At 45.8% G+C, this 57,671-nt stretch carries 51 protein-coding genes, 1 other RNA gene and 1 pseudogene (1 of these 53 cut by a window edge); 33 read left to right on the top strand and 20 right to left on the bottom strand.

All coding sequences use genetic code 11. The features are described 5' to 3' along the window. Positions 1–868, bottom strand: partial view of an ATP-binding protein gene (locus QT973_RS07040; protein ID WP_333057914.1) — the beginning only. The gene continues 1,043 nt to the left of window position 1, outside the view; the window shows 868 of its 1,911 coding nt (coding positions 1–868); it begins with the start codon at positions 866–868; the stop codon falls past the left edge of the window. A gap of 394 nt (positions 869–1,262) precedes the next feature. On the opposite strand from QT973_RS07040, the gene QT973_RS07035 reads away from it, so the two are divergent. Together QT973_RS07035 and QT973_RS07030 are read left to right on the top strand one after the other, a co-directional pair. Continuing rightward, positions 1,263–1,460: a hypothetical protein gene (locus QT973_RS07035; RefSeq protein ID WP_333057913.1), complete on the top strand. Its 198-nt coding sequence runs from the start codon at positions 1,263–1,265 to the stop codon at positions 1,458–1,460. 344 nt (positions 1,461–1,804) lie between these two features. Beyond that, positions 1,805–2,650 (top strand): cyanophycinase, encoded by an 846-nt coding sequence (locus tag QT973_RS07030; RefSeq protein ID WP_333391011.1) that lies wholly within the window; start codon positions 1,805–1,807, stop codon positions 2,648–2,650. A 281-nt stretch (positions 2,651–2,931) separates the two neighbouring features. Here QT973_RS07030 and QT973_RS07025 read toward each other — a convergent pair whose 3' ends face one another. Continuing rightward, entirely contained in the window at positions 2,932–3,180 is a 249-nt protein-coding gene (locus QT973_RS07025) for a hypothetical protein (protein WP_333145102.1), read from the bottom strand. Positions 3,181–4,012: 832 nt separating this feature from the next. On the opposite strand from QT973_RS07025, the gene QT973_RS07020 reads away from it, so the two are divergent. The 4 genes from QT973_RS07020 to QT973_RS07005 all read left to right on the top strand — a co-directional run bounded on the left by QT973_RS07020 (position 4,013) and on the right by QT973_RS07005 (position 6,018). Next, positions 4,013–4,432: an alpha-amylase family glycosyl hydrolase gene (locus QT973_RS07020; protein ID WP_445243041.1), complete on the top strand. Its 420-nt coding sequence runs from the start codon at positions 4,013–4,015 to the stop codon at positions 4,430–4,432. Positions 4,433–4,517: 85 nt separating this feature from the next. Next, positions 4,518–4,847 carry an alpha amylase C-terminal domain-containing protein gene (locus tag QT973_RS07015; RefSeq protein WP_333232980.1) on the top strand — a complete coding sequence of 110 codons (330 nt, stop codon included), beginning with the start codon at positions 4,518–4,520 and terminating at the stop codon, positions 4,845–4,847. Positions 4,848–5,111: 264 nt separating this feature from the next. After that, positions 5,112–5,489: a BON domain-containing protein gene (locus tag QT973_RS07010; RefSeq protein WP_333057018.1), complete on the top strand. Its 378-nt coding sequence runs from the start codon at positions 5,112–5,114 to the stop codon at positions 5,487–5,489. Positions 5,490–5,601: 112 nt separating this feature from the next. Next, the gene (locus QT973_RS07005; RefSeq protein WP_333232978.1) at positions 5,602–6,018 is read left to right on the top strand and encodes a DUF2294 domain-containing protein; all 417 of its coding nucleotides are present in this window, start codon (positions 5,602–5,604) and stop codon (positions 6,016–6,018) included. Here the strand turns inward: QT973_RS07005 and QT973_RS07000 are convergent. Then, the gene (locus QT973_RS07000) at positions 5,987–6,445 is read right to left on the bottom strand and encodes a response regulator (protein ID WP_333259437.1); all 459 of its coding nucleotides are present in this window, start codon (positions 6,443–6,445) and stop codon (positions 5,987–5,989) included. The genes QT973_RS07005 and QT973_RS07000 overlap by 32 nt on opposite strands. Before the next feature lie 544 nt (positions 6,446–6,989). On the opposite strand from QT973_RS07000, the gene QT973_RS06995 reads away from it, so the two are divergent. Continuing rightward, positions 6,990–7,793 (top strand): DUF2267 domain-containing protein, encoded by an 804-nt coding sequence (locus QT973_RS06995; protein WP_333391009.1) that lies wholly within the window; start codon positions 6,990–6,992, stop codon positions 7,791–7,793. A 402-nt stretch (positions 7,794–8,195) separates the two neighbouring features. Further along, positions 8,196–10,847, top strand: coding sequence for an EAL domain-containing protein (locus QT973_RS06990; protein WP_333240626.1), 2,652 nt, complete (start codon positions 8,196–8,198; stop codon positions 10,845–10,847). A 346-nt stretch (positions 10,848–11,193) separates the two neighbouring features. Here QT973_RS06990 and QT973_RS06985 read toward each other — a convergent pair whose 3' ends face one another. After that, entirely contained in the window at positions 11,194–12,846 is a 1,653-nt protein-coding gene (locus QT973_RS06985; RefSeq protein WP_333057023.1) for an alpha-amylase family glycosyl hydrolase, read from the bottom strand. 645 nt (positions 12,847–13,491) lie between these two features. Further along, positions 13,492–14,211: a response regulator transcription factor gene (locus QT973_RS06980; protein WP_333057024.1), complete on the bottom strand. Its 720-nt coding sequence runs from the start codon at positions 14,209–14,211 to the stop codon at positions 13,492–13,494. Positions 14,212–14,605: 394 nt separating this feature from the next. On the opposite strand from QT973_RS06980, the gene QT973_RS06975 reads away from it, so the two are divergent. Continuing rightward, positions 14,606–16,474, top strand: a complete 1,869-nt coding sequence (locus tag QT973_RS06975; RefSeq protein ID WP_333210251.1) for a PAS domain-containing sensor histidine kinase — start codon at positions 14,606–14,608, stop codon at positions 16,472–16,474. 306 nt (positions 16,475–16,780) lie between these two features. Here QT973_RS06975 and QT973_RS06970 read toward each other — a convergent pair whose 3' ends face one another. Beyond that, complete coding sequence (locus tag QT973_RS06970; protein ID WP_333057027.1) at positions 16,781–17,308, bottom strand: orange carotenoid protein N-terminal domain-containing protein; 528 nt, start codon at positions 17,306–17,308, stop codon at positions 16,781–16,783. 327 nt (positions 17,309–17,635) lie between these two features. Here QT973_RS06970 and QT973_RS06965 point away from each other — a divergent pair, with 327 nt between their 5' ends. Further along, entirely contained in the window at positions 17,636–18,001 is a 366-nt protein-coding gene (locus QT973_RS06965; RefSeq protein WP_333057028.1) for a hypothetical protein, read from the top strand. Positions 18,002–18,227: 226 nt separating this feature from the next. Here the strand turns inward: QT973_RS06965 and QT973_RS06960 are convergent, their stop codons facing one another. Beyond that, positions 18,228–19,388, bottom strand: coding sequence for a glycerate kinase (locus QT973_RS06960; protein ID WP_333057030.1), 1,161 nt, complete (start codon positions 19,386–19,388; stop codon positions 18,228–18,230). 75 nt (positions 19,389–19,463) lie between these two features. Further along, positions 19,464–19,796, bottom strand: coding sequence for a DUF565 domain-containing protein (locus QT973_RS06955; RefSeq protein ID WP_333057032.1), 333 nt, complete (start codon positions 19,794–19,796; stop codon positions 19,464–19,466). Between the two features lie 364 nt (positions 19,797–20,160). On the opposite strand from QT973_RS06955, the gene QT973_RS06950 reads away from it, so the two are divergent. The 11 genes from QT973_RS06950 to nuoK all read left to right on the top strand — a co-directional run bounded on the left by QT973_RS06950 (position 20,161) and on the right by nuoK (position 30,368). Next, the gene (locus QT973_RS06950) at positions 20,161–20,739 is read left to right on the top strand and encodes a hypothetical protein (protein ID WP_333057033.1); all 579 of its coding nucleotides are present in this window, start codon (positions 20,161–20,163) and stop codon (positions 20,737–20,739) included. Positions 20,740–21,265: 526 nt separating this feature from the next. Further along, positions 21,266–23,224, top strand: a complete 1,959-nt coding sequence (locus tag QT973_RS06945) for a glycosyltransferase family 39 protein (RefSeq protein WP_333391006.1) — start codon at positions 21,266–21,268, stop codon at positions 23,222–23,224. Between the two features lie 148 nt (positions 23,225–23,372). Beyond that, positions 23,373–23,621, top strand: coding sequence for a hypothetical protein (locus tag QT973_RS06940; RefSeq protein ID WP_333210248.1), 249 nt, complete (start codon positions 23,373–23,375; stop codon positions 23,619–23,621). A gap of 27 nt (positions 23,622–23,648) precedes the next feature. After that, entirely contained in the window at positions 23,649–24,260 is a 612-nt protein-coding gene (locus tag QT973_RS06935; protein ID WP_333232970.1) for a hypothetical protein, read from the top strand. Between the two features lie 103 nt (positions 24,261–24,363). Next, on the top strand, positions 24,364–24,600 hold the full coding sequence (locus QT973_RS06930; protein ID WP_333391003.1) for a type II toxin-antitoxin system Phd/YefM family antitoxin: 237 nt from the start codon (positions 24,364–24,366) through the stop codon (positions 24,598–24,600). A gap of 60 nt (positions 24,601–24,660) precedes the next feature. After that, the gene (locus tag QT973_RS06925; protein ID WP_333391001.1) at positions 24,661–26,421 is read left to right on the top strand and encodes a serine/threonine-protein kinase; all 1,761 of its coding nucleotides are present in this window, start codon (positions 24,661–24,663) and stop codon (positions 26,419–26,421) included. Positions 26,422–26,595: 174 nt separating this feature from the next. After that, positions 26,596–26,986: a transfer-messenger RNA gene (ssrA, locus tag QT973_RS06920) on the top strand. Between the two features lie 452 nt (positions 26,987–27,438). Beyond that, positions 27,439–28,557: an NADH-quinone oxidoreductase subunit NuoH gene (gene nuoH / locus QT973_RS06915; protein WP_333057040.1), complete on the top strand. Its 1,119-nt coding sequence runs from the start codon at positions 27,439–27,441 to the stop codon at positions 28,555–28,557. A 110-nt stretch (positions 28,558–28,667) separates the two neighbouring features. After that, on the top strand, positions 28,668–29,243 hold the full coding sequence (gene ndhI, locus QT973_RS06910; protein ID WP_193975265.1) for an NAD(P)H-quinone oxidoreductase subunit I: 576 nt from the start codon (positions 28,668–28,670) through the stop codon (positions 29,241–29,243). A 116-nt stretch (positions 29,244–29,359) separates the two neighbouring features. Then, positions 29,360–29,983, top strand: coding sequence for an NADH-quinone oxidoreductase subunit J (locus QT973_RS06905; RefSeq protein ID WP_333057044.1), 624 nt, complete (start codon positions 29,360–29,362; stop codon positions 29,981–29,983). 79 nt (positions 29,984–30,062) lie between these two features. After that, positions 30,063–30,368, top strand: a complete 306-nt coding sequence (gene nuoK, locus QT973_RS06900) for an NADH-quinone oxidoreductase subunit NuoK (protein ID WP_228042566.1) — start codon at positions 30,063–30,065, stop codon at positions 30,366–30,368. A 105-nt stretch (positions 30,369–30,473) separates the two neighbouring features. Here the strand turns inward: nuoK and folB are convergent, their stop codons facing one another. From folB to QT973_RS06885, 3 genes are all read right to left on the bottom strand, one after another. After that, positions 30,474–30,830, bottom strand: a complete 357-nt coding sequence (folB, locus tag QT973_RS06895) for a dihydroneopterin aldolase (RefSeq protein WP_333057046.1) — start codon at positions 30,828–30,830, stop codon at positions 30,474–30,476. 161 nt (positions 30,831–30,991) lie between these two features. After that, on the bottom strand, positions 30,992–32,359 hold the full coding sequence (locus QT973_RS06890) for a serine/threonine-protein kinase (protein WP_333272913.1): 1,368 nt from the start codon (positions 32,357–32,359) through the stop codon (positions 30,992–30,994). 397 nt (positions 32,360–32,756) lie between these two features. Further along, a complete protein-coding gene (locus QT973_RS06885) occupies positions 32,757–34,040 on the bottom strand; it encodes a glutamate-5-semialdehyde dehydrogenase (protein WP_333339863.1) in 1,284 nt (427 codons plus the stop codon). 226 nt (positions 34,041–34,266) lie between these two features. Between QT973_RS06885 and QT973_RS06880 the strand changes: the two genes are divergently transcribed. From QT973_RS06880 to QT973_RS06860, 5 genes are all read left to right on the top strand, one after another. Further along, positions 34,267–35,991: a zinc metalloprotease HtpX gene (locus tag QT973_RS06880; RefSeq protein WP_333057049.1), complete on the top strand. Its 1,725-nt coding sequence runs from the start codon at positions 34,267–34,269 to the stop codon at positions 35,989–35,991. 267 nt (positions 35,992–36,258) lie between these two features. Continuing rightward, positions 36,259–37,239: an SMP-30/gluconolactonase/LRE family protein gene (locus QT973_RS06875; RefSeq protein ID WP_333210240.1), complete on the top strand. Its 981-nt coding sequence runs from the start codon at positions 36,259–36,261 to the stop codon at positions 37,237–37,239. Positions 37,240–37,398: 159 nt separating this feature from the next. Next, entirely contained in the window at positions 37,399–39,126 is a 1,728-nt protein-coding gene (locus QT973_RS06870; RefSeq protein ID WP_333210238.1) for a hypothetical protein, read from the top strand. A gap of 294 nt (positions 39,127–39,420) precedes the next feature. Continuing rightward, positions 39,421–40,017, top strand: coding sequence for a Uma2 family endonuclease (locus QT973_RS06865; protein ID WP_333210236.1), 597 nt, complete (start codon positions 39,421–39,423; stop codon positions 40,015–40,017). A 453-nt stretch (positions 40,018–40,470) separates the two neighbouring features. Continuing rightward, the gene (locus QT973_RS06860) at positions 40,471–41,934 is read left to right on the top strand and encodes a DUF1565 domain-containing protein (RefSeq protein WP_333390997.1); all 1,464 of its coding nucleotides are present in this window, start codon (positions 40,471–40,473) and stop codon (positions 41,932–41,934) included. Positions 41,935–42,053: 119 nt separating this feature from the next. Here the strand turns inward: QT973_RS06860 and QT973_RS06855 are convergent. Further along, positions 42,054–42,312 (bottom strand): annotated as a pseudogene (locus tag QT973_RS06855) (transposase); the annotation flags it as partial. 221 nt (positions 42,313–42,533) lie between these two features. Between QT973_RS06855 and QT973_RS06850 the strand changes: the two are divergent. After that, a complete protein-coding gene (locus QT973_RS06850) occupies positions 42,534–43,850 on the top strand; it encodes a transposase (protein ID WP_333057054.1) in 1,317 nt (438 codons plus the stop codon). A 141-nt stretch (positions 43,851–43,991) separates the two neighbouring features. Here the strand turns inward: QT973_RS06850 and QT973_RS06845 are convergent, their stop codons facing one another. Both QT973_RS06845 and QT973_RS06840 read right to left on the bottom strand, forming a co-directional pair. Further along, positions 43,992–44,756: an NAD(P)-binding domain-containing protein gene (locus QT973_RS06845; RefSeq protein ID WP_333390995.1), complete on the bottom strand. Its 765-nt coding sequence runs from the start codon at positions 44,754–44,756 to the stop codon at positions 43,992–43,994. Positions 44,757–44,770: 14 nt separating this feature from the next. After that, positions 44,771–45,223, bottom strand: coding sequence for a MarR family transcriptional regulator (locus QT973_RS06840; RefSeq protein ID WP_333390992.1), 453 nt, complete (start codon positions 45,221–45,223; stop codon positions 44,771–44,773). A 589-nt stretch (positions 45,224–45,812) separates the two neighbouring features. Here QT973_RS06840 and psb28 point away from each other — a divergent pair. From psb28 to QT973_RS06825, 3 genes are all read left to right on the top strand, one after another. After that, complete coding sequence (psb28, locus tag QT973_RS06835) at positions 45,813–46,148, top strand: photosystem II reaction center protein Psb28 (RefSeq protein WP_333057059.1); 336 nt, start codon at positions 45,813–45,815, stop codon at positions 46,146–46,148. Positions 46,149–46,333: 185 nt separating this feature from the next. Beyond that, complete coding sequence (locus tag QT973_RS06830; RefSeq protein ID WP_333057061.1) at positions 46,334–46,840, top strand: MogA/MoaB family molybdenum cofactor biosynthesis protein; 507 nt, start codon at positions 46,334–46,336, stop codon at positions 46,838–46,840. 284 nt (positions 46,841–47,124) lie between these two features. Then, positions 47,125–48,057 carry a methylated-DNA--[protein]-cysteine S-methyltransferase gene (locus QT973_RS06825; protein WP_333057062.1) on the top strand — a complete coding sequence of 311 codons (933 nt, stop codon included), beginning with the start codon at positions 47,125–47,127 and terminating at the stop codon, positions 48,055–48,057. 54 nt (positions 48,058–48,111) lie between these two features. On the opposite strand, the gene QT973_RS06820 is transcribed toward QT973_RS06825, so the two are convergent. Beyond that, positions 48,112–48,438 carry a hypothetical protein gene (locus QT973_RS06820; RefSeq protein WP_333041785.1) on the bottom strand — a complete coding sequence of 109 codons (327 nt, stop codon included), beginning with the start codon at positions 48,436–48,438 and terminating at the stop codon, positions 48,112–48,114. Further along, positions 48,422–48,646 carry a DUF433 domain-containing protein gene (locus tag QT973_RS06815; protein ID WP_190662860.1) on the bottom strand — a complete coding sequence of 75 codons (225 nt, stop codon included), beginning with the start codon at positions 48,644–48,646 and terminating at the stop codon, positions 48,422–48,424. Before QT973_RS06815 ends, QT973_RS06820 begins: the two co-directional genes overlap by 17 nt. 468 nt (positions 48,647–49,114) lie before the next feature. Between QT973_RS06815 and QT973_RS06810 the strand changes: the two genes are divergently transcribed. Beyond that, entirely contained in the window at positions 49,115–50,467 is a 1,353-nt protein-coding gene (locus QT973_RS06810) for a cytochrome P450 (RefSeq protein WP_333390990.1), read from the top strand. 125 nt (positions 50,468–50,592) lie between these two features. Here the strand turns inward: QT973_RS06810 and QT973_RS06805 are convergent, their stop codons facing one another. Then, on the bottom strand, positions 50,593–50,916 hold the full coding sequence (locus QT973_RS06805; protein WP_333057064.1) for a hypothetical protein: 324 nt from the start codon (positions 50,914–50,916) through the stop codon (positions 50,593–50,595). Between the two features lie 404 nt (positions 50,917–51,320). Next, entirely contained in the window at positions 51,321–52,256 is a 936-nt protein-coding gene (locus QT973_RS06800; RefSeq protein WP_333057065.1) for a class I SAM-dependent methyltransferase, read from the bottom strand. 283 nt (positions 52,257–52,539) lie between these two features. On the opposite strand from QT973_RS06800, the gene QT973_RS06795 reads away from it, so the two are divergent. Both QT973_RS06795 and QT973_RS06790 read left to right on the top strand, forming a co-directional pair. After that, positions 52,540–53,439, top strand: a complete 900-nt coding sequence (locus QT973_RS06795; protein ID WP_333057066.1) for a hypothetical protein — start codon at positions 52,540–52,542, stop codon at positions 53,437–53,439. Positions 53,440–53,873: 434 nt separating this feature from the next. Further along, a complete protein-coding gene (locus QT973_RS06790; protein ID WP_333057075.1) occupies positions 53,874–54,818 on the top strand; it encodes a glutathione S-transferase C-terminal domain-containing protein in 945 nt (314 codons plus the stop codon). Positions 54,819–55,356: 538 nt separating this feature from the next. On the opposite strand, the gene QT973_RS06785 is transcribed toward QT973_RS06790, so the two are convergent. Together QT973_RS06785 and QT973_RS06780 are read right to left on the bottom strand one after the other, a co-directional pair. Further along, positions 55,357–56,208 carry a hypothetical protein gene (locus QT973_RS06785; RefSeq protein WP_333057067.1) on the bottom strand — a complete coding sequence of 284 codons (852 nt, stop codon included), beginning with the start codon at positions 56,206–56,208 and terminating at the stop codon, positions 55,357–55,359. Between the two features lie 670 nt (positions 56,209–56,878). Then, on the bottom strand, positions 56,879–57,325 hold the full coding sequence (locus QT973_RS06780) for a transposase (RefSeq protein ID WP_333232956.1): 447 nt from the start codon (positions 57,323–57,325) through the stop codon (positions 56,879–56,881). Positions 57,326–57,671 lie beyond the last annotated feature (346 nt).

Below are 57,671 nucleotides of genomic sequence, written 5' to 3'. Positions count from 1 at the left end.
CGGGAATTGCCTTAACTGCTCTTTTAAAAGCCGCCTGCAATTCCTCACCATCTCGGACATCTGCTGTGACGCCAATTCCTTTATGACCGACTACGGGTTTGATAGCAACTGGGTAGCCAATTTCTCTAGCAACTGCCAGAGCTCCGTTTTCTGTGGAGACGATATCGCCTTGGGGAACAGGAAATCCTAATGTAGCGAGAAAAGCTTTACAATCGTCTTTGCGCGTGGTAAAATCTGAGTCTAAATGGCTGTCAGAATCAAAAGTAGTTGCAGAGCCACGAACCAGTTTTTTACCGTACCCATATTGCATTAGTCCTTCATCCCACAAATAAAATGTGGGAATGCCTTTTTGGGATGCCGATCGCATTAACGAATAAACTGTCGGCCCTCCGTAAACTGACTGCCGGAACATATTTTGCAGCGCGCCCATTTGTGCTTCTAAGGGAAAGTCTTGATTTTGATTAATGGCTTCAAACCAATCCCAAACTGCGTAAACTACGGCTCTGGCGGTGCGGGCGTGAAGTGCTTCTATGCTGATTCTGTTAAAGTAAGAAAATGGCTTGATGTTCCAGTGTTGGAAGTGCAAACCCATGTCGAGTTTTGCTAGTTCTGAGGCGGTACGACCGAACAGTTGGGCATGGTTCGAGAAAGTTTCGTGCAGCAGTTGCGGGTAGCGATCGCTAATAATTGTATGGTAATGTGCGATCGGCAAAGGTTCGCTCCCCCCCGTCACAGCTAAATCAAAAACTAAAGCCGCGGTGTCTAAATAAGGGTTGGGCCCGATATAGTGTTTGAAGTTGAACACATCGAAAATATCGGTTTTTCGAGCATTGACGCGCGCTGTTTCTGTGCTTTTTTCTTGCAGCATTTTCTAACCTCCTTTGAGCTAATTTTTTACGGTAACTTTATAGTTGGTGCAGGGGATACTACCTGGGGGCATAGATATTCCAGCAGTCAGACAAATACTCCGACCAATTCTGCCTTCAGTATTGCCCAATAGGGGGATTGGGAGAGATGGGGGGATGGGGAGAGGGGGAGTGGGTGAGAGTAGGAAAGTATTCCTTCTTCCTTTAACATCTGACTAAGTATAGATGACTAAGCATTGATAACTAAGCATTGATAACTAAGCACTTATGACTAAGCACTTATGACTAATGACTACTTCTTTCCCCCCTCCCAAAAAAAGCTATAACTTTTGAGAGGTACACTGTGTACTTATAATTGTTTATGACAGTGAAAGAAAATTTAAGAGGCAGCAAATTATGAAGATCGCACAAACTGCTCTCAGAGAAAAAGTTCACCACTTAGCTGAGGAAGCATTTCACCGGAAGCTAATTTCTGGCTACGGCGATGGTCAAAATAGCAACGAATATCAGATTGTCTGGAACGGCAAACCCAGACACCTACCTTTAGAACGGGCGAGTACCATATTGAGCAATTTGATCGATCGATCCCACTAACGAGCGATCGGACTAATTAAGGACTTACGCTCATCAACCGGATTTCTACGAGCAATCAGAGGAGGATTAGCGAAGCATCGGATCAGAAACCGGATCGATCACCGCGCGCGGGTGGGCCCTGTAGTTTAAGCTCATTTCTTGACCCCTCCTATCTCCTGTTAGGGGGGGTAAGTTTGTTTTGTCGATCGTCGAAGATCGGTAAACTCCCATATCACCCTTGCTGTGTGCGTTCTAAAGTGGTAAAAGTCTGAGCTTTTTTTGTATCTATATATACCTTTTGGCAGTTTTCGGAAAAAATAAGTTTGTGTTTTAGTGAAATTAAATAAATTAAAAGTAGAGATAATATGGCGAGCAACGAAATTCACGGGAAGTTGCTAATTATTGGTGGCGCGGAAGACAAAGAGGGGGACTGCAAAATTCTGCGGGAATTCTTGCGCTGCGCCGGAGGCACTAAAGCCCACATTGCGATCATGACGGCTGCCACTAGCCTGCCGGGAGAAGTAGGAGATAATTACATCCGAGTGTTTGAGCGACTTGGCGCTGAAGATGTGCGAGTTGTTGACACCCAGAGACCCGAAGATGCCAACAATCGAGATTATTTAGAAGCGATCGAACAAGCCACCGGCATATTCTTTACCGGCGGAGAGCAAGCGCGGATTATTAGCTGCTTGAAAGACACCATACTCGACGCAGCTATGCACAAACGCTTCTCTGAAGGTATTATCATTGGTGGCACCAGTGCCGGCGCGGCGATGATGCCAGACGTGATGATTATTGAAGGAGACTCGGAGACAAATCCCCGCGTTGATGTGGTAGCAATGGGGCCGGGAATGGGTTTCCTTCCAGGAGTTGTCATCGACCAGCATTTCGCCCAGCGAGGTCGTCTGGGACGCTTAGTTTCCGCACTTTTGCTGCAACCTGCCGTGTTGGGATTTGGTATTGACGAAAATACAGCTATTTTAGTCCACGGTGACGAGTTGGAAGTCATTGGCGAAAACTCTGTAACTGTCATCGACTCGTCTGAACAACTCCACGACAATCTGGAGGGACTGTTGAAGGATGAGGCTTTGGCGATTTGCGGGGCCAAGTTGCACATCCTCCCCCACGGATACCGGTTTAACTTGAAAACTCACCAGCCGGTGCTCCATAACGTAGCAATTACAGGAGAGAGAGAAAGGGCGATCGCCTAATTTACTTGCAACTGGCAAACATCTCAAAATTATGTAAGGTGAGCACTGCACACCTTACCCCTTCTACCAAGTAGGATGGTTAAAAACCCAGTTTCTGTATCCAAAAATGGCGTTGCTTAATTGGGGTATGAAATTTGTAGGGGCAATCCCTCCGTGGTTGCCCCACCGCTGACTTAGAATTACTTCATCAGGCAAAATCATACTTGAATTCAGCAGCACCCCAAAAATAATAAAAAGAAGAGGATTTTACCTCTTCTTTTATTGCTGCGGTTTCGGGTTTTTTAAGCACTTTTCTGTTCGCCAAAAATCGACTGCTGCCCTTCTGCGGTCGATATTAAATTCCACCCTTGAGTTCTCAGCTTCTGATATGTTGCCCATCCCTTAGAACCGCCCGGTTCCCGGTAGTCGGATACAGCGAACTGCGGAAAAGCTGTATAAGGCCGCCACCCTTGACGGGCATCGGTGCGTAAGTGCAATATCTTTTCTCCATTACGTCCCAATCTGGGCAACCAACACATTTGTTTTAGCATTTTTAACACTCCAGAGTTTTACAGTAACGGTAATTCGCCAACATCCCACATTAAACTTTTAGAGCCTTAGAGCCACTGCTCGGAATATCTAACGGGTAATAGGGACGAATGAGATTTTCACCAATTACCAATTACTGAGGTAGCAGCAGTCGTTAAAGCTGATGAAAGGTTCTACAAAGTTTGCAAGTCAAAAACTATAAAACAAGTGATGCCAAGACATAAGCAAAAATAATTATTGCTATTCTCTGCTCAAACTTGACTTAACGTCGCGGGAAAACCGAGTTGAATAAAAGATTCATGGTTCTGGTTTCCCTTGCCCTATAATTACAAGCTCATCCTCCCTGTTTCCGCATAAAATGACATCTTTCTACGGTATTATTCCTGTCCGCTAAAAAATGTTTCTTTAGTTACAAATTTTAAATATTCACCACGATTTATCTAGTTATCAAAAGTTAAATTACTTTTCATACAATACTTCGGACAGTTTTTGATAGACAACCGTAGAATAAGGGTTTCAAGGCTCCAAGGCACGTTCGCTACCAACGGAAAATCTAGGGTTTCAGACTACCAACTCAAAGCAGTCCGGACTATTTTTCATAAATAGCACTTAATAATGTTTAGTTACTTTAACTACATTTTTGATTAAAATCAGGTTTCCGGGTGTCTAGGGGCGCACCTTACTCGCTAGGGTTCGCACTACTAAATCCTCCGGGTGCGCCCCCAAGCACCTTACAACATAAGACTTACAGGTTTAACTCTTAAGAACGATGGCGACAGATTTGCAAAATTGTAAAAATCAATACTAATCACACTTATAAATGCGATCGAACTAATGCCAGTTAATGAATATCCGGGCGATTATAGCTGGGGCTACAAAGTCCGCGATTTCTTTGCTGTAGAGTCCAGCTACGGTGAAACCGCAGATTTGAAGCAATTGATTGACGAGTGCCACGGACGGGGCATTCGGGTGATTCTGGACGGGATTTACAACCACTGCGATGAAGATTGTCCCTTATTGCTAGTCGATCGCAATTATTGGTACTACCGCGACAAACACTATCCCGAATATCCGGCTAACTACTGGATCCCGGAGTTTAACTACGAAAATTTCGACCCAAAACTCGGCATTCGTCTCGCTTGGAAATTCATCGGCGATGTTGTTAATTTCTGGAGTGCAAGAATATCATATCGAAATTTCTTACACTGGATAACTCATGAAGCGAAAAAAACCGCCGGCGACAAGCCATTCTAGAACATAGCAGAACACATTCCCGAAATTCCCGAACTCATCGCTTCGGCAAACTCCCAACCAGCCGCATAAACTGCAATGGTATTTGTTGAAAAATCCGCCCAATCATGAGTTGTTGCAATACTACAAACACGTGATTCGGCTGCGGCAAGATTTGCCTGCACTTTATACCGAAAATATTGAATTCATCCACGAAAATCCAGAAGCCAAAGTGCTGGTTTATTACCGCTGGAGCGATGAGGGAACGCGGGCAGTAGTTGTGGCTAATTTTTCGGATACTTATCTATCTGGTAACAGCATTCCTAACTTTCCGGCGGCAGGAAGTTGGCACGAGTGGATGTCTAACAAAATAGTAGAAGTTGGGGAAGAAGGGTTTAAGTTTGATTTGTCGGAATGGTCAGCGCAAGTATTTGTTTGAGAGCCGGAGAATTATGTCTCCAGGCAGATGATCGGCGAAGTTGTACAACTGTAAATTGTATTTAGGATGGGCGCACGCAAGTCAACAAACTGGGTTTTTCTACCTAGGTGGATGGCTGTAACGATACTTTATTGTAAAAAACTCGGTTTGTGCATCCAAGAGTGCGATCGTAATTCCTGGTATTGAGAATAACAATTACAGGGTGACGTGCCAATCGCGAATTAACAGGTCAATAAACACAAACTTTGTCGGAGGAAAAACTCTATGGGCTGGTTAAAAAGATTGTTTGGTTTAGAAAAAAAAGAAAATCAAGAAACTGTTGACGCTCCTGCTTACCAAGCACCTGTAGCTCAAGCTCAAGCTCAAGCTCAACCTGCTGCGAGCGCTCAGACAATCCCGCCGGAACGCATGGGCTTGAATGGAGAATACGATCAAAGCGGTTTAGCTAAACGGGTGGCTCAGGCTTTCGATGCAAATCCCGATGTTGCGGATATTGAGACTGTTTATGTGGCTCAACTTGGCTCTACTGTGGTTCTCAAAGGTACAGTTCCCAGTCAGGAAATTGTCAACAAATTGGTGACAATTGCTAAAGGCGTTAAGGGTGCAACTGGGGTGGAAACTAATCAAGTTACTGTCGGCTAAAGCGACTTTATTTCTAACAGTTAGCAGTTGACTGTTAGCAGTAGTTAAGTTTACTGTAACTGTTAACTGCTGCTAACAGTATTTTTTATCTATCATGGTTTCAATAAAAAATATGACAGGGGAAACCTTAGAACCTACTCGTGGTAAATTAGAACGGACTCTTTCGCAGGGAATTCAAGCTTTGTACCGCTCTCAACTCGGACATCCAACGAGTCAGGCGCTCTGCAATCTTTTGGATAACAAATTGATAATTGTTGTCGAAAATGGGCTTACTCAACCCGAAAAACTGCTGGCTCAGAACGGTCAGGAAGATTTGGCTTTGCAGGTGCGGACACAATTAGAATCAGTTCTGGAATTGCCACTGAAAGAATTAATCCAAAAGGTTTTGGGCGTGGGAGTTACTGATTTGCTCCGCGATGCGACCTTGGAGACAGGCCGCACTGGAACGATCGCAATTTTGGACTCTGCACCTCAAGTTCGTGATTCTAACTATAAATCTAAAACTCAACCAAAAGCATTGGAGAGTTGAGGTGCTGGCGGATAACTGTTTCTAAATCTTTGATGTTAAAAGGTTTGGAAAGGTATTCCACGCAGCCTGCTTGAAGAATTCGAGCACGGTCTTCTGGTTTTGCTAGTGCTGTGACAGCAACAATCGGAATATGTCTGATCTCGGGGTTTTGTTGGGCGCGCTTTACTACTTCCATACCGTCTATATCCGGCAGGCAAATGTCGAGTACGATTAGGTCGGGCTGTCGATCGACTGCTGCGGAAAGAGCTGCGTACCCGTCAACTGCTCCCACGCACTCGCAGCCGAATAAATCGAGTATTTGTGTCAGCAGCTCTAAGTTGTCAGGATTGTCGTCTACCGCCAACACTAAAGGACGCTTTTCAACCGGGGGTTGACCGCTAATGAGAGACGAGGATTCCAATTTATTGTTCCAATTAGGGTAGTTCATAAATGCCGATCGCAACGATCAAAAAATTTGTTACCGAGGCATTCTTCAAGTGGCGCTGCGGCACTTGACACAGATTGGCTCGTATTTTTAGCTCTCCCATGACCAGTTTTTGGTCTAACCCGATACAATATCGCTACAAGCTGCGGGCAAAACGACCGCAGTTGATTGATTCCATAGCATCTGCTTAATTCTACCTCTCCCAGCGCCAATTACCAACTGAGGCCCTCTTGGTGCGTCAGGCATGGTAAAAATACGCAATAAATACGAAAACTCTTACCAATAAAGCATTCTCGCTTAATAGCATTGAAGAGTGGCGACAGCTTCTTAGGATATTAACCACATTAAACATGGGTTTCCCTACCTGGATCTACCTAAAGGAATATTCTAACCGTTACTTTATTTGAATAACTTACACCTGCTGAGAGATACTTGATTACTCTACTTTAGACTTCAATGTTTTTAAGTAGTAATAATCACAATTTAAGCCAGTAAAAAAAATCAGTTTTTACATGAGCTTTACCGGATATTAACCTAGGAGGTTTTAATGACAATTCCAATCAGAGACGACCTGACTTACATTTTGCTCAAAAAGATTGACAGCGGCAACGGCAGGGGAGAGTCAGAAATTAGGAACGCAGCGGAAGAATATGTGGGTCACACGGTGGCGGAAGCGGAATTGCTCGGTCATTTGGACTACCTCAACCAAAGGGAATTTATCAAAGCTCAGTTTAGTGGCGAGCCTTATGGAGGAACTGAGTTATTGCCGCCTTTAGTGGCATTTCAACAAGCTGAGTTAACAGAAAAAGGCCATAAACTGTTACACAAAATGGAGACGAATCCTCCGAAGTCGCTCCATCAAGAAGGGTCGGCAGTTCCTATCGCTTCAAAGGATATGCCGTTTTTGGAAAAAGTGATGGTAAAAGGTCACTTGGAGGATATTTTTGATGCCCGCGACATTACCGAAGTAGTGTACCGGGTCATGCGCGATGTGATGACAAAAGACGCCATCGAGCACGTGGAATCTGAATTGCACAAAGAAGTTTTGCCTACGGATGACAAAACCCTGCAACAAGAAATAGCAGACCTCTGGAAAGATACCAATCCGCTGGTGGGATTGCTCAGCCGGATACGTCAGCCTTTGACCGGCCCGCCTGCACCTGCGGGGATCGATGGCAATTTGTTTGCACGGAGGGTGGAACTAGAAGGCGCCCTTCCTTCGGGAGTAAAACCGGAAACTGCGATCGCGGCTGTATTTTCGGCAACAAAGGATGAGCTGTCCCAGGAGCGAATTCAGGAAATAGCTGGCTTTTTGCCGGACAGAATTCGGGAAATTTGGGAGTCGGCTTAATGAGACCTTTTAAGGTATAAATACTTACTAGCCGGGTTGATCAACCAGTATTCTCCCTCCCCAGGGCAGAATACTGGTTGATCAACCCGGTTTCTATATACCTTTTGTCTGGTAGCTCTGCAATTGCTTTGTAGTGAGGACTTGAGTCCTGATTCAACTCGATCGAACTTTCGTCCTCACTAATTGTCCGATCGCTCTTGCCTTGCCTTGTAAGTGCTGTGAAAAACCCGGTTTATCACCCGAATTTGTCTAAAAACCAGAAATATCCCCAGAAACCGAGTTTCGCGCTCTGGGGTAGGGTCAAGCCCCTAGACGGCGCGAAAGTATTGTATTGTATAATACAGGGCAAGTTAAGACTGTGGCTCGCAAAAATGCTGTCAACAGCCCGGGAGATCAAAAGGCATGACTCGCACCAAAGTTACACAAATGTCACGATCGACTTTAGAACAAGAGATTTTACTCAATCGAATTACCAATCGCATCCGCAACTCTTTAGAACTGCAAGAGATTTTGACGACAACTGCGCGAGAAATCCGCAGCTTTTTAGAGAGCGATCGAGTAAAAGTTTATCGCTTTGAGGCAGACGGTAGCGGTGAGGTAATTGCTGAGTCCATCAACGGCGACAAGTTGCCATCGATGCTGGGTTTGCGCTTTCCACCAGGCGACATTCCCCATAGTGCTCGGGAAATGTTTCTCAAAGCGCGGCAGCGAGTGATTGTAGATGTGGAATTGAAGCATCAAACAATTAATAGGTTAGATTGTCCCGACACCGGCCAAACTTTAGCAGTTGAAGATATTAGCTATCGTCCTGTAGACCCCTGTCACGCTGAATATCTGAAGGCTATGGGGGCACGTTCTTCTCTGACAGTGCCGATTTTGCATCAAAATCACCTTTGGGGGCTGTTGGTGTCTCACCATAGCCAACCGAAACGGTTTAGCGATCGAGAATTGAAAATGGTGCAGTTGCTTGTGGATCAACTTTCAATTGCGATCGCCCAATCTTTTCTGCTGAGTCAAGCTAGACAGCAAGCGCGTGACGAAGCCGTTATCAACCAAATTACCAGTTTGCTGCATTCTCCTCTGGAACTCAACGAAATTCGGAAAGCAGTTCTCGAACAAACTGTCAAGCATTTGCGTGGTTCAGGAGGGCGACTCTACATTGCAGCCGAGTTTGGCGATCGACCCGCTTTGCTTTATACCTGTGGCCAGCAGCCTACAAACATCGACCTTGAACTCAGCCCATTTTGGCAGCAGATTATGGGGAGGGCAAATCAAGACGATCCAGCACAAACAGCTAATCATACAAGCCAATTAGGTATTTTTGAAAATCTATATTCCCAGCATTACAGCTCAATTGACAGCAATATTTCCAGTTTTCTCGTACCGCACTTGTACGCGATTTCCGATATTTCTAAAGAACCTCAACTCAAATCTGTATCTGCCAATTTAGTCGCAGCTTCCATTCGATCATTTTTGGCAGTACCGCTGCAATATCGCCAACAGTGCATCGGCTGTCTCACCGTTTTTCGCAGCCCTATACAAACCGAAATTTTGTGGGCGGGCCGTTGCAGTTCGGACGCCCGGAACGATCGTCCCCGACAATCCTTTGCAGCTTGGAAAGAAATCAAAACAGGCGAAGCTCAAAAGTGGACTAGCGAAGAACAGAAGCTAGCACAATCTTTAGGAACTCACCTGTACATGGCTGTAATGCAGAGGCGCGTCGAGGCGATGATCCGACATCAAGCTTCTCACGACCCATTAACGGGTTTACCTAATAGATTACTGTTTAATGAAAGGCTGTCTTTGGCTTTAGCTAGCGCTCACCAAAATGGAGAAATGCTGGCGGTAATCTTTCTAGATTTAGATAGATTTAAAAATGTTAACGATACTCTCGGTCATCCAGTGGGCGATTTGTTGCTGCAAAGTGTATCTCGGCGTTTGACTAACTGTTTGCGCGTGGGGGATTCGATGGCTCGTTGGGGCGGAGATGAATTTACTGTGCTGCTGTACAATATCAACACCCCAGAGGAAGCAACTAAGATTTGCCAGCTAATTATCCAGAGTTTAAGCACTCCTTTTGATTTTGAGGGTTTGGAACTTTATATTAAGGCTAGCTTGGGAATTGCTTTGGCTCCTTACGACGGAGAAGATGCAGAAACTTTGCTGAAAAATGCTGATGCTGCGATGTACAAAGCTAAACAGAAAGGTCGCAATAATTATCAGTTTTACACGCAGGCGATCGGCAGTAAAGTCTCCGAGGATCTTAACTTAGAAAATCATCTTTACAAAGCTCTAAAAAATTCAGAATTTGTCCTGCACTATCAACCGCAAATAAACTTAAATACTGGCAAAATAGTGGGCATGGAAGCTCTGATTCGCTGGCAGCATCCCGAACGCGGTTTGATTCCTCCCGATCGATTTATTCCCTTAGCTGAGGAAACAGGATTAATCTGCCAAATTGACGAATGGGTGATGCGGACTGCTTGCTTGCAAAATCGAGCGTGGCAGTTACTGGGATTGCCGCCGATGCGGATAGCAGTGAATTTATCAGCCCGCCAGTTTCTGCAACCTCACACGGTACAAACCATCGCTGAAATTTTATCAGAAACCAAGTTAAATCCCGAATATTTAGAAATAGAAATTACCGAGAGCATTGCCATGACAGATGTGAGCTTTACGGTGTCGGTATTGCAGCAGTTGCAGGACATGGGAATTAACATTTCTCTGGACGATTTTGGCACCGGTTATTCTTCGCTGTGGTCTCTGAAAAACTTTCCCCTCAATAATTTAAAAATAGACAAATCTTTCGTGGCCGATTTGGTGACTGGCAGCAGCGGTGCTACTATTGTGAAACTGGCGATCGCCTTGGGACAGGGCCTGAATTTACAGGTGATTGCTGAGGGAGTGGAAACAGCAGAACAGTTGGCGTTTTTGCGATCGCATAAGTGCGATATGGGTCAGGGTTACTTCTTTAGCAAACCAATACCGGCGGCGGCCATCACCCAATTGTGCTTAGAAAATCAATCGGGGAACAAACAAAAGCTTCTCTTTTGAGCGATATCTGATAGGGACAAACGCTTTCGCCGTTTCCGGCGCGGGGAGTAGGACACGGCGCCATGCCCATAGGTGTCAACTTAGCGTTAAACCCGCACTCCGGCAGTCCGGCAGGGGTTGAAACCCCTGCCTCAAAGCCGAAGTCCTCTGAAGAGGACTGAAAAACTCATTAGTCCTCTTCAGAGGACTTCAGCTATTAGACAGGGACTTCAGTCCCTGGCGGACTGCCGGGTGGGAGGACTGGCGGACTGATAGATTAAGTTGACACGACGAAAGGCAGTGCCCTTTCCTACATAATGATTATTTTGGGCTAGGGAAACGGCGAAAGCCTTTGTCCTCCGTTGCCTTACTGCCAAACAAACACTTTTGCTTCGTATTCCGGCAAGTCAATCATAATATTGTCATCGCCAGATTCAACATCATAATTCCCAGTCCATTCGTGCCAAGTTCCGTTTGCCGGAAAGTGGGGAACGCTGTAACCTGCTAGATAATTTTCCGACATATTCGCCACTACTACAACTCTCGAACCTTCATCGTTCCAGCGAGTGTAAGCAAAAACTTTCGAGTCGGGATCTTCGTGGAAAAACTCGATGTTTTCTGTGTAAAGTGCTTGGTTATTTTTACGCAGGTGAATCAAGCCTTTGTAGTATTCCCACAAACCTTTATTCAGGTCATTTCCTAGCAGCGTCCAGTCAATTTTAGATTGCTCAATAGTTTTGCCTTTGTATTCGCCAAATTCTTCGCCCATCCAAATCAGCGGCACGCCAACTGCTGTCATTAACAGCACGGTTCCCAACTTTGCCCGCTTGAAGGCGGCTTCATCCAAAATTCCCCGATCGCCAAATTCGGCAAAAATGCGATCGTGATCGTGATTACTCAAATAATTGACTACATTCGTAGCACCCAAGTAACCTTGCCGCTTGCAGTCGATTACCTCTTTGAGGCGTTCTAAATCAAAATTGTCCCCGCACAGTTGTGGAATTATCGAGTGATAGAAACTGTCGTGCCAGCAGCCGTCCATCGGCCCCTCTAGATTAGTGATGCTGGGATCGTCGGGAATGTATTCGGCAACGGTATAAAACGGTTTGGGGCCGGCGACATTTTTGGCTTCTTGAACTACCCAGTGCATGAAATCGTAGTTAGCTATTTGTCGCGCCGCGTCGAAACGAATGCCGTCGAGATGATATTCTTGAACCCAATAGCGGACTGTATCGCCAGCAAATCTGCGCGCCGGGAAAGTTCCTAAATTTTCGTCGTAAAATTCGTAGTTAAATTCCGGGCCCCAATTGTTATCTGGATCGCGGGGTTCGTGGTGATACCAATAATCGTGATCGATTTGAGTGAGGGGGCTCGATGATTCCGAGTGGTTGTAAATACCGTCGATGATGACGCGAATCCCCCGCCCGTGACACTCGTCTATCAGGTTTTTGAGTTCTTCTGTGGTTCCGTAGCTGGACTCGGTAGCGAAGAAGTAGCGAGGGTTGTAGCCCCAACTGTAGTCGCCTGGGTATTCTTTGAGGGGCATGAGTTCGATCGCGTTGACGCCGAGTTCGACTAGGTAATCGAGTTTTTCGACGACGTGCTTGTACTTGCCGCGGGCTAGGGGATCGTCTTCGCCACCGGAAAAGTCGGCAACGTGCATTTCGTAAATCACTAATTCCCGATCGGCTGGTAGCGGTTTGTCATCGTGTTTCCAGACGTAGGTATCGACAATGCGCGAGCCATCTTTGATCCGAACAATGCCGTTTTGAGTAGGATCGTCGATATCAGTCGCGTAGGGATCGACCACATCTACCCACTGATCGGGTTCCAGAAACCAGCTTTTCGACTGAACGCGGAATTTGTATTGATAAACGCCATCCTCCAACTCAACTCGCGTGCGAAAAAAACCTTCTTCGTCCTTTTCCATCGGAATATCTTCCCAATTAGAAAAAGAGCCAATCACGGCAGCTCCTTTGTTGTAGGGAGCAAATAACTTGAATTCAATTGGGGCAGCCATAATACCTCTTTCTAAAATTTTTCAGTAGCAGTTGATACTTTTAATTTTACAAATTTAAGCGAACTCAGCATCACTCTACGGATATAATTTATTTAAGGCTTAACTCTTCCTAAAAGTATCGTAATCTAGTCTCTGTCTCTGCCTTTTATGAAGTGAAATCGCGCAGTATTGGCAGTGCGATCGAAATTTATCTCACTGGCGATCGCTCAACAATAAGTATTAGTAATATCATAGTTTTTTAGCATCTATCTTAAGGTATATTTACTTTTTAAAATTTTGAAAAAAATATCTGTACTGGGATAGATGCGGATTTAAACTCGATCTTTTTTTTAACAAGAAACAATTGCTCGGCTGGTACACACTGCCTGCCCTAATTTTTTGATAACAATTAGTCATTCGGTGTGCACTGCACACCCTTAATCAGTGACCGAAAGCCTCCAGGATACCCGCCCCGTGATTCATTCCAAAAGCAGACTCAGGACCCAGAAATAAAAAACGTGTATCCGATAAAGGAACCCCCGAATTTATCTCGCGCAAGTCAATGCTTCAATTCTTTAATCTAAAATCTAAAATCTCAAATCGATTGGCCGTAAGGTGCGCCCAGCGCACCCTACTTTTAACTTGATTTTGCCTGACGATCGGGCTTCATCCAACCAAGCCAGAACGCAGGGCGAGAACGGCTGCCTGAGTGCGGTCATCAGCGCACAACTTGTTCAAAATATTGCGGACGTGAGTCTTGACTGTACCGACGGTAATATAAAGCTTTTCGGCGATTGCAGCATTGCTGTAACCCTGTACGATTAGTTCCAAAACTTCTAATTCCCGCTCGGTTAAAGGGTAAGTCTCAATGATGTGACTAAACTCTGGTTCGGCAGCCTTAATGGTGACTCTTTTGCCCTCAGCCTTCGGTTCTTCCGGCGCGGGTTCCTGAGTGCGAGCTTGTTTGAGGACGATACGGGCGATCGCCGGATCGATCCAAGAGTTACCTTCGTGAGTTACTTTTACTACATCTAATAACTGATCGAAGCTAATATCTTTCATGCAGTAAGAATCAGCTCCGGCGGCAAAAGCTGCCAGAACTTCTTCTTCATTGTCCTGAAAAGTCAGAATCAAAATTTTTGTATCAGGATCGGACTCCGCTACCGATTTCTTGAACTTTTGTGTAAGTTCAATGCCATCAAAATCCGGCAACCCAATGTCTACAATTGCCACGTCAGGTTTTGAAGACTGAAGCAGTTTCAATCCCTCTGTAGCGTTAGCTGCATCGCCGACAACTTCTATTGTGTCACGCTGTTGTAAAGCTGTGCGGATGCCAACTCTTGTCAGGTCATGGTCTTCTACCAAAGCAACGCGAATTTTACTCATCTTTCTTCCAATAGTCCGCTAAAGTTTTAAAATATCATCAACTGACTCAGCTAAACTGAGTAAATTTGAGAATGTGTCCTGATTTAGGGTTTTACAGGTAGCACATCATTTTAAAGCATACTCATGCAGCCGCCAAGAATGCAAGTTAATTTTTAAGTTATTTTGCGATGCCTGCAGGAACCCGATCGGGACAGGTAAGCTCTCAATGTTTTAACAGTTTAACTGAATTATCTCATTGTCCGCCCGTTGATAGAGGTAAAGATACCACTACCCGGATAAATTTAAAGTATAAAAAATTTTGATGCACTTGGGTTCTCAAAATCAATAAAGCTAGCAGCACGAGTCTTTAGCCGGTGTTAGGGCTCTAGTCCAATGCTTATTTATATAACCTGTTATGACTCAGTATCACGGCAATAAGTCTTTTCCCTCGGAGTTTTCCGACTCGGAAATCTTACACAAAGTATCTGAAATAACATCCCCCCAACCGCAAGTTGGCGACTGCGAAACTCAGGACGATCGCCTGTGGTCGGCAATTCCTCACATAGTTTGGAAAACAAAGGCCGACGGCTGGGCGACTTATTTCTGTCAGCGCTGGGAGGAGTACACAGGCGTACCAGCATCAGCAGCTTTGGGTTTCGGCTATCTGGCGCGCGTCCACCCAGAAGACCGCCCTCGTCTATTGGCGAGATCGCACAGTTCTAAGTTCCCGCCGCCAAGCTACGAAATTATATTTCGTCTGCAGACGCGAGAGGGCACTTACCGCTGGAACGTGGCAAAAGGAGAGCCTGCTAACCCCGACAGTCAGGAAGTTTTGGAGTGGGTGGGAACCTACACAGATATGGAGCCGATCGAACAAACTCAAGCCGAACCCCAAGCAAAACGAGAATTTTGGCCGCATCAAGCGCGATCGGAAGCTAATTTCCAAGTAGAAAAATTGTGCGAAGCCCGGACGGTAATAAAGGCTGGGCAGGATTTACAGGTGATAGAGCAGTTTACAAATATATTGAGCCAGCGGGCGGGTAGCTTGTGCCAGTTGTTGCAAGGCATTGCGGATGCGACTGTAGAGGCGATCGCAGGAGCGGAATTTTGCCTAGTTGCTCTCCTGGAGTCCGATTGCAGCGGCCTCAAACTCAGCGCTGTCGGAGGGACAGAAAACTTTGGTGGGGGCAAAACTCCGCACGTGCAAAACAAGCTGCTGTGGAAAGCATTTGCGACGGGAGAGTCTGTACTGTGGCGCTCGGAGTGCCGCAAAGGCTTGCTGCCGGCGGCGGCTTGTGCAGCGGCGATCGAGTCGGGGCAAAGCGGGCGTTTGGGTGTGCTCGCCATCGGCAACGGGAAAGACAGCACGGCGATGGACGGGCATACTCAGCAACTGCTGGCGGTGATGGGAAAACAAGCGGCGATGGCCATTAATAACGCACTGGCGATCGAAAAATTAAAAAAGCAGGAACAGCTTTTAGACTTGCAAAACGAGCTGCTAATTCGCCAGCAGGAAGAACTGGAAAATCAGGGGCGACGCATTCAACAGCAAAAATTGGAACTGCTAGAAGCAGCCAAGTTAAAATCGCAATTTTTGGGCATCATGTCCCACGAATTGCGAACTCCCATGAATTCGATTATCGGCTTTTCCCAATTGCTGCTGCGCCAGCACAAACAAATGCTGACCGCCCAGCAAACAGAAATGGTGGGGCGCATTTTACATAACGGCAAAAACCTGCTACTGCTGATTAACGATATCCTCGACCTCTCCAAAATCGAGAGTGGCCGCACAGAATTAAAAATTGAAAAATTTGATTTAGCGCATTTAGTAATGGATGTCGCCTTGGAATTCGGAAATCAAGCCACCGATAAGAATGTGGCATTGTCCGTCAGCGTGTGCTTGCAGCATCAGTTTATAGTTAATGACAAGTTGCGCCTGCGGCAAATTTTGGTCAATCTCGTTTCCAACGCGGTTAAATTCACACATGAGGGCAGCATCTATATTGAGGTGCGGGAATTAAATCGCGATCGGCTAATTATCACCGTTCGGGATACAGGAATCGGCATCTGTGAAAAGGCTCTTCCCCACATTTTCGACAAGTTCCACCAAGGCGACCAAACCACAACTCGCCAATATCCAGGCACTGGTTTAGGACTAGCTATTTGTGCCTCTTTAGTCAAGATGATCGACGGCACAATTACTGCTGAAAGTCAACCAAAAAAAGGTTCGATATTTCGGATGGAATTTCCGCGAAAAGTTTATCCTAAAAAACTTACTTCCTGACTAAGGATCGCGAATTAAATAACTTACAATTTTAATTGTTATTGTGGGATGGGCGTCCCGCCCGTCCCACAAACTTGTGGAAGTTATTTAATTCTCATTCCTTAGTGCTTTAAATGCACAACAGCTTAATAGACGAAAAAATAAATAGGACTAAGAGCAAAAAAAGGTGTTACCTACTAATTATAGCGGTAGGGTGCGCCGAGACGCACCCTACATATAGAGGTTTTGGGTAATTCCTTTATTCTTGAGTCCCTCTCTGCTAGGAGGAGAGTTTGTGTAGGATAGGTTGCAACAGCAGACTCTTATCTAAAGACTAGAAGTTTTCCCTACTTCTGCCTGAGTAGCAATTGGTTTAACATCGGTGTAGCCCATATTATTAGCTACGTCGCGCAGCACCGAAATTTGCTGTTCAAAATCAAGACCTTCAATTTGACCCAACACGCCATTGACAGCCTCAGTTGCCTCATATCCGTCGGGGATATCGACAATTGTTTCACCCATACCAATCGCCCAAGCATACCAAACCACCAACTGATTGTTAGCAGTTAAAGCTCCGTAAGCGTGAGAATAGGGCGTGTCGTCGCGGTTGACAATACCTCGCATGATATTCAGTTGTTGATCGGCCGAAAGCTTGTAAAAATCATCCAGCAGCATGGGAGCTAATTCTGGTTCGGCGGCGGCGGGAGCGGCTGGTGTAATTGAATCTCCCATTTTTTCATAAACAAAGTAGAGCAGCGCCAGCTTTTCATCTGTACCCAACCCGTTGATTGTCTGAACGATGTTTTGAGTGTCGTTGGAGAGAGAGTGAGGATTGGTGGCGGCGGGTGAGTTCATAAACAAAATTCCTTAAAAATGCTTTCAGAATATATAAATATCAACATTTGTAAGTGCCAGTCACCATCCCGAAGAGGTAATACGATTTGAGGTTTTAAATTTTAGATTTTAGATGAAAGAATTGAGAATGACAGATGAGGTATGGGTTTGAAGCTTGCATATAGTTGGATTAGTTTAGGAAACTCGTGTAATGTTGACCAGCCACATGAGAATAAATCAGCCTTGAGATAGAAGCGCGCGATATATCTACGGGTAGATGAAAAATTAACGAAATAGAATCACAATAAATACAGTAAATTGTTAAATAAAACTAGAAAGGAGTCGGCTATGTCTCAAATCAATACAGAACCAAATAACACTGAAAGCTTTGACGCTCAGCAGATAACTGAAAGCGTGGAAGCTGGAGAACAAAAGTTGCCGACAGTTGATGTATCAGCAGACTACGAAGCTTCAAAAGAATTTAGTGTTAGTGACATCGATCGCACGGGTGCCGGCGCTCAAGCTGCCGCCGCTGCAACTGCACCTAAATTTCCTATTCCCGCTCCTAAAGATATCGCAAAGCCGGCAGATACAAGCGGCAATCCCGCTGATTTTCGTTCGATGGCTCAGGAAATTAAGCCTGCAGGTACACCGGGCGAAGTTACCGACGATTTGATGCAGAAAGCGATCGATCTTGGTACTCCCGGCAGTTAATTTAGAAATTCTCCATCCTCGACGGACAACCTCTGTATTGTAGGGTGCTTATGACGCGCCTTCCCCCTATAATTCGCGCGTCAAACCACTTTTTATATAAGTCCTGCAAGTGACTGTACGATAAGCTGCAATACAGTAGGGACGGAACAAGGTTTTGTCCTTAAAAGCTGCAATAGGGTAGGGACACAACATTTTTGTGTCCTTAAAGCGTTAATTTTAACTCTCCCTAATCGCTTAATTTTAAGTCGATCGCCCGACAGATTTGGCCGACAGTGCGATCGCCCAAAATTTCAATTACTAAATCCACGCGATCGCCCTCCTCAACCATCGACTTAATAAATAACTCGGGATGCAGCGCTTTCCAGAAATATTCGACAAACCGATTAATTTCCGCTTCTGACATTCCCGACTTCCCCGTCGCCATCATTTCCCGTTCCGCCTGATTGCGCCACACTTGAGAAATGCGATAATCTTGGGGATACAAAACCATCAACCGATCTAATCGGTTCCACAGGGGCAGATAGTCGTGCAGCTTCGCATTCATATCGCGCGCAAACTGACAGTCGCTTTCTGTGGAAATCGGAAACGGTGCAGCCGCCAAAAACTCGTTTAATTTGGCATCAACCACCGGATTCACACCGACAAACCAACCTTCAAAAAGTACAATATCCGCACCGGAAATAATTTCGGGTTGACTTCTATCTCCTGCACCTCCATAGGCTGATTTGTCAAACCTGGGAATTTCTATATTTTTAATTATATCCGGTTTGAGGGCATCTGATTTGGGATTGTCAAATGCTGCTAAATTATGAGTTTGAGAACCGCGCAACTTGTCTAAAACTGCGATTCCCAAGTCAATATCGTGAGTGCCGGGGGGGCCGCGCCAAATTAAACGCGGGTCTGCTTTTTGGAGTTGTTGGCGATCGGCATAAGTCTTGTAAAGATCGTCTAAAGAAAGGCTGACAGTAGAATATCCCAATTTTCCCAGAATCAGCCTCAAAACTTGGCATAAAGTAGTTTTTCCCGTTCCTTGCCCTCCTAAAATTCCTTGAATTAAAGGACGGTTTAAACTTTGTTTGGCAGTCGATAATTGCATTGCCAGCGGCAGCCACAGATTCCACAAAGTTTCGAGGAAAACAGTTGACTTTAGGGGGAAAGTATGCAGTTCGTCAAGAAGAGAAAAGAATAAATCGGTTTTGCAGCGGACAACATCGGCTACACTGTCAGGAGTAATCCCAAAAGCGCGCGTTCGCGAAGCCCTCGAAGAGGATCGCACATCATCCGCAAGTTCCCACAAAGCCAGGTGATCGAAGTCGGGAGCGATCGGGCGATCGCCGGCTTGCCATCGATGTAAAATTTCAACAGGGGTTACAGTCGATCGATCCATATCCTAAAAACTCTCGCTAGCGGGGGCTGGTTTTGTCCAATTACTATCTACAACCGACAAATATTTCCCCTCCTTTTAAGAGCCAAGTTTGAAAGCCTCCACAAATAAATTGTAAGTCACGCCAATTTTCAGAGCATAGAGCATATCCACCCAAAAAGAACGGGCTACAGGCCGCGGGCTGCCGTAAACCAGCCAGCTCGCAAACTCAGTCAACAACACCAACAGCCCGGCCGCGATAATATCCCAATCTGCTGATTGTCCGGCGATAGTCGAAATAGCAGTTCCCAAAAAAGTGCCGAAAAGCAGGCTAATTAGCAGTAGCGAAATCCGCCGCCAAGGATTGCTCAGCCAGCCTCGGAATCGCTCGCCCAGAACATCAATCAATCTGTTAATTCGGGTATTCTGCATAAAAAAAGTTATACCATTGGAGATTCGAGATTGGAGATTTGAGATGCGGAATTACTGATGAATATTGGGTTTTGGAGTACGGGCATAGAGTAGCACTTTTTTTTTCAACTGCTATTAAAAGCTATAACGATGAGTCAACAAATGCCCCTCCAGGCTAAATCCAAATTCTTACCGCGGTCAGTATGTCGCCATCTAAAATATAAAATTTAACATCTAAGATGGTATTAAGCGATTGGCGAATTATAGCAGAGAACGGTTAAGTCATTAAGTGTAACTGTATCTTGTGTCACAGCAGCCCCTGGTTTTACATTAAAAATAGTTAAGACTCATTGCGGGTGCAGTCTATCCTTTAAGCCTAAAATTTATGAATCTTAAAATTTACCAGCTCGTAATTGGAGTGTCGATCGTCCTAATTACAGGAATGTTTCTAGGACGTTTTGAAATCACTATCTCCAACGGTTCAAATCAGTCGAGCGATTGGCCCTCACAAGCCACCGCACTCCCCCCCATACCCCCCATTTCTCCAGTTGCGACAGATTCAGCAGACACCGCTAGCGAGCCCAAACCCGACTCAACACCAACCCCCCCAGATCCAGAGGAGGAAGTGCTTTCCTCAATCCCTGTAGATGCTAAAGCCTCCGGCCGTTTGCGCGTCAGCAACCGCAGCGAACACCCAGTGCGAGTGGCCCTGCTGTCGAAACGGCAAGCCAAGGAATCCTACGGCAAACCGGCGCACTGGGATTTTGCGCCGGGGGAAGGTGGCGGCAAGGGACTGATGCTATCGCTGCCGGAGGGAAAGTTACAAGTCAAACGGGGAGACATTTTAGTGGTTTTTGCTCAGGATGGTTCTCGCCGCTACTGGGGGCCTTTCGTCGCCGGGGAGACACCCTCGCCGGCTTGGAACAGCACAGCCGGAGAATGGCAATTAATTTTGCAGCCGTGAACGCTTAGCTGCAGGTGCCGAGATTTTGGTCGAGAAACCCGGTTGATACGGTCTTGTTGAGAATGGTGCGGCTATGTGAGTTTAACCTCACATAGTGGCACCATTCTCGCTTAACAGGCTTTCCGGCCTGTTCCACAAAGAGTGAATTTTCTTGTGGGGAGTAGGGGTTGGGCAGGAGAGCCGAACAGGCTTTTGGGCCTGTTCCACAAAGAGTGAATTTTCTTGTGGGGAGTAGGGGTTGGGCAGGAGAGCCAGCCCCTGAAAGGCTTGTTGAGAATGGTGCAACATCTCTGTTTAACTGATATCTTGCACCATTCTCGCTTAACAGGCTTTCCGGCCTGTTCCACAAAGAGTGAATTTTATTGTGGAACAGGCCGGAAAGCCTGTTCATAAAAGCCTTCTTGAGAATGGTGTAACATCTGAGTTTAACCAGATTCGATCGAATGGGGAGTTTCGAGAATGCGAATCTTTCGGTAGACTCTCTATGCGAGCTAAAATTTAAAATCTAAAATCGCAGGAAGTTTGCGTGAAGGAAGTTATTAAAAATTTGTCAGAGTTTAGGAAGCGCCCGTTAGCGTTAGCGAAGCGATCCGAAGGAAAGCCCTCGAAGAGGATCGCACCAAAGCTGCTGTCGCTTTTATGGCTGTGCGCGATCGCCTGGGTAGGTTTCTTGTGGAATCTCGGCAACATCGGTTTAGTTGACGAAACCGAACCGTTGTTTGCCGAAGCCGCCCGTCAAATGACGCTGACAGGGGATTGGATCACTCCTTATTTCAACGGCGAAACGAGGTTTGACAAGCCACCGTTGATTTACTGGCTGATGGCGGTGGCTTACCGCACGCTGGGTGTTAACGAATGGGCCGTGCGTCTTCCCTCGGCCTTGTGTGCGATCGGTCTGACTTGCCTCGGATTTTATACCCTATCGAAGGAAGGAGGAAGTTCGGCAACGGATTCTGTAACGGATGTAACGGATGTCAGGAATAAGGAAGAAGTCCGATGGAAGCCGGAAGAAGAAACAGAGAATAACAACTCAAAACTCAAAACTCGTCGTCTTCCCCTCTTTCTTTCTACTCCTTGGATTGGTGCTGCCCTAATAGCTTTAAATCCCCAAACTATTGCCTGGGGACGGACTGGCGTTTCAGATATGCTATTAGTTAGTTGTATGTGTTCGGCACTATTCGCATTTTTTCTCGGTTACACTCTAGAAGAACAGAGAGAAAAAGCCGAATTTTCCACTGTTTCCGCTTCCCGATTTCCCAATAAGTGGTATCTGACTTTTTACGTACTAATTGCCTTAGCAATTCTGGCTAAGGGGCCTGTGGGAATTGTCTTGCCAGCGCTGATTGTTGGCTGCTTCGGGCTTTATTTGGGAAATTTTTGGCAACTTTGGCGCGAAATGCGTCCGGTGTCGGGAATCTTGATTATTCTGGCGATCGCCTTGCCTTGGTACATTTTGGTTATTTTAGACAACGGTCAAACTTATATTGACAGCTTTTTTGGCTATCACAATTTCCAGCGTTTTACTGGAGTAGTCAACAAGCACTCCGCGCCTTGGTATTTTTACTTTTTTGTAGTGCTAGTTGGTTTTGCACCTTGGTCGATTTATTTGCCGGTGGCGATCGCCCGCACCCGTTTTTGGCAGCGCAGTTACTGGCGTCGTCAACCGCGATCGGCTCAGTTGAGTTTATTTGCCCTATTTTGGTTCGTCTGCATCTTTGGCTTTTTTACGATCGCCGTGACCAAATTGCCCAGTTATGTATTGCCTTTAATCCCCGCCGCTGCGATTTTGGTAACGCTGCTGTGGAGCGATATTATTGCAGGCAACGAACCAGAAAATAGGCGGGCAAAGTTAGAAAAAAAACCTAATTCTTTACCGCGAGGGCTGTTAGTTACATACATTTTCAATGTCATATTTTTACTGATTATAGCCGGAGCAACTTTCTACTGCTACAACTGGCTCGGAGACGACCCGGCTATGCCGAATTTTCCCCAAGCAATTCAGCAGTCGGGATTGCTGATTGTCGGCGGTACGATTTGGATAATTACAGCCGTGGCGATCGCACTTTTACTTTGGCAGCGGCAACAGCGCTGGATTTTGGTTGCTAACTTCATCGGGTTAGTAGCATTTATCATCTTTGGTCTTACTCCCGCCTACAAATTGGTTGATATCAACCGCCAGCTACCTCTGAGACAGTTAGCGCAGGTTGCGGTTCAACAAAAACTGCCGGGGGAAGAGTTTATTATGGTTGGTTTCTGGAAACCAAGTCTGGTTTTTTATACCGAAGGGCCGGTGACTTACTACCGAGCTGTCAGAAGGGCGATCGACTACATTAAGGAATCTAAAAACCCAAATTCTCCCTCTATTTTGTTGCTGGGATATCCAGAGAAATTTGTGGAATTAGGATTGCAGCCAAATCAATATCAATTGTTGGACAGTCGGGGCGCTTACCAACTCGCCAGGGTTCCGAGAACAGCATTTCGATAGTGGATTGTACTGCGGTGTGAGCCGACCTATATGGTGTGAAAGTAGGGGCAATCCCCCCGTGGTTGCCCCGGAATTTGGATATGGTGCGTCCAGGACTGCAAAAGCTATAATCTAGTCACTACCTAAAGCCCGAAGCTGGGAGCCTACAATGGTTTCAATTCTCAACAAACCCTCCTCATTAATCCATGAGATTTGCATTGAAAAAGTCGATCGGTGGAAGTTGTTCAAATTTAGTGAATCGCTGCCACAGCGTATGGAAAATTTGTTAGAGAAGAAGAAGGACGATCGACTAATAGCAGAAGAGGCAGCCGAACTCGATGCCATTGGGGAATTAGATCGTATCTTTACCCATATCAATGCAATGATGGCGGCTCAAGATGTCAATCAGCGATCGTGAGTTAACTAGCGTTACGGAGTAGATTAGATGAATCCTGAGACAAAACAAGTATCACAGCACATGAAAGAATTTGGGCTTCATATTCTTGGGAGAGCTATTTATGATGCAACATTTAGCGAGATCACGAGGCCTTTTGCTCATATGTTGTCGGTAGTTCATGCAGCACATGGAGCAGAAATACTTATCAAGGCACGCATTGCTGAAGAGCATCCGCTTTTAATCTTCAAGTCCTACCCTAAATCAAATACTACTAAGGATGTATTGAGTATCAAGGAACTCTTTAAGTACGGTCGAACTTTAATTTATTCAGAGTTACCTGAAGTTCTTTGGGCGACAACTGGTTATAGAATCAAGGAATTAGATAGATATCAAAAATTTGGCTATCTGCGAAACATCATTGTCCATTTTTCTGCCGCTCCTGATTGCGAAGCTTCCACAGAGACATTAAAATTTGCTTTGGAAGTTTTAGATTATATAGTTCAGGATTTTTGGGGTGAGAGCTTGATTTACTATTCGCAAGAATGGGACGATGTAATCATTTCTGAGGGTTATCTGCGAGAACAAATTGAGCAATTGAATATTCAGGTGCACCCCGACACACAGAAACAAATAGAAAGTCTTGACCTAACCTTAAAATAAAATGGATATAGAAGCCAGAAAGGGAACGATCGCTCATAATTAAGGGAGTGTCTACAGCCACGCCACATCATCGAGAAAAGCGTATTTAGAAAAGTGGAAGATTATGATTCCAATCAATGAAGCCCAAAAGCAGTTGCAGCAGTTGATCGATGCGGTGAGTCAGTCACACCAACCTATTGTGATTGCAGGACAGACTAGCAATGCAGTGTTATTATCTGAATCTGACTGGGCATCTGTGCAGGAGACACTGTATCTTCTCTCAGTGCCAGGGATGCGGGAATCGATTCGGGAAGGACTGGCAACGCCGATCGCACTTCTCGATCGCCCTTTAGACTGGTAACTTAGCCCACCATACGTGCCATAATCAGCCATATTCTCTGGTACGCGATCGCCTGAACCTATGGATGCGCTAATCGGCAAAACTTTACAGGGTGGAAAGTACACCCTCGAACAAGAATTGGGCCGCGGCGGCTTTGGAATAACTTTCAGGGCAAATCACCGCTATTTAGGACAGCCTGTAGTCATAAAAACCCTCAACGAATCTCTGCGGCAGCAACCCAATTTTGCTGAGTTCGATCGCAAGTTTCAAGACGAAGCGAGGCGGTTGGCTTCCTGCGTTCATCCGAATATTGTCCGCGTCAGCGATTTCTTTGTGGAAGACGGGCAGCCTTACATGGTGATGGACTACGTTCCGGGTCAGAATTTGGGCGATGTAGTCGGTTCAAATAATCCGCTACCAGAAAATCTCGCAATTCTCTACATCACTCAAATTGGCGCTGCTTTAAAAGTTGTTCATCAAAAGGGTTTGCTGCACCGAGATGTCAAGCCGCAAAACATTCTGCTGCGCCAAAACACCCAAGAAGTTGTGCTGATAGATTTTGGAATTGCCCGCGAGTTTACTCCCGGTGCAACCCAAAGTCACACTAATATGGTGTCCGACGGCTACGCGCCCCCAGAACAGTATTTCGCCCAAGGAAAATATACGCCCGCCACAGATGTTTACGGTATGGCGGCGACGCTTTACACTTTACTGACAGCACAGGTGCCGGTGGCTGCAATTTTGCGTACCAGTCAGCCGATGCCTTCACCCCGCGACTTGCGGCCTCAGCTAAGTGCGGCTGTCAGTTCTGCAGTGATGCGGGGGATGACAGTAGAAGCTCAAAATCGCCCTGCTAGCGTCGATGAGTGGCTGTCGCTGCTGCATGGGCAGCCTCATGGTGCAGCGTCGCCGAGCACCGGGCCGACGGTGGCGGTGATGCCGGGACACGGGCCTCAGTCGCCTGCGGGTTCCAGAACAGCGCCTGCTGTGGTGTCTTCTGGGCAAGGCAGCCGCAAGGTTTGGTGGATTTTGGGGTTCGTGACGATCGCACTTATTGTGGCAGGTTTTGTCGGTATTGCTAGGGTTTTCCTCAACCGGCCGTCTTCGGAACCCGCACCGGTGGCCCAGGACGATCGCACTTCGGCCCCTGCAGATCCAGACGCGCGCGTGAACCCCGCACCAATTCCCGCGCCGACACCAACGCCTTTCTCGCCGACTCCGAGAGAAACTCCGCCGCCTGCTGCTGAAACTCCAGCGCCTGCTGCTGAAAATCCAGCGCCTGCTGTTGAAACTCCAACACCGGCCCCAGCGCCAACACCAGCGCCTTCTCCCGATGCTGTCGAACCCACACCAACAGAAAAACTTGTTGACAAAGAGTTGCCGCCCGATCGATCGCCCGCACCCAGCGAACAACCGGGAACCAATTATCAGAAGACTCCCACAATCCCTGGGTATGCGGTTGGTACGCCGGAAAGTCAGATTTTAGCCGAATTGGGAGAACCCACTGACTCTCAAGCGCGGGGCTATTGGCCAAATACTCGCACCGCACTTTACGAAATATTGCCAAATCGGATTACTCTGGGTTACATTTACGATCGCGATTCGGCCCAGCTAGTACAAACAGAGGGTTCTTTTGCTCAGTCTGTGGACGATTTGGTGGTGCGAACCGCCTTAAACGGCATGGTGGGCGGGGCAAACCGGGAGATTTTGCAGGGATTCCGCGACGTGCAGCAGCGCCGGAGTAATCGCTTTACGTTTAGGAAAGGTTCGCTGGAAGGGACGATCGAACGCAATGAGCGCGATCGGATTTACATCGGCGTCTGGGACGAAAATTTGCATTAATTAGGAATTACGCACGGGTGGTCAGAAACCGGGTTTTTGCTCCAAGACTTCGTTAAAGCAGACAAAAACCGCAAAAAACCCGGTTTCTTTAATCCCCAATCGAAAATCCAAAATCTAAAATCTAAAATCGGTTGACGCAACACGAAATATTGTCTATAATTAGAGAACGCACGAGGGGCTGTAATGGTTTCGACAGGGTGGCGAAAGCTGCTCCGTGATGCAGGTCGAGAGGGAGTCTACTCTCGTTAATATCGGCTCAAAAAAAATAGTAAATGCGAACAACATCGTTCCTTTCGCTCGCAAAGCCGTAGCTGTAGCCTAAAAACTTCTTGAGCTTGGTTTAGAGTGTATGCCACCTCACTCCGTTAAAGGTAGCATAACAACCCCCAACGGATGCCCTAGCTAAACGTTTCTAGTCGGCTAGCTAGGAAAGCAATCACTAGAAAATCCCCCCATTTGGGATAAAGATGGTTCCCGCCCCGAGGATTAGAGGGGATAAACCTGTGAACGATCGGAAGGTAAATACCCGCTTTGGACGGCAGTTCGATTCTGCCCAGTTCCATAAAAGAAGTGACGTAAAATCAATGGTTTAAGCCATTTGAAAGCCACTTTATAGCATTAAAAGGGCTCAGAGTTAACTCTGGGCCCTTTTGTTTGGCTCAGATAGCTCAACTCATCCGTGTATCCGTGTCAAAATCCGTGCAGTGCTCTACCTTTTCCCCGCGAGGGGACTGAAATATTTGCTGGTCGTTTTTCAATTGGCGTTCTCACCGCCTTGCAACCGTCAACAGTCAACCGTCAACAGTCAACCATCAACCATAAGTTACCCACCCATTAGCTACGCTGCCGGCTCATATAATTAGAACTTCACCCTGTCTGTGCGTTCTTGGAGCCTGTCGGGCGATATACTATTAGGCGGTAAAGCATTAAAAATCTTTACAAAGACCCCGATTTCTAAGCCTACTCCTACAAAGGACGGGTGAAAAATTATATGCTGAGCGCTCAAAAGCTGGAAAAATGAACCCAGGAATTGACTTACAAGGAAGTTTTGTAGAAGCCCTGATGAATTTGGGCTTACCGGCGGACATCGCCCAAGTGCTTTGGCTACCGCTGCCAATGTTGCTGATGATTGTCGCTGCCGTCTTCGGGGTACTGACTAGCGTCTGGCTAGAACGGAAAATTTCCGCCGCCGCTCAACAGCGGGTAGGCCCGGAATTCATCGGCCCTCTGGGAGTGCTAGCACCCGTTGCTGATGGTTTGAAGTTGGTCTTCAAAGAAGACATCGTACCCGCAAAAGCTGACGCGCTGCTATTTACCCTAGGCCCGGTAATTGTGGTGATTCCAGTTTTTCTCTCCTACTTAATCGTGCCCTTCGGAGAGCATATGCTGATCGCCGATATGGGGACAGCAATATTTCTGTGGATTGCTCTTTCTAGCATTCAGCCGATCGGCTTGCTGATGTCCGGCTATGCTTCAAACAACAAATACGCCCTCCTCGGAGGACTCAGAGCCGCCGCTCAATCCCTCAGCTACGAAATTCCCCTAGCTTTGGCAGTATTGGCAGTTGTAATGATGTCCAATAGCCTCAGTACGATCGACATCGTACACCAGCAAGCCGGCTACGGCATTCTCGGCTGGAATATCTGGCGGCAACCAGCAGGTTTCCTGATTTTCTGGATCGCAGCACTAGCAGAATGCGAACGTTTACCCTTTGACCTTCCAGAAGCAGAAGAAGAATTGGTAGCAGGATATCAGACTGAGTACACAGGCATGAAATTTGCTTTGTACTATATCGCTTCCTACGTTAACCTCGTCCTTTCTTGCCTGTTAGTAGCAGTTTTGTACCTCGGCGGCTGGGAGTCCCCGATTCCTGTCGGAGTCCTGACAAATGCCCTAGGATTGAGCGAAACGACTCCTTGGTTGCAGGTAATTACCGGCTTGCTGGGCATTACAATGACCATGCTGAAAGCCTACTTTTTCTTGTTTCTGGCTGTTCTGCTCCGCTGGACTCTGCCGCGAGTTCGGATCGACCAATTGCTAAATTTGGGATGGAAGTTTTTACTTCCCGTTGCTTTAGTTAATTTGCTGTTGACCGCAGCTTTGAAGCTTGCCTTTCCCTTTGCTTTTGGCGGTTAATTCGTAATAGGTAACAGAACAGATAATAGCTAACCTAGAGTAGCTGTTAACTCTCATGACCTATTATCAATTAGCAATTACCAAAAACTCAAGTACAGAGAGAGAACACGATGCTAAAATTCCTCAATCAAGTAGGCGAATACGCCAAAGAGACTCTTCAAGCTGCTAAGTATATCGGTCAAGGGCTATCTGTTACTTTTGACCACATGAGACGCCGCCCGATTACGGTGCAGTATCCTTACGAGAAATTAATTCCTTCCGAACGTTTCCGGGGCAGAATTCACTTTGAATTTGACAAGTGCATCTCCTGCGAAGTTTGCGTTCGGGTGTGTCCGATCAACTTACCTGTAGTGGATTGGGAATTTAACAAAGAAACTAAGAAGAAGCAACTCAAGCACTACAGTATCGATTTCGGAGTGTGTATCTTCTGCGGCAACTGCGTAGAATATTGTCCGACTAATTGTTTGTCCATGACAGAAGAGTATGAGTTAGCCGCCTACGAACGTCACGAATTGAATTATGACAACGTGGCCCTGGGACGTTTGCCCTACAAGGTTACAGATGACCCGATGGTGACACCGATGCGGGAATTCGCTTATTTGCCGAAAGGTGCGATCGACCCCCATGAAGTTTCCTACACCGATCGCCGCGCCGGTCTGCGTCCAGAGGAAATTATCGAAAAGTAAGTCATTAGTCATTAGTCAGCAGTCATCAGTCATTAGTGAAATAACCAATTATTAATGACTGCTAACTAATGAGTAAAAACGAACAATAGAACACTAATAATTGAGGATAAAAAATTGTGAATCTAGCTGAAGGGGTTCAAATTGTTTCATTTGGAATATTGTCCGTAATGATGATTGCAGGAGCACTAGGAGTAGTGCTGTTCTCAAATATCGTTTACTCAGCCTTTTTGCTGTGCGGCGTATTTACCAGCATTGCCGGCTTGTACCTGTTGCTGAATGCCGACTTTGTAGCAGCAGCACAGGTATTGATTTATGTGGGCGCTGTTAACGTCTTGATTTTGTTTGCGATTATGTTGGTGAACAAGCGCGAAGATTTCCGCACAATTCCCAACGCTTGGGTGCGTCAAGTAGCAACAGCAGTAGTTTGCGTAGGCTTGTTTGCGCTTTTGGGTACGATGGTGGTGTCTACTCCTTGGACTATTGTCGCGACGACAGGAGCACCGGCCGAAAGTTCGATCGTCACAATCGCCAAACATTTCTTCACCGACTTTTTGCTGCCTTTCGAGTTAGCATCAGTATTTTTGTTAATGGCAATGGTAGGAGCCATTGTCTTGGCGCGCCGCGATTTCTTGCCAGATGAATTGTCCAACAAGCTATCTGAAACACCAGCTTTTAGTTTGCCGGAAAGACCTCGCGAATTAGTTTCGGCCGGAGATGTGTCTTCGCCAGAATCTAAGTAATATTATGGTGCGCTGAGCGCACCATAGTGTTAGTTTTGTAGTAACTTTAGATTGAGACAAAATCGCAAAATTTATGCAACTGCAACTCCAGTATTTCCTGTTATTAGCCGCCGCACTTTTCTGTATTGGCATTTACGGTTTGATTACCAGCAGAAATGCAGTGCGCGTGTTGATGTCGATCGAGTTGATGCTGAATGCTGTCAATCTCAATTTGATGGGTTTCTCCAATTATCTCGACCCCGTACAAATTAAGGGCCAAGTATTTACCGTGTTTGTAGTTACGGTAGCGGCGGCTGAAGCGGCGGTGGGTTTGGCCATTGTTTTGGCGATTTATCGCAACCGCAATACAGTAGACATGGAAGAATTTAACTTGCTGAAGTGGTAATTAATCAATAGTCATCAGTCATCAGTCATCAGTCATTAGCGACAAACTAATGCAGATTAAAGACTGATGACTAAGGACTAAGGACTAAGGACTAAGGACTAAGGACTAATGACTTCTAGTAATTTCTAGAGTAATTCTACCCCCGAAATCAGGGATGGGGGCAGCAGGTTTCGAGAGTTGTAGTTTAACTTTTTCGACTAACGGTAGTTGTAAAAGCGCTTGAACAATAGTATCTGCTAGGCGTTCGATTAATAAAAACTTCGACTCTTTGACTAGCTTTTGAATCAGAGTAATTGCGCTGCGGTAATCAAGAGTATGTTGAATATCATCACTTTTTCCAGCTTGCGATAAATCCAGCCAGAGAGTAACATCCACTTCAAACCACTGCCCCAAAACTTGCTCTTCCGGCAGATAGCCCGTATATCCGTAACAGCGAATTCCTGTAAGTTGAATAGAATCCATTTTGCAATAAACTAAAAGTGCGTTGTTCTATACCAATTTGTATTAAACCAGATAAAGTTCTCTTTCTCTTCCCTCTCTTTTTTTGCCCTTTGCCCTCTTCCTCTTCCCTCTGCGCCCTCTGCGCCCTCTGCGGTTCAATCACTCTTATTCTATCTTAAATTTCACAACCGTCCTCCTTTCTCCAACTTGTCCAATAAATCCTCAGCAACTTCATACCATTTCCGCCTAATTTCAGCATCTTCTGGCTTTTCTGTCAAGGTACGACCTTGGAATTCAGGATATTTATTGTAATATAATTCATCAACTTTTTGATAGAATATATCTTGCTCAATGTTGAGATTTTTGCGTCGTTTCCCAATCTTTTCTTGACGAATTATCTCTGCTTCCTCTAAAGATGTATCGGGAGGCGGTTGGCGCGAAGAAAATTTAGGTAAATCCGGCAACTTGGGCAATGTGAAACCAGATTTGACTACACTAAAAGCTAAAATTCCCGGTACCAAAATCACACTTAAACTCCCTAGGGTTTTCCAAGGAATTAACTTGAATGTGCTGTTGTGGTTAACAACTTGAGGAGTTTGGTGAACAGGAGTATGATTGCTAGTAGCAGTTTGAGTGGCGTTTTTGAAAGGGCGGCCGACAAAGTTCATTGTCACCATTTGGGAAATTATACTGCCAATTTGAGAGAGTTTTGGATCTTTGAGTGCTTCGCGGACTGCTTTTGCGGATTGGTAGCGATCGCCCGGTTGTTCTGATAACATCCGATCCAATACCGTGGCTAAATTAGGGCTGACACTGACGTGCGATCGCCAATCCCAAGTTTTATGATTGATATCGTACAATTTTTGAGGCTTTTTGCCGCTTAGCAGTACCAAAGCCGTGACGGCTAAAGCATACAAATCGCTAGCGGCAGAAACTTTCCCCAGTCGCATTTGTTCGGCTGGGGAATAACCCTGTTTGCCGATCGCCGTATCCGATTGTCCGTTAAACTGAAGTACGGCATTGGCTGCAATTTGTTTGACTGAACCGAAATCAATTAAAAATGGTAGTTTGTCAGCATCATGCTGAATAATATTATCCGGGGAAATATCGCGGTGAATTAAATTTTTTGAGTGGATGTATTCTAAAACTGGTAAAAGCTGAAATAGCAGTTGAGTAACTTCAGCTTCGCTAAAATTTTTACCTTGCTGCTGGCGCGATATCAATATTTCTTCGTAGGTTTGACCTTTGATATAATCTTGGACTAAAAATAAAGATGGATTCCCAGCCAAATCGGTTCGCAGGAGTTCTCGAAACCGGGGAATTTGCGGGTGTTGGAGGTGGTAAAGCATACTCGCTTCGCGATCGAACAATTCGGCGGCTTTCGGGCTGTGCACCACCGGAGAAAACTCTTTGAGCACGCAATGTTCGTTGTAGCGGTTGATATCTTCGGCGAGATAAGTGCGCCCAAAGCCACCGCGGCCCAATTCGCGGAGGATGCGGTAGCGTTTTTCTAGAGTTGAACCTGGGGTGAGGAGGGAGGAGTTAGACATAAACCACGGCAAATTGTTCGATGTGGGGAGTCGCCGAGCACAGTATAGCTTATTGTAGCTAAGTTTGTTTGAATGCGAGGGAAGGAAGGGCGATCGCTTTTTTTGGGATGGATGAAGGAGAAGCGACACTTTGGTTAAGATTCAGTATCTACAGGATATCGTAGGGGCGGGTTTTACCAACCATCTATGTTATCAACCAAAAATATAATAAACCCGCCCCCACTTGGGCGGCAAATCTAAATCTACATTTTTCGCCTGCGATCGAACATCAGGTTAATTTGGATTATCGGCTGTCTAGGGGCGGGTTTATATAAATTGTTCGTGAACATCAAATATTGTTGGTAAAACCCGCCCCTACAGGCTTTTTTATTGTCGGGTTTGATCGGCTATCGAGGATTTACAAATCCCGATGTGTAAATTCCTTAGCATCTTTCCCTACATAACTAGCCGCAATATGGCCATTTCCAACAACTCGATACTTATAGGTAATTAACCCCTCTAAACCAACAGGCCCGCGAGGTGGCATTTGCTGCGTGCTAATCCCCACTTCTGCACCGAAACCGTAGCGGAAACCGTCGGCAAATCTAGTTGAACAATTGTGATAAACTCCGGCAGCATCGACTCCATTTAAAAATGTTTCGGCGACTTCGCTGTCTTCGGTGACAATGACATCTGTGTGTCTGGAACCGTAAGTATTAATGTGATTAATTGCCTCTTCCACAGAATCTACTATTTTGATTGACAAAATCAAATCGCTGTATTCTGTATACCAATCTGTTTCATTGGCTTCGGCAATATTTTCGAGGAGGGCGCGAGTTTTTTCGTCTCCCCGCAATTCGACTTTTTTCTGCTGCAAAGCTTCGGCAACTGCGGGCAGGAATTTGGGGGCGATCGCCCTGTGAACTAACAAAGTTTCAATGGCATTGCAGGCGGCGGGATACTGGGTTTTTGCATCTACAGAAATCTCTACTGCTTTCTGAATATCCGCCGCTTTGTCTGCGTACAAATGACAAATTCCGTCGGCGTGTCCCAACACTGGAATTCGGGTGTTTTCCTGCACGAACCGCACGAAAGAGTTAGAACCTCTGGGAATAATCAGATCTACATATTCATCCATTTTGAGCAGTTCGATTGTTTCTTCCCGCGTGGTTAGCAACTGCACGACTTCTGGATTAACCGCAGTTTCTGCTAATGCTTGATGTATCACTTTTGTCAAGATTTCGCAGGAACGGACTGCTTCTTTGCCACCTTTGAGAATGACGCCATTTCCAGATTTTATTGCCAATGATACTATCTGAATTAACGCCTCTGGGCGCGCTTCAAAAATAATGCCTAAAACGCCCAAAGGACAGGTGATGCGCTTCAGAATTAATCCTGTATCCAATTCACGGTGGATTTGCACGACACCGATCGGATCTGGGAGTTTCGCAACATCTCGCACGCCCGCGATCGCACTTTTCAACTTGCTCTCATCCAACTTGAGGCGATCGTACAGCGGTTTCGCAATTCCATCAGCCTCAGCCGCCTTGCAGTCAGCAGCATTCGCCGCCACAATATCCGGCGCAGCAGCTTCTAAAGCTTTCGCAATAGCTTCAATAGCTTGATTTTTGGCTTCAGCGGACAAAACTGCCAATTTTCTAGCAGATCCGCGCGTTTTTTGGGCAATTTCAATAATAGACATGGCAGTAACTTTTAAATAGTTTTGAGTGTTGGGTTTTGAATTTTGAGTTGGGAATTGAATCCGCACAAATAAATTTCGGGGCGGTTTTCAGTTTTAACAATTCTAGAGAAAATTCTATATTTTTGTTGAGACCCCTGACAGTAATCCGCATTAACAGGTTAAAACAGTGAAGTATAGATAAAATCCCACGGTCATTTCCTTTTGTCAATAACCTTTGGAGATTATTATGTCATCTCATGCCCCTTTACGCAAGGCAGGGCGAGCAGCCAAAGCCGGCGTTAAACTGATACAGAAAACTGGGGGAAATCTCGTTTTAGCTTCCGGCGTCACCATCAGCCTGCTGTTTGGTATGGTGTTAGCGCTATCCTTAGCCTCAGTTTTGATTCTCAGCAGTCCCGATCCAGTCGCCGGATTGGCGATCGCACTTCCCATAACTCTGATTTTTAACATCGCTGCCTTTTTCCTATCACCTTACTTGATGGACTTAAGCCAAAATTGGTTATACCATACTCGCTGGGTTTCCCTAGCAGAAATTGAAAGCCTAAGTCCAGAAACAGCTAAAGTTATTAAGAAGGTTTGCAAGCAGAAAAAACTCTCTTGTCCGCGTTTAGGAATTATCGACGACCAAAACCCTACTGCTTTTACTTACGGTTCATTTCCCAACAGCGCTCGGTTAGTCGTCAGTCAAGGTCTTTTTACCTATTTAGACGACGAGGAAATTGCCACTGTTTACGCCCACGAACTCGGTCACATCGTCCACTGGGACTTTGCAGTAATGACTTTAGCTTCGACTTTGGTGCAGATTACTTATTTAATTTACACTACAACTCAAAGGATGGGTCGAAGTGGTGGGGAAAAAGCTAAAGATGCGGCCGGTACGGTAGCTGCTGTTGCTTATTTGTTTTACATCGCTGGCACTTATTTATTGCTGTATTTGTCGCGGACGCGAGAATATTTTGCCGACCATTTTGCTGCCGAAACAACCGGAAATCCCAATGCTTTGTCCCGCGCTTTGGTAAAAATTGCTTACGGTATTTTGGAAGAAGGACAAAGAGCAACAGAACCCAGCAGCTTATTAGAAGGAACTCGCGCTTTAGGCATTTACGATGCCAAAGCTGCCACCTCTACTGGCACTGCTTACAGGATTTCTTCGGAACCAGCAAAGATTGGGCGAGTGTTTTTGTGGGATATGTTTAATCCGTGGGGTTGGTGGATGGAGTTGAACTCGACTCACCCGCTGACTGGTAAACGAGTTCGCGCTTTGAGCACTTATGCCGAACAATTAGGCTTAGATATTGAGTTTGACATGGGGCGAATTGTCGGCGAAGGCAACGATTTGAGCAAGCGGAGATTGTACGGCAATTTTGTGTTCGATTTGCTGCTGTACAGTGCAGAAACTCTGGGCTTAGCGGTGGGTTTTGCGATCGGCATTTCCCTGTATGCTGTAAACCCGATGATGATGGTTGCTTGTCCTTTGATCGGTTTGGGTGCAGGAATTTTGCTCAAAACTCTGGTGATGTTCCCGAATTACCAACAAGCAGAACATTTGGATGTTTTAACCTTAATGTCTGACCCTTACGCAAGTCCTTTGCGGGGTCAACCGGCGCAACTACAAGGCGAATTAATTGGTCGCGGCGATGCGGGTTATACCTTCGGTTCCGATCTGAAATTGCAAGATAGAACGGGAATGATTTATCTGCGCTATGCTTCTCGTTTTGGGCCAATTGGTAATTTTATGTTTGGCATGAAACGGGTTGAAAGTTTGATTGGGATGGATGTTAGGACTTTGGGTTGGTTCCGCCGGGGTGTTGCACCTTGGATGGATTTGATTCAGCTTGAAAGCGATAGCGGTACGGTGGTTAACAGTTATCACCGCTTCTGGTCTTTTGTGATGGGTATCGGTGCGATCGTTCTTGGTATTGCGGCGCTATTTGTTTCATTTCCAGCTTAACAGTTGACAGGTAAAACCTTTTAAGTTAAATATAATTAAGCTCGCATTTTAGAGCTTATTTTTTTTGATCCATACGGTACTATTAAATTTAATACCGCTCTCAATCATCTTTTTTGCTGGACAAAAGAGTGAGTTTACGAACCGCTTTAGATTTGTTAGCGAAGGGGCGCGATAGCGCTCTTGGAGAAAAGAAAGAAGAAAGGAAGAAGTAAAGAAGGAGATAGTTAATCTTATGGCGGGAAGGAAATAATTTATTTATGAGCAAACATGACAATCAAAATTGCTACAATTAGTTTGTTGTTGATGGTATTAACTTTAGCAGTCAGCAGTCCTAGCGAAATAGTTAGCGGAAACTTCACAAAAATGACCGCTCAAACGGAAAACCAGAACACAAAAAATACCATGCAAAGTATTCTCGATGACAGCGCCAAACTAGAAAAACTAGCTAGCAATTTCCAATTTATAGAAGGCCCGATTTGGCATCCAGACGGCTTTTTGCTGTTCAGCGATATTCCCGCCAATATTATCTATAAATTTGGCTCAAATCAGCAAGTTGAGGTATTTCGCCGCCCTTCGGGAAAAGCCAACGGGAATACTTTAGACAAAGAAAACCGCTTACTTACTGGCGAACACGAAAATCGCCGCGTCTCCCGTACAGAAAAGGACGGAAAAGTTATCACCTTGGCGGATAGATACGAGGGTAAGCGGCTCAACAGTCCGAACGATTTAGTTGTTAAATCCGATGGCAGTATTTATTTTACCGATCCGTCCTACGGTGTTAGTAAAGAGCAGGAAGAATTGGGCTTTTACGGTGTTTACCGACTGGCACCCGACGGAAAATTAACTCTGCTGGTTAAGGATTTGGTGCTGCCGAATGGCATCGCCTTTTCACCAGACGAGCAAAAACTTTATGTCAACAATTCGGAAGCGGGATACATTGCTGTTTTCGATGTAAAACCGGACGGAACTGTTACTAACCAGCAGCTTTTTGCGGAGTTAAAAGATGCCAGTCAAAGGGGAGTACCCGACGGTTTAAAAGTTGATGTAGAGGGGAATGTTTACAGCACCGGGCCGGGGGGAGTGTGGATCTTTTCGCCGGATGGCAAGCTTTTGGGGAAGATTTCTGTACCTGAGACGGCGACTAATTTGGCTTGGGGAGAAAGCGATCGCAAAACGCTTTATATTACCGGAAGTACAAGTCTTTATCGGATTCGCCTTAAAATTGCGGGCGTGCGGGCTGGAAAATAATCTAAAATCGGGCGATGTTGAAAATAAAGCGGTTTGTCGTGAGGACTAAAGTCCTTACGGCAAACACTTTTTATTAGGGGTAATTGACCTGGCATAATATAATCCTACTTGTCAAAATCAGTCATTCCCAATTCTCAAATCTCAAATCTCAAATCTAAAATGGTATTAATAGCTCGGTTGCACAAATTTCTGACTGCTACAGTCGATCGCACATCCCGATCGCACACAATATTTTGGTTGACTCTGAGCTTGACATTTGCCACAGTTTATGCTGTTTTAGGACTCAAGCAAGTCTTTAGCGCCGAGTATATGGTGCAAGACGATGCGAGGCAGCACGTTTTCTGGATGATGCGGTTTGTCGATCCTGAATTATTCCCCAACGATTTCATTGCTAATTATTTTCAATCTGTCGCCCCCGCAGGATACAGCACGCTCTACAAATTAGCAGCAACAGTTGGCATTCACCCGCTATTATTTCACAAAATATTGCCACTATTTCTCGGCTTAATCTCCACCTATTACTGTTTTGGTCTTTGCCTAGAAATGTTGCCAGTGCCGATGACTGGATTTATTGCATCTTTGCTGTTAAATCAGCATATGTGGATGACTGATGATTTGGCTTCCACAACGCCAAGAGCTTTTATCTATCCGATATTTCTGGCTTTTTTATATTATTTGTCGCGCAGTTCGTTGCTGCCTTGTTTGGGGGCGATCGCGCTGATCGGACTATTCTATCCTCCTTACGCCTTGGTTGCTGCCGGAATTTTAGTTTTGCGCCTGCTATGCTGGAAAAACGGCGGTTTGCGTTTGTCGGGCGATCGCACAAATTACCTATTTTGCAGTACAGGTTTGGGATTAATATTTTTAGTAATGCTGCCCTATGCTTTAGATAACTCTGAATTTGGCCCAACTTATACCGCAGCAGAAGCGAAGCAAATGGCCGAATTTGCACCAGGTGGCAGAAATGCTTTTTTTCGTCCAAATCCGGTAGATTATTGGCTGACAGGGCGGGGTAGCGGGATGTTTCCCAAGTCGCTGTTTACGCCTGTAACTCACTGTGTCGCGCTGTTATTTCCGCTGCTGCTATTTTTGCGATCGGTTTTTCCCTTAGCAAATCAGATTCAAAGCAAAATCTGGCTTTTGCTTCAGCTATTTCTAGCATCATCTGCGATGTTTTTTGCGGCTCACGCTACCATTTTCAAGCTGTATCAACCAGGTAGATATACAGCTTACAGCTTGCGATTTATTGTTGTTTTAATAACTGCGATCGCCCTCACTTTAATTATCGATGGAGTCGGTCATTGGGCATCAAAAACAGCAACAATATTTCATTTAAAAAATATCGTGGCACTAATTACGACAGCGACAATCGCTATCGCCGTTGTCCTTTATCCCGCCTTGGTCAAAAAATTCCCAACTGTCGGGTATGTAGAAGGTAAAATGCCAGCTTTGTACAAATTTTTTGAGCAACAACCTAAAGATATATTGATTGCTTCGATCGCCACCGATACGGATCATTTGCCAACCTTTAGTCAGCGTTCGGTTCTGGTGGCAAAAGAATATGCAGTGCCGTATCAGAAAGGCTACTACAGCAGATATCTGCAGCGACTTAACGATTTAATTCGCGCTCAATACACTCCCGATCGAGCTGTATTGCAAAATTTTATCAATCAATATGGAGTTGATTTTTGGATGATAGATCGCAATGCTTTGAGTCTTCAGTATATAAAGGATGATGGCTGGCTAAATCAATTTGATTCTATACCGGAGGCGAGCCTTTCTCTCGAACAAGGGAAAATTCCCGCCTTAGCTTCAGCAATGACAAGTTGTGCGGTTTTTCAGAATGAAATTCTAGTGGTTTTGGATGCGTCTTGTATTGTGAAATAGGCTGGGAGTTAAGGCGAGGCAGAGCCTTGGGATATGTGTTCTTAGGAAGAGCCTGGGAACTAGAGATAACTGTTCGGATTTTGAAGCTACAATTGCTGCATGGATATTCTGTAGGAGCGATCGCCCAATGCGTTATAACTCACATATTGCACCATTCTCAAGAACAGGCTTTCCGGCCTGTTCCACAAAGAGTGAATTTTAGGAACAGGCTTTCCGGCCTGTTCCTAAACAAATAATTGAGAATGGTGCCAACATCTCAGTTATAATGCCAATAGGAGATAATGGTGCGGGTCAATGACACAAGTTCTCGATCGGGAAACTCTCGATGGGCGAGTGGTTCTCAACGGCACTTGGGAGCAATTCAAGTTAATCCAGAAGGTTTCGGAAGATTCCCCTGGCATAAAGTTGTCTTTTTTTGCAGGGGCGATTGAGATTCTGATGCCGGGATTCCAACACGAAAATTTTTCGGAAATCATTGGTTACTTGGTGACTACTTTTCTGCTGCAACAAGGTATTAAGTTTTACCCTTCTGGTTCAATGACGCAGGAGAAGACGCCAGAAGCTTCTACTCAAGCAGACAAATCGTTTTGTTTGGGAGAACCTAAGTTGATTCCCGATTTGTCGATCGAGGTGGTTTATACTAGCGGTGGACTGAGCAAGTTGCCAAAATATCGAGCTTTGGGCGTGCCTGAAATCTGGTTTTGGGAAGATGGCACGCTGCGGCTTTATCATCTCCGGGAAGATGGCTACGAGCAAGTAATTCAGAGTCAACTGTCAGGATTGGAAACGCTGGATATCGATTTGCTAAGACGCTGCATTTTAATGGGTGAAACTGATTTGGCTGAAGCGGTTAAGGTTTTTGGGCAGGGAATCTCGATGGATCGTACATGATATCATGTCCGATCGATTGACCATAATATCCCAGCCGGGGCGGGTTTTTGAGATTGTCAATTATTGGCAGATATTGGCAGGTTTACCCGCCCCTACCTGATTTTGGGCGAAGCGAAGCGGAGGGAATCTACCGGACATAATATGACAGCAAAACCTTCGATTTTCCGGTGGAGGCGATCGAAATTTTAGTGGTTTTGGCAACATCTGGAAAAAATAGCATCCCTATATCCGGCACTTCTTAAATAAGTCTGGTTCTGCTGTTGCTGGGAACGAGAAATACAGTCTTTTGTAGGGGGAATCCCTCTGTGGTTGCAACTCCTAATTGGTAATATTGCAGATATCGTGCAATTAAATAACCCCCGCAATCAAAGCTGAATATAGATTCGGGGTCAAGTTCACAGACAATGAAAATTGCACAAAAGCTCGATCGCCAATTATCTATTCAACAAAAACATGACAACACTTTACGTCAACCCGCTAACAGGCAGCGATTCCGCGGCCGGCACTCAATCGGCTCCATTCAAAACTATAGCCCGCGCGATCGTCAGTCGCGCTGCATCGGGAACTACGATTCAGTTATCACCGGGAACTTACAGCGCTGCTAGTGGTGAAAAATTCCCCTTGGAAATTCCATCGGGAGTAAAAGTTATTGGCAATGAAACTAACAAAGGTAGAGGCATTCTAATTCAAGGCAGCGGCAAATTTGTCAGTCCCACCGCTGCGGGCAAAAATATCACCATACTGCTAGCAAGTAATTCCCAATTGCGGGGAGTAACTGTTACGAATCTCGATAGTCGCGGCACGGGAGTCTGGATTGAGTCAACTTCTCCGACTGTGGCTAACTGCACTTTCACACTTTGTAAGCGCGGAGGCGTTTTTGCCACGGGTAGCGCTAATCCTGCGATTCTCGACAACATATTTATGGCAAACTCTGCGGCTGGGGTGATTATGGCGGGAACTGCTAAGGGAGTAATACGGCGCAATATTTTTCAAAAGACGGATTTCGGCATTTCTCTGGAAGCTCAGTCGGCTCCTTTGATTGCTGATAACCAAATTTTGGAAAATCGCTCCGGTATAGTTTTAGCAGGAGAATCTCAGCCGATTTTACGCAATAATCGCATTGAAAAAAATACGGAATACGGTTTGACTGCGGAGGAAAAGTCCCTGCCAGATATGGGGAATGCTAAAGATTTGGGCGGCAATATCTTTCAGAATAACGGCGAATTCGACTTGCAAAATGCGACTGGGGTTAAGATTTCTGCGGTGGGAAATCAGCTCAATTCTTCGCGGGTGAAAGGTTTATTTGATTTGGGAAATGTGACGCCAACTCCGACTCCTGGAGGGCTAAAATTTAGCGACATCAGCACGCATTGGGCTAAGGATTTTATCGATCGCTTGGCAAAGATGAATATTGTTAGCGGGTTTCCCAACGGCACTTTTCAACCTTACGAGATTGTAACTAGAGCTCAGTATGCGGCGATGTTGGCGAAGGCGTTTGAATTGGTGCCGCGCCGTGAGGCGACGGTTTTTAAGGATGTGGCGGGGGATTTTTGGGCCAAGGGAGCGATCGACCAAGCTAATCGAGCTGGGTTTTTGGCTGGATATCCAGACAGCACGTTTCGCCCGGAGCAGAATTTGACTAGAGTTCAGGCGATCGTATCTTTGGTAAACGGCTTGCAGTTGGGCGGCGGCAACCCCAATTCTTTGAGCGTTTATGTCGATCGATCTCAGATTCCCAGTTTTGCCACCGACGAGATAGCAACCGCCACAGAGCGTAAAATCGTGGTCAACTATCCCGCGCGCGAAAAGCTTTCCCCCGCCCACGACATCACCCGTGGCGAGATATCCGCCCTCATCTACCAAACTCTGGTAGCCACAAAGCGGGCCGATCCTATAAACTCTCCCTACATCGTCTAAGGGAATTGGGAGACAAGGGAGAGGATAACTTGGGCTACAAAGAACTCACATCTTGCACCATTCTCGCTGAACAGGCTTTCCGACCTGTTCCACAAAGAGTAGATTAACCTGAGTTCGGGTTAAGCAGAAGGGAGAAAAAAGGCATCGATATTGAGAGAAGGCTTTTTAGGATGAAGGCAATAGGCAATCAATCCACAGACCAAGTTGACTAAGAAATTGACCGGACTGCGACGGGTGAGAATGCTCAATCTGAGAGAAGTTTTTTAGTTGGTCGATAATCGTCTCAATGATGGAGCGTTTGCGCGTTAGTAGCTTATCCATCAGTGGCATCAGCTTATTTTTCATATTGCACTTTGGCTGTGTAATCAGTTGAATCCCAATCTGGGTTCAACTAAACCCAAAGGAGTCCCGCGCTCTACCTGTACCCAGGTGAGCGTCGGGAGGAATTGGCGTGAGCGAAGAGAGCCGCCCCGAACCAAACCGATGACTTTATGTGTCGGAAGGTGAGGGGCGGTCGATGAGCGAACAGATGATTTTTACTACACCACTTGCTTTTGGTGTCTTCACGAGATAGAATTTTCTCAGAGTTCGTGAAAGTAATGCCTCAAATAATCACCGCCAAGTTAAAGCTAAACCTGAATGCCGAGCAAAAAGCTCTGGTGTCTCAGACTACCTTGGCTTATCGCGATGCCTTGAATCATACTTCGCGAGTTGCTTTTGATGCGAACAAAACCAGCAATGGCGCTAAGTTGCAAAAGGCTGTCTACAATGAATTGCGAGTTCGATTTGGACTCGGTGCTCAGATGGCTTGTAATGTACCAAGACAAGTTTCGGCAACTTACAAAACTCTCTGGACTAAAGTAAAACAATCTAACGATGGTATTGCTAAAGGGTACACCAAGAAACGGTACAAAGGACTAGACCAACCTCCTAAATATATCTCTCGAACCTGTACCTTAAATTATCAACGCGATTACTCGTTTAAATCCGAGCAAAGGGTGAGTATTATCACCCTAGCTGGTAGAATAGTAGTCTCGTATGAGGGCTACAACAAACATCTAGATTTGATTGCCAATGGTTCCAAGGTTGGAGCAGCTAAAATTGTCTATCAGCGTTCCTCTAAAGTTTACTATTTGATGGTAAGTATTGAGGTAGAAACCCCTGAAGTCGACCCACTGAAAATAACCAGAATTTCTGGCGTTGACGTGGGAATGCGCTACTTAGCCGTAGAAACAGACTTACAAAACAAGTCTAAATTTTACTCAGGTTCAGAAGCTAGACATAAAGCCAACCGCTATCACAAAGCACGGATAACTCTTCAGCGTAAAGGCACTCGTTCGGCAAAGCGCAGGCTAATTGCTTTGTCGGGAAGAGAAAGACGGTTTATCGCTGATGTAAACCACCAGATCAGTAAGGATATTGCCAAACGTAACACCCTAATTGGACTAGAAAACCTCACCGGAATACGGGAGACAACCAAGTCCAAGTCGGGCAAAAAGGCTAGCAGAAAACAGCGAAGAGCTAATCGAAATAAAGCTAAATGGTCGTTTGCCGAATTACACGGCTATATTGACTACAAAGCTAATTTGAACGGCTCTTTAGCTACTAAAGTCCCAGCTAATTATACCTCGCAAAGCTGTCCAAAATGTGGACACACCTCGGTAGCAAATAGACCTAAAAAAGGGCTATTGTTTCGCTGTGAATGTTGCGGGCACGAGCTTCATGCTGATTTGGTGGGTGCGCGAAATATTGCCATGAGAACGTTACTCGTCCGGCAAGACTGGGCGAGTACGGGGAGCTTGTCAGCATCCCCTAATGTGTCGGGCGGTGAAACTAAAGCTGAGATTCTGCAAAGATTCTCGGAATTGCGGTGGAGTTCAGATGCAAGCCCACGTCTCCGGCGGTACTCCGCTTGATGCTGGGTAGTTGACAAACTTGGCAGAAATCATCGACAGCGCAAAATAGTTCTTCTAAACTAATCATGGGACGAGCCTGTAAAGCTTTGGTGTGATGACTTTTAGCTTACTTGCTTGTCCCTTTCTTATCCCGAACTCACGTTACATATAAATCGCACGGCTCAGACGAACCCCGAAATCGGCATCCGGATTTGTCGTGGCGTCACCAAGCCGCTCTTGCATCACTGCAACTGCTAAGTCCCGGCGCTTTGGCGATCGTGATGCGTCGGCAGATGCCAGCGCTGCCGCCATCTGTTCGCGCGTGAGATCCGTGCAATAGCAGGGCGTGCCTGGTTGCTGACGCCACGAATCGGCGAGCGTTCCGGCGTCGAAAGCATCAAGCCCGGTGTCTTCGACGAGCGCCATCGCCACGGAGCGATCCTTCTCGCGGTCAGCAGCCACAGGGAGGGCGATACGGTCAGGACTTCCAGCAGGCTTGCCCTTAGTGGCGAAGGAGCCAGATCCTATCGCGTTCCACGCCTTGGCAATTGGCCGGCCTAGCTGTTCGGCCACCCAAAGGCTCTCAACCTGCCCGGCCTCGATAGCATCGATCTTGTCGTCGCGGTGGGGATAGTAATTGGACGTGTCGATGACGACTGTCTCGGCTGGTAGGTTGGCGATTAGCGGCGCGATTGTGGGAATGCGGTTGAGAGGGATCGAGAGGATCACCACGTCAACGTCCTCCACCGCTTGGGCCGTCGAGACCGCGCGTGCGCCGCTCGCCAGCACATCGGCCTCGATCGTCTCTGGGCCGCGAGAGTTGGCCACCTTCACGTCATGTCCGGCCTCAGCCAGTTTGCGTGCCAAAGTCTTCCCGATATGGCCAGTGCCCAAGATCCCGATGTTCATTTTCTTCGTGTCAACCATGATAAATAATCCTTTTACGGAGTTGTTTGACGGGGTATTGCCAGCGCGTTCAAGGTGTCGCGAAGCTCGGCAAGGTCTTCATCGGAGAGACGGCAGGCCGTCTCGATCTTTTCAGGGATCGAGCACGCTGCCTCGCGGAGTGCCTCGCCCGCTTCTGTCAGCTCGATAAGAACGCGGCGTTCGTCCTGTTGGTCACGGGTGCGCGTCACCAACCCCGCGCTCTCAAGGCGCTTTAAGAGCGGCGTCAAGGTTCCGTTATCCATACCGAGTTCTTGCCCTACTTCTCCAACAGTGCGCGGGGTGCCCTCGTAGAGAGCCAGCATGACCAGAAACTGAGGATAGGTCAGGCCCAAAGGCTCAAGAAAGGGCCGATGAAGCCGAATGACGCGGTTCGACGCACTATAGAGGGCAAACGAAAGCTGCCTCCCCACCTGTCGCCGTTCGTTGATGTTCGAGTTGTTATCCATTTAAAAATCCAGTCAACAACTATTATATAGCGCACTACATAATAGTTCAATACCTATAATTCACTTTTTTTCTGGGTTTTCTGTGGCGATCCCTATAAGTGCGTGTTTCATAGGCCGTGAAATTGGCGTTTCGCCAGCTTTGGCTTGGTGAGCCGCTTGAGCATGAGGCGGATCGTGGACACATATACGAAGGCTTCTGGGCTAGGCGGCAGGGCCTCATAATCTTTGATCAGAGGCAGGTTGCGACCCAGCCCGGCGAAAGTGCGCTTTATTCCCTTCATCCTAAGAAGCCTTCTCTCAATATCGATGCTTTTTTTCTCCCTTCTGCTTAACCCGAACTCTGGTTAGAATATCTTGTGGGGTGGGCCGGAGAGCCCGCCCTGAAAGGATTATTGAGAATGGTGCAATATCTCAGAAGAACCAACCCATCACCCCTCGCCCTTGTCTCCGATTCCCTCACTCTCATCCACTCTCACCCACTCTCACCCACTCCCACTCTCTCAAGTCTTGATTTGCGAGTACCCGAATCGTTTTATGATTAAACATTAAGAAATTAAGTAAGCAATCCTTAAGGTTCGACTGTCAAATTATGGCTAAAATTCAATTTTCTCGGGGTATAGACGAAGATGCTGTGCCCGAAGTGCGCCTAACCCGTTCTAAAACGGGAGCTCAAGGCACTGCCACGTTTATCTTTGAAAATCCCAAAGCTCTCAGCAGCACCAGTACCGAAGACATTACTGGAATGTACATGATCGACGAAGAAGGCGAACTCCTCACTCGCGAGGTTAAGGCTAAGTTCATCAACGGTCAGCCTGCTGGTTTGGAAGCTCTTTATCTAATGAGAAGTCCCGAAGAATGGGATCGATTTATGCGTTTTATGGAACGCTACTCGGAATCAAACGGCTTAGGATTTAGCAAGGCATAATTGATGGGGAATAGGGCATGGGTATGGGGCATGGGGTATGGGGCATTGGTTATTGGTTATTAGTTATTTGATAATGAATAACTAACAACGAACAAATCACAACTAACTAATGACTTCTTCCCTCTTCCCTTTTCCTGATTTCCTCTTCCTTCTTGCTTCTTCCTTTTTCCTTCAATATCTGTTATATGACGCAAATTCCTCACCCCGACTTATCTAAAATAACCGTAAACTGCGCTATCATTACTGTTAGCGACACGCGCTCTGCTGAAACAGACACTAGCGGCTTGTTAACTAAGAAGCTGCTAAAAGATGCGGGTCACTCTGTGGTAGCTTACACTGTTGTTAAAGATGATGCAGCCAAAATTGTATTGCAAATGCAGGCTTTTTCCCAGCGTGAAGATGTAGATGCAATCATTTTTAACGGCGGCACGGGCATCGCTCCCCGAGATACGACTTATGATGTGATGGAGAGTTTGCTTGACAGGATTTTACCGGGATTTGGGGAGATATTTCGGTTTTTGAGCTATCAAGAAATTGGTTCGAGGGCGATCGCCTCTCGCGCAGTTGCAGGCGTGTATCAAGGCAAGTTAGTCTTTTCTCTTCCTGGCTCTAGCAATGGCGTGAAACTAGCTGTCGAAAAGCTAATTTTACCGGAATTAGTTCACTTGGTGACGCAGTTGCGCGGAGGGTGATATCAATTCCGGTAACACTCCTTATGATGGGGAGTGGGGAGTGATCCGTGGGGGAATGTGGAATTGCGCGACCTTGACTTGATCATTCCCATCCAACCGGAAACGATATGAGGTCGCTTTCTTCAATCTCTTCAATCTCTTCAATCTCTTCAATCTAAAATCTAAAATCTAAAATCTAAAATCGAGTGGCTGCATTCACCGCAAGAAACGGGTGGCTTTGAGCCTACTCTATGGCTAAAGTGAGGAAACATCACTATTCCCTTGACTTAGACTAGATGATTTCGATGCAGAATGCGAGTGTCTATGCTAGCGAAGATTATCACCGGATTGCTCGGGCGATCGCCTTTATGCGACAACACCACCTAAACCAGCCCAATCTGGCAACTGTGGCCCAACACATAGGACTTAGTGAATATCATTTTCAACGGCTATTTACTCAATGGGCCGGCATTAGCCCCAAGCGGTTTTTGCAATATCTGACAGTTGAATATGCCAAGTCAAAAATCACTCAGACTAAAAGCCTTCTCGACCTAACATTGGACGTGAGACTATCGAGTCCCGGACGATTGCACGATTTATTTGTGAACTTAGAAGCAATGTCACCAGGGGAGTTCAAAGCAGGCGGAGCAGGTTTACAAATTCGCTATGGTATTCATGATACCCCGTTTGGCACCTCTCTAATTGCGACAACTACCCGTGGTATTTGTAATCTTTATTTTTTGGATACAACAGACGAACAAGCCGCCGCACAAAGACTGCGATTGGCATGGAAAAACGCTGAAATTATTCGTGATGAGCAAGCCACTCAATCATTGTGTGACCTGATTTTCAATTCAGAAACTCTCAGCGAGCAAAAACCATTAACGCTCTTGGTAAAAGGCACTAACTTTCAGATTCAAGTTTGGCGAGCACTTTTGACATTGCCATTTGGTGCGATCGCAACTTATCAGAGTATAGCTCAAATGGTAGCTCGCCCAACTGCTGCTAGGGCTGTAGGAAATGCGATCGGTAAAAATCCGATCGGCTATCTAATTCCATGTCACCGAGTCATTCGAGAATCTGGAGAACTCGGTGGCTATGGCTGGGGAGTAGAGCGTAAAACAGTCATGTTAGGTTGGGAAGCTAGCCGTACAATCTGCGGAACCACCCTCGCAGGAATAGAGCGATCTAACGGTGTCAATCACCCGCTGCAGACTACCTCCGTTCCCAACAAATAACCTCTGTGCGATCGGGTGCATGGGCGTTGTTTTGCTGCGTCGCCTAGAGAACTTTTAAGAACCTCCGACTTCAATCACTTCCCCCGGAGTAATAGTATTCAAAACGTTACGAGCATCTGGTAGCAGAGGAAGTAAATCAGGAAGTCTGTTGCTGGATGCTACAAGAACAACGACTGCTACTCCAGCTTGCTGCAAGTTTTGCTGATAACGCAAATTTTGATCTGTGGTAAGCAGAATTGTGAAGCCCTCTTGACTCATAAGCAGCAGTAATTCACCGTTCTTTTTTCCTGACCATCCCATCTCAACAACTGTGCGTATCTCGTAATCAGCAAGTTCACGCTTTAAAGGTCGTGGGGCACATTCATCAAGCAGGATTCGCATAGGCTGTCAGCATTTCCTTTGCTAATTCAAGAGCTGCAATTGTCTGTTCCCGACTGACACTAGGGAAATGGTCTAGAAAAACCTCTAATGAATCACCAGCCTCAAGATAGTCAAGTAGGGTTCTCATTGGTACACGAGTCCCAACAAAAACAGGGGTTCCCCCCAGAATATCGGGGTCGCTATGAACAACACGGGATGTTAATGTCATAACAAATTCAGCCAACTGGCTACCAGCTTTTACAACAATTGTATCCCAAAGTCAATCGATTTTAGATTTTAGATTTTAGATTTTAGATTAAAGAATTGAAGCATTGACTTGCGCGAGATAAATACGTTCGGCAAGTTTCATCGGATACAGGTTTTTTATTTCACCGGTCCTGAGTCTACTTTCGGAATGAATCACGTGGCGGGTATCCTGGATGCTTTCGGTCATTTGATTTTCGTGAGCATAATGCCAAACACACGATCGCTAGCATCCATTTCATCTAAGACTACAACTTTTAGCAGTTTAGGTTGGGAAGCTAGCCGTACAATCTGCGATCGATCCCGATAGCATTACTATTTTTGCTACTGGCCTTGGCAATCGATCGCAGATAAATTTCAGGCTGCAAGGTCGATCGAGGACTTCGGAGTATGTCAAAATACACTAGAAATATTGTGTATCGCCAGTTTTTCAATGACGCTGCCTACCGGATCTCGTTCTCCTGCTTTGTTCCAAACGCTTTCGCTGGTAGCTGACCCGATCGCATTTTTCGATCGCAACTCGGCCAAATACGGCGATACATTTACCGCCCGCGTGTTGGGGCCCGCTTCGCCCCCCGTAGTGTTTCTGGGCTCTCCAGAAGCGATTCAGGCGGTGTTTACGACCTTAGCCGATGCCTTTGAGTTTGGCAAAGTGACCAACGTATTTCGCCCCCTGGTGGGAAATGAATCCCTAATTATGAATGAAGGGCCGCGACATCTGCGACAGCGACAGCTATTAATGCCCGCGCTGCATCGGGAACAGTTGCACAGTCAAGGGCATTTGATTGTTGATTTGACGCAAAAGCAGACGATCGACTGGAAAGCCCCAGATGCGATCGCAGTCCGCGAAGAAATGTCAGAAATTTCCCTGCAAGTAATCTTGCAAGTCGTGTTTGGATTAGTGCCGGGAGAGCGCTACGAACGCCTGAAACACTTGCTCAGCAGGCTTTTAGAGGCGATTACCTCTGAGCTGTACTCCCTACAATTTTTCTTTGAACCCTTGCAGCAAAATTTGGGATCTTGGAGCCCGTGGGGGCAGTTTTTGCAGCAGATGGCCCAGATTGACTCGCTGATTTATGCGGAAATTGCCGAGAGGCGATCGCAATCTCTCGATTCGTCTCGCACGGATATTCTGTCGGTGTTGATGATGGCCCGCGACGACACCGGCGAATCCCTCGGCGATCGAGAATTGCGCGATCAGTTGATGACGCTGTTGTTATTGGGACATGAAACGACTGGATCGGCCTTGACTTGGGCGTTTTACTGGCTGCATCAGTTTCCCGAATGCCTTGCTAGGTTGCGGCAGGAATTGGATGAATTAGGCGAGAATCCCGATCCGATTGCGCTTTCGCAGTCGCCCTACTTAACAGCAGTCTGCAAGGAAGCGCTGCGGGTTTATCCAATTGCCTTAATTTCGCAGCCGCGCAAGGTGAAACGGACGATCGAACTCGAAGGCTATACATATCAACCGGGAACGATTTTAATCCCCTGTGTCTATTTGGCCCACCGTCGCCCTGAAACCTACGAAAATCCCGCCCGGTTCAACCCCGATCGCTTTTTAGATCGCAAGTTTTCCGCCTCTGAATTTTTACCGTTTGGAGGCGGGAGTCGAAGCTGCATCGGGATGGCGTTATCGATGTTTGAAATGAAGCTGGTTTTAGCCACGGTGCTGTCTTCCCGTGAGTTTGTATCGAATCTCGATCGGCCAATTCGTCCGGCGCGCCGGGGAATCACCTTTGTGCCGCCCGATCGATTCCGATTAACGGTTGTGGGCGATCGGCTGTAGTGTTAATCTGTAGGGTGCGTCGCTGCGAGATATTGGATAAAACTTGCAGATTGTTGATGGCGACGCACCTTACACGGGCGATCTCAAGATTGTGTGTACTACATATACATGGAATATGCTGTATGTCATTCGATGAAAATCCCCGCAACTTTGTCTTCATTCATAGTCATGTGTGCCACAAATTCATCTCCACCATCTTCAAAACTCAGCTTCCACAAATAAATCGGAAAATTACCTTGTTTTATCTCACCAAAATAATTAATTGAGTATCCCTTTTGCAGGCGGGAAGCAAGCTGCTCGCTAACATCGTCAAACATTTGTTGTGTAATGCTCGCTTTGTAGCCTGCATCCCCCACTGTGGTAAAAAGCTCGTAATTTTTCGATGCAGTGGCATCCAAGATAACCTGCAAACAATCGATGATGTTTTGAGAGGGTGCTGTCGAGTTCATGATGATGTCCTTCTTTTAGGGTTCTCTCAAAATGTCTAACAAATGGCGCTGTGAATAGCTTCTACGGCTGTCTAATATCAAATCCGGTAGCATCGGAATTATTTATCAGTAGGGGGCGCGATCGCAGAAATTTTTAAATCCACAGATTAGACTATTTACACTCACGCACCGCCCCAAGGATCGAATAATATCTCTGCAACTTTACCATTTATAGCAGTTTTCAATCGAATTAAATAAATACAACTTTAGACACGGCAGTGCCGTGTCCTACCCGATCTAGCCATCCTCAATCATTTGTGAATTTCTTACTCCCTCCCCTTGATAAGGGGAGGGTTGGGGTGGGGTCAAAAATTTACGACTCCTGCAAGGATTGCTATATCTGTACTTCACTCTACTGAAAACCGCTATCTTGCCTCAGCAACAATAGTTCGGTGTCGGACTGTATTACAAGTAATCGTCGGCGCAGCAAAACCAGAATCAACCAAAGCTTGCTCAATATCCAACCCAAAATACTGATCCAAATAAGGCTCCGTACTTTTGAGCAAAGTTAAAATATAAGGAGGCATTTTGGCATAAACTTCCGACTGAGGATTCATATCCATAATTGTCAAATGTCCGCCAACACGCAGCAAACGCCTCGCTTCCCGGAATATTTCTCTAGTAGCTTTCTGCGGCAATTCGTGACAAACTAAACAAATAGAAACTAAATCAAAAGCTGCCGCAGGCAAACCTGTAGATTCAGCAGCAGCATGAACCCAAGTCGGAGATTTTTGATTGAAAGATTGGGATTCTCGCTGTTGGGAACGGTATTTAGCCACTGCTAAGAAATAAGGCGATAACTCTACTCCAGTCATCTTCGCTTCCGGGTAAACCTCCCCAAGAGCAAAGGTACTCATTCCCACACTGCATCCCAAATCAACAATATCTCGCGGCGAAGAAGCAATTTGAGATTTGATGACTTCGTGATAGCTGGCGCGGAGTTTTGCATCGCCTTCTGCACCCGCTTCCGGCCAAATTGTGGCGTGAACTGTACGGGCGGCAACTTCTACTTCTGTAGCAGCTTCCCAACTCATATTACCTTGTTCGTAAGCGTGGAATGAAGTTAGATAATATTTCGGGTAAACCAGATCGGGATTTTGAACGCTGAGCAATTCTGCATCCCAATTTCGAGCTAAAAGTGCTTGGGCTTCTTGTCGCCAATGCACTCCAATTTTTTCGGCTCTTGTTATCATCATTTCCCGCGCTTGGTGCTTGGCTAGATTAGCTAAAGGCTTGATGGAGAGTACGCCATTTACTAAACGCGAGGCTAATCCGGGAGTTTTGTTAACTGCAACAGTCATTTTTTAGGTTTTTCTATTTTGCGCCCTCTATTTTAACACGTTTGGGCGATTTTGAGTTGGTCAATATAAAGACTTTTTTTAATGAACCGCAGAGGGCGCAGAGAACGCAGAGGAGCGAGAAGAGAGAAAAGATCGGAGTAGGGCAAAAGTGGATCGGGTGGTATAATATTTATTTGTGCTTGCCTAGTTAGTGCTGGGGAATTTACCGGGAATCGGGAATCGGATTTGCTGAAGTTGGAGTATTTGGAAGAACACTTTAAATCGGGCTATTCAGGAGTTTTTGATGAGCAAGTCTATTGTTGAATTGGTTGACAATTTGCCGTCGGGTGGCGTCACTGTGATGATGTTAAAATCTCTCGATTTTGTGGTTCCGGGGGAGTGGAACAATCTCACGGGTTTTGATAATACTATTCAAGCGCTGACAGGGGAAACAAAGCGCAAATTAGTTGAGAAAATTCGCGATCGCGCGATCGAGCTTTACGCTAACCCCAACGAGCCATATCAAGGCGTAGTCAGGCTTTACCAGTTAGCAGACAGCGCCGACAGTGCGTTAGGTGCAACGGCTATGGCGAATAAAATCGGCGAAAACATCGGCTTTCTTTCCTTTCTCAACCGCCTCACTCCCAAAGCTGACACAACTCAAACGATCGACTTGTGCGTCAAAGTGGCGATCGAGCTAATTGCCTACTGCAAACTTAACAATATTTCCCTTAACAATGTGGGAAGCTTTGGTAATTATTTATCCCATTACAAAGACGAATCTCTGATGCGGATGGCTGCTTTAGTTTGTGCTGACGGTTTAATTCCCCTTGGCCCGGACTTCCTTAGAGTAGCACAAAATACCCTAGGCGGATTGAATCCTTCAACCTTGCAGCAAAACTCAACATTCCAAAATATCAGCAACCTAATTCCCGGCGCTAATAATGCAGCAAAATTTGGATTCGTGACAACAACTTTCGCCTCAGCGCAAGGTTGGATGAACAATTTAGTACAGTCTCGCGGCTTAACTCCCGCCATAGTTTTAGGCCATCTCAAGCAATACATTGATGTTACCGATGACAAATTGGATTATGTGGCGGCGTTTTTAGACATGAGTACCAATTATTACGAACATACCGGAATTCAGACGGTTGCTCGCCGATTGATCGATCGAGCTTATGGCGAAATAGCCTCGGATAGATAGTATAAAACTCGTCGCTCATCATTCTCGCTTAACAGGCTTTCCGGCCTGTTCCACAAAAATTAAATTTTATTGTGGGGAGTAGGGGTTGGGCTTCTAGCCCGCCCTGAAGGGCATTATTGCAAATGATCCAAGATATAAAGGGAACAAACCTCGTCGCTCATCATTTTAAAGAACAGGCCGAAAAGCCTGTTCTACAAAAATTAAATTTATTGTGGGCCGTTGCTCCTAGCCCGCCCGGAAGGCGGGAGTGCATTATTAATTGCTGAAACCATTGCTTAGTTTGCCTTCTTCCTTCTTCCTTCTTCCTTCTTCCTTCGGCTGTGAGTTAAAATAAGCAGATTATGTTTAGCAAACCTCTTTTAATCGCCGCCGTGAAAAACAAATCGCTTCCTTCATCCGTAACAGTCAAGCTAGGTAAATTTGTCTGGACATCAATGTGGCAATTAATGATGTCAAAACTAGCGCCGCCCGATCGCACGGGAGCATACATTCGCCCCAGCAGCAGTTTCCGGAACTTTGTCAGCACTGCACCAGACAACCCTCACGGGCCCGCCACGGGACGGTATCGCCTCTTCGTGGGTAAAGGGTGCCCTTGGGCGCACCGCACTCTGGTGACGAGGGCGCTCAAAGGGCTTGAAGATGCGATATCCGTATCTATTGTCTATCCCTCGGAAGGGGGAATGTGGGTGATGGAGTCGGAGACTTTTGGCTGCAACACGATGCCGGAACTTTACCAGTTGGCTTTACCGGGCTATCAGGGGCGGTGTACGGTGCCGGTGCTGTGGGATGACTCGAAAAAGGCGATCGTCAATAATGAGAGTTCGGAAATTATTGTGATGCTAAACTCGGAGTTTAACGAGTTTGCTAGCAATCCTCAAATGGATCTTTATCCTCTGGATTTGCGAGAACAAATTGACGAGTGGAATGAGAAGATTTACCAATCGGTGAATAACGGCGTTTATCGCTGCGGTTTCGCGCAATCTCAAGCTGCTTATGACTCGGCTTGCAGTGAATTGTTTGCTGTTTTAGACGAGATCGATCGCTCGCTCTTGAGGAGTCGTTACTTGTGTGGCGATCGGGTGACTTTAGCAGACGTGCGGCTTTTTACTACTCTATTCCGTTTTGATGCCGTTTACTACAGCTTATTCAAATGCAATCTGCGCCGCATTCAAGATTACGAGCATTTGGGAGCTTATCTGCGCGATTTGTACCAGTTACCGGGAGTTGCCGGCACTTGCGATTTGGAGGCTGTCAAGCGCGATTATTACGGCAATTTGTTCCCGCTGAATCCCGGCTGCATTATCCCGGCTGGGCCCGATCCGGCGAGTTTGCTCAAAGCTCACGATCGGGCAGGGTTCAGAAACCGGGTTTCTCCATAAATCTCTGTGATTATCGAAATTGAAGCGAATAAAATGACCTCGTTCGGGGATATATTTTAGCAAAATTCTTCTCCTTCTGGTTTTCCCCAAGAGATTTCTTCGCCCGGTTCTATTTCGCCTGCTAATAATTCATCTAGGGTATATTTGGAAACTTTCTGATTTACAGGCTCTATGACTATTTTTCCATTTTCTATACTGCAAATTACTGCATCATCTGCTTTCAGGTTGAAATATTTGGTTCTTCAGTACGTAGTATGCTAAACAACCCAAAATCAAGCTGTAAACCTTGTTATATCAAATCCGGTAGCATCGGAATTATTCATCTCTCTTATCTCCCTCTGTGTTCTCTGCGTTCTCTGTGGTTAAATCATTCCGATGCAACCGGAAACAATATTAAATAAGGATTAAACGAAATATCGCTCATTCTAGCCCAATTCATCTAAATAAATAGTCAAAACCTTTGCGGAGCAAAGGTTTTGACTACATTTCTATACAATTTGGCATACCAAGTAATGAAGAGCCATTATTTTTTGTATACTCATCCAAAGATTTTATAATAATTAGGATCTTTTTTAATAAAAACTCTCAGTCTAAATAATCGATAATAAAACACAACCTGTTTACTTAGTTTGTTGTTGATTTTCTTCCAAAGAGAACGTTTGGGATATTCAATCTGTTTATGGATGTCGAAGTAAATTTGTTTCTCCTGAATAATTGCTTGTCCATTTTGGATTCTTACTCGTTCAATATTATCCTTAAAGAATGGAAATTTGTCTTCGCGGAAAAAATCAAATGTCATCCCAATTCGAGCCGCAGCTAGCCCCATAGCATAACCCTCACCATGATAGATTTCTTGCATTTCAAAAAAGTAAGAAATTGTCTGCCAAAGTTCAAAAAATTCTCCTTCTAATCCATTCTGTCTCTTCATGACAAACATAAACTCGTGAAGCCACTTCACTTGTTGAAGATCGATATTTAGTTTTTGCCCTGCTGCTTTTATAACTTCAATTTCTTTCGGATTTTTAATGTTTTGTATGTGTTTGACCAAATCAGTACCTGCTCTTGCTGTAATTCCAGGAGACCAATTCATTTCTTCTACTAGAGGGCCTAGCAATCTAACATCAGAGTCTAAAAACATACAACTCTCAAATAGTGAGAGAGCTTTTTCAAGAACGAAACGTTTGTCATGATACCCTTTCACACTCTGGAGGTGGTGCTTGAACACCAGAACATGAGGGAAATTTTTAAACTGCTCTGGTTGATCGCTTAGGATACATAAAGTTGTGGAAGGCATATGGGTCTGGATATCTTGAGCTAGCATCTTTACATGAGCACGATACCTATCACCTACAGCTAGAGTACAAAAACAAAACTTTTCAGATGTGTCCATATGATTTGAGCGCAAGAGATGTGAGTTAAACTTGCAGAAATTTTTCGTGAATCCAACTTATGAAAATATTATAACTGACTTATGGTTACTAGATTACTCTGAAACAGTTTCAATAGCAAGGAATAAACAGAATATTAAGAATGCGTTTATATTGCGATCGCAATATTGAAGATTAAACCCTATATCCCTCTTCTGTCACTCTCCGGGGGGGGGATCGCGCTTAATCTTCATCTGGCAATTAATACAAGCTATTCTATTAGAAGAAAAAATGCTCAGGTTTATTTATTATAACAACTAGATATAGTCGCGCGTGGGGCTCAGAAACCGGGTTTGAAACCCAAATCTTGGGTAGGATGCCTAAATTATCACAGAAACCCGGTTTCTTGGCTCAGGGTTAGGCGCGATCGCGTGGGGGGTTGAGAAACCGGGTTTGAAACCCAAATCTTGGGTAGGATGCCAAAATTATCCCAGAAACCCGGTTTCTTGGAGTTTCTGGGAACACGCGTGGGGATTCAGAAACCGGGTTTCTTACCCAAATCGGGCGTGAGGATGTCAAAATTCTCCCAGAAACCCGGTTTCTTAAAGCCTTCAATTCTTCAAATGTTAAGTCACGATAAGCATCGGCTGAAAAAAATTGCGATCGGACTCCATCTATTTTAGGTAAACTTCCCTAACGCAAATCAATATATTCCTGATAGCTGGAAAACTCCCAATCCTCTGCTTTTTCAACTATATTAGCACAGACTGGGTTTAAGTAAATATATCGAGTTAAGTGTAATAAATAGTCTTCTCCATCCACATGAATCGCCTGAAACCGTCCCTGAAATAGTGAACCCACCCTTTGATAGCGTTTATTGATAGCCTTAGCATAAGACAGAGTAAATGACTGCATCAGCTTGGAAAAATCATCCGTTTGCAGGTAAACTAATAAATGATAGTGGTTCGGCATCAAACAATAAGCAATAATATCGACACCATGAATAATCAGATGGTTTCTTAATTGACGTAAAAAATAAATATAGTTTTCTCGCTCAAAAAAGATAAGCTGACGGTTATTACCTCGGTTATAAACATGGTAGTAATTACGCGCTTGGAAGATAATTTGGCGACGTGGCATATCAGAGGATAGGTGAGTGGCTAGCGGAAGGGGAGGGTTCAGAAACCGGGTTTCTTACCCAAATCGGGCGTGAGGATGCCAAAATTATCGCAGAAACCCGGTTTCTTGGCTGAGGCTGAGGGGCGCGCGCGTGGGGTTCAGAAACCGGGTTTCTTACCCAAATCGGGCGTGAGGATGCCAAAAGTATCGCAGAAACCCGGTTTCTTGGCTGAGGCTGAGGGGCGCGCGTCGGGGAGTCAGAAACCGGGTTTCTTACCCAAATCTTCGGTAGGATGCCAAAAGTATCGCAGAAACCCGGTTTCTTGGCTGAGGCTGAGGGGCGCGCGTCGGGGAGTCAGAAACCGGG

It is taken from the genome of Microcoleus sp. Z1_A1, assembly GCF_036700305.1.
Lineage (GTDB): Bacteria > Cyanobacteriota > Cyanobacteriia > Cyanobacteriales > Microcoleaceae > Microcoleus.
Note: the sequence above shows the minus strand (reverse complement) of the source record. Positions and strands in the feature narration are given on the sequence as shown.

What these genes read in the sequence shown, in the direction of transcription:
- QT973_RS07035 (WP_333057913.1), top strand. Translation starts at nt 1,263, where the DNA reads ATGAAGATCGCACAAACTGCTCTCAGAGAAAAAGTTCACCACTTAGCT.
- QT973_RS07030 (WP_333391011.1), top strand. Translation starts at nt 1,805, where the DNA reads ATGGCGAGCAACGAAATTCACGGGAAGTTGCTAATTATTGGTGGCGCG.
- QT973_RS07025 (WP_333145102.1), bottom strand. Translation starts at nt 3,180, where the DNA reads ATGCTAAAACAAATGTGTTGGTTGCCCAGATTGGGACGTAATGGAGAA.
- QT973_RS07020 (WP_445243041.1), top strand. Translation starts at nt 4,013, where the DNA reads ATGCCAGTTAATGAATATCCGGGCGATTATAGCTGGGGCTACAAAGTC.
- QT973_RS07010 (WP_333057018.1), top strand. Translation starts at nt 5,112, where the DNA reads ATGGGCTGGTTAAAAAGATTGTTTGGTTTAGAAAAAAAAGAAAATCAA.
- QT973_RS07005 (WP_333232978.1), top strand. Translation starts at nt 5,602, where the DNA reads ATGACAGGGGAAACCTTAGAACCTACTCGTGGTAAATTAGAACGGACT.
- QT973_RS07000 (WP_333259437.1), bottom strand. Translation starts at nt 6,445, where the DNA reads ATGAACTACCCTAATTGGAACAATAAATTGGAATCCTCGTCTCTCATT.
- QT973_RS06995 (WP_333391009.1), top strand. Translation starts at nt 6,990, where the DNA reads ATGACAATTCCAATCAGAGACGACCTGACTTACATTTTGCTCAAAAAG.
- QT973_RS06990 (WP_333240626.1), top strand. Translation starts at nt 8,196, where the DNA reads ATGACTCGCACCAAAGTTACACAAATGTCACGATCGACTTTAGAACAA.
- QT973_RS06985 (WP_333057023.1), bottom strand. Translation starts at nt 12,846, where the DNA reads ATGGCTGCCCCAATTGAATTCAAGTTATTTGCTCCCTACAACAAAGGA.
- QT973_RS06980 (WP_333057024.1), bottom strand. Translation starts at nt 14,211, where the DNA reads ATGAGTAAAATTCGCGTTGCTTTGGTAGAAGACCATGACCTGACAAGA.
- QT973_RS06975 (WP_333210251.1), top strand. Translation starts at nt 14,606, where the DNA reads ATGACTCAGTATCACGGCAATAAGTCTTTTCCCTCGGAGTTTTCCGAC.
- QT973_RS06970 (WP_333057027.1), bottom strand. Translation starts at nt 17,308, where the DNA reads ATGAACTCACCCGCCGCCACCAATCCTCACTCTCTCTCCAACGACACT.
- QT973_RS06965 (WP_333057028.1), top strand. Translation starts at nt 17,636, where the DNA reads ATGTCTCAAATCAATACAGAACCAAATAACACTGAAAGCTTTGACGCT.
- QT973_RS06960 (WP_333057030.1), bottom strand. Translation starts at nt 19,388, where the DNA reads ATGGATCGATCGACTGTAACCCCTGTTGAAATTTTACATCGATGGCAA.
- QT973_RS06955 (WP_333057032.1), bottom strand. Translation starts at nt 19,796, where the DNA reads ATGCAGAATACCCGAATTAACAGATTGATTGATGTTCTGGGCGAGCGA.
- QT973_RS06950 (WP_333057033.1), top strand. Translation starts at nt 20,161, where the DNA reads ATGAATCTTAAAATTTACCAGCTCGTAATTGGAGTGTCGATCGTCCTA.
- QT973_RS06940 (WP_333210248.1), top strand. Translation starts at nt 23,373, where the DNA reads ATGGTTTCAATTCTCAACAAACCCTCCTCATTAATCCATGAGATTTGC.
- QT973_RS06935 (WP_333232970.1), top strand. Translation starts at nt 23,649, where the DNA reads ATGAATCCTGAGACAAAACAAGTATCACAGCACATGAAAGAATTTGGG.
- QT973_RS06930 (WP_333391003.1), top strand. Translation starts at nt 24,364, where the DNA reads ATGATTCCAATCAATGAAGCCCAAAAGCAGTTGCAGCAGTTGATCGAT.
- QT973_RS06925 (WP_333391001.1), top strand. Translation starts at nt 24,661, where the DNA reads ATGGATGCGCTAATCGGCAAAACTTTACAGGGTGGAAAGTACACCCTC.
- nuoH (WP_333057040.1), top strand. Translation starts at nt 27,439, where the DNA reads ATGAACCCAGGAATTGACTTACAAGGAAGTTTTGTAGAAGCCCTGATG.
- ndhI (WP_193975265.1), top strand. Translation starts at nt 28,668, where the DNA reads ATGCTAAAATTCCTCAATCAAGTAGGCGAATACGCCAAAGAGACTCTT.
- folB (WP_333057046.1), bottom strand. Translation starts at nt 30,830, where the DNA reads ATGGATTCTATTCAACTTACAGGAATTCGCTGTTACGGATATACGGGC.
- QT973_RS06890 (WP_333272913.1), bottom strand. Translation starts at nt 32,359, where the DNA reads ATGTCTAACTCCTCCCTCCTCACCCCAGGTTCAACTCTAGAAAAACGC.
- QT973_RS06885 (WP_333339863.1), bottom strand. Translation starts at nt 34,040, where the DNA reads ATGTCTATTATTGAAATTGCCCAAAAAACGCGCGGATCTGCTAGAAAA.
- QT973_RS06880 (WP_333057049.1), top strand. Translation starts at nt 34,267, where the DNA reads ATGTCATCTCATGCCCCTTTACGCAAGGCAGGGCGAGCAGCCAAAGCC.
- QT973_RS06875 (WP_333210240.1), top strand. Translation starts at nt 36,259, where the DNA reads ATGACAATCAAAATTGCTACAATTAGTTTGTTGTTGATGGTATTAACT.
- QT973_RS06870 (WP_333210238.1), top strand. Translation starts at nt 37,399, where the DNA reads ATGGTATTAATAGCTCGGTTGCACAAATTTCTGACTGCTACAGTCGAT.
- QT973_RS06865 (WP_333210236.1), top strand. Translation starts at nt 39,421, where the DNA reads ATGACACAAGTTCTCGATCGGGAAACTCTCGATGGGCGAGTGGTTCTC.
- QT973_RS06860 (WP_333390997.1), top strand. Translation starts at nt 40,471, where the DNA reads ATGACAACACTTTACGTCAACCCGCTAACAGGCAGCGATTCCGCGGCC.
- QT973_RS06850 (WP_333057054.1), top strand. Translation starts at nt 42,534, where the DNA reads ATGCCTCAAATAATCACCGCCAAGTTAAAGCTAAACCTGAATGCCGAG.
- QT973_RS06845 (WP_333390995.1), bottom strand. Translation starts at nt 44,756, where the DNA reads ATGGTTGACACGAAGAAAATGAACATCGGGATCTTGGGCACTGGCCAT.
- QT973_RS06840 (WP_333390992.1), bottom strand. Translation starts at nt 45,223, where the DNA reads ATGGATAACAACTCGAACATCAACGAACGGCGACAGGTGGGGAGGCAG.
- psb28 (WP_333057059.1), top strand. Translation starts at nt 45,813, where the DNA reads ATGGCTAAAATTCAATTTTCTCGGGGTATAGACGAAGATGCTGTGCCC.
- QT973_RS06830 (WP_333057061.1), top strand. Translation starts at nt 46,334, where the DNA reads ATGACGCAAATTCCTCACCCCGACTTATCTAAAATAACCGTAAACTGC.
- QT973_RS06825 (WP_333057062.1), top strand. Translation starts at nt 47,125, where the DNA reads ATGCAGAATGCGAGTGTCTATGCTAGCGAAGATTATCACCGGATTGCT.
- QT973_RS06820 (WP_333041785.1), bottom strand. Translation starts at nt 48,438, where the DNA reads ATGCGAATCCTGCTTGATGAATGTGCCCCACGACCTTTAAAGCGTGAA.
- QT973_RS06815 (WP_190662860.1), bottom strand. Translation starts at nt 48,646, where the DNA reads ATGACATTAACATCCCGTGTTGTTCATAGCGACCCCGATATTCTGGGG.
- QT973_RS06810 (WP_333390990.1), top strand. Translation starts at nt 49,115, where the DNA reads ATGACGCTGCCTACCGGATCTCGTTCTCCTGCTTTGTTCCAAACGCTT.
- QT973_RS06805 (WP_333057064.1), bottom strand. Translation starts at nt 50,916, where the DNA reads ATGAACTCGACAGCACCCTCTCAAAACATCATCGATTGTTTGCAGGTT.
- QT973_RS06800 (WP_333057065.1), bottom strand. Translation starts at nt 52,256, where the DNA reads ATGACTGTTGCAGTTAACAAAACTCCCGGATTAGCCTCGCGTTTAGTA.
- QT973_RS06795 (WP_333057066.1), top strand. Translation starts at nt 52,540, where the DNA reads ATGAGCAAGTCTATTGTTGAATTGGTTGACAATTTGCCGTCGGGTGGC.
- QT973_RS06790 (WP_333057075.1), top strand. Translation starts at nt 53,874, where the DNA reads ATGTGGCAATTAATGATGTCAAAACTAGCGCCGCCCGATCGCACGGGA.
- QT973_RS06785 (WP_333057067.1), bottom strand. Translation starts at nt 56,208, where the DNA reads ATGGACACATCTGAAAAGTTTTGTTTTTGTACTCTAGCTGTAGGTGAT.
- QT973_RS06780 (WP_333232956.1), bottom strand. Translation starts at nt 57,325, where the DNA reads ATGCCACGTCGCCAAATTATCTTCCAAGCGCGTAATTACTACCATGTT.